The 57,671-nt window shown below is 32.0% G+C and carries 44 protein-coding genes and 1 tRNA gene (1 of these 45 running past the window's edge); 15 read left to right on the top strand and 30 right to left on the bottom strand.

The window, feature by feature from the left end; all coding sequences use genetic code 11:
* Positions 1-1,086, bottom strand: partial view of a glutamine--tRNA ligase/YqeY domain fusion protein gene (locus ACZIYX_RS11530; RefSeq protein ID WP_462682392.1) — the 5' portion only. Its footprint begins 960 nt before the window's first position; only the first 1,086 of its 2,046 coding nucleotides appear in the window; it begins with the start codon at positions 1,084-1,086; its stop codon lies off the left edge, out of view.
* 162 nt (positions 1,087-1,248) lie between these two features.
* On the opposite strand from ACZIYX_RS11530, the gene folB reads away from it, so the two are divergent.
* Positions 1,249-1,605, top strand: coding sequence for a dihydroneopterin aldolase (gene folB / locus ACZIYX_RS11525; protein ID WP_462682391.1), 357 nt, complete (start codon positions 1,249-1,251; stop codon positions 1,603-1,605).
* 94 nt (positions 1,606-1,699) lie between these two features.
* Positions 1,700-1,770 (top strand) — tRNA-Cys (locus ACZIYX_RS11520).
* Between the two features lie 295 nt (positions 1,771-2,065).
* On the opposite strand, the gene ACZIYX_RS11515 is transcribed toward ACZIYX_RS11520, so the two are convergent.
* The 3 genes from ACZIYX_RS11515 to rnr all read right to left on the bottom strand — a co-directional run bounded on the left by ACZIYX_RS11515 (position 2,066) and on the right by rnr (position 5,768).
* Entirely contained in the window at positions 2,066-2,758 is a 693-nt protein-coding gene (locus tag ACZIYX_RS11515) for a LysE family translocator (protein ID WP_462682390.1), read from the bottom strand.
* Positions 2,759-2,798: 40 nt separating this feature from the next.
* The gene (locus tag ACZIYX_RS11510; RefSeq protein WP_462682389.1) at positions 2,799-3,473 is read right to left on the bottom strand and encodes a head GIN domain-containing protein; all 675 of its coding nucleotides are present in this window, start codon (positions 3,471-3,473) and stop codon (positions 2,799-2,801) included.
* 99 nt (positions 3,474-3,572) lie between these two features.
* Entirely contained in the window at positions 3,573-5,768 is a 2,196-nt protein-coding gene (gene rnr, locus ACZIYX_RS11505) for a ribonuclease R (protein ID WP_462682388.1), read from the bottom strand.
* A 587-nt stretch (positions 5,769-6,355) separates the two neighbouring features.
* Between rnr and ACZIYX_RS11500 the strand changes: the two genes are divergently transcribed.
* From ACZIYX_RS11500 to ACZIYX_RS11485, 4 genes are all read left to right on the top strand, one after another.
* Positions 6,356-6,595, top strand: coding sequence for a DUF2007 domain-containing protein (locus tag ACZIYX_RS11500; RefSeq protein WP_462682387.1), 240 nt, complete (start codon positions 6,356-6,358; stop codon positions 6,593-6,595).
* 559 nt (positions 6,596-7,154) lie between these two features.
* Complete coding sequence (gene rpiB / locus ACZIYX_RS11495) at positions 7,155-7,589, top strand: ribose 5-phosphate isomerase B (RefSeq protein WP_462682386.1); 435 nt, start codon at positions 7,155-7,157, stop codon at positions 7,587-7,589.
* Positions 7,590-7,591: 2 nt separating this feature from the next.
* Entirely contained in the window at positions 7,592-8,506 is a 915-nt protein-coding gene (locus tag ACZIYX_RS11490) for a cation diffusion facilitator family transporter (RefSeq protein ID WP_462682385.1), read from the top strand.
* Between the two features lie 6 nt (positions 8,507-8,512).
* Positions 8,513-8,962 carry a GNAT family N-acetyltransferase gene (locus tag ACZIYX_RS11485; protein WP_462682384.1) on the top strand — a complete coding sequence of 150 codons (450 nt, stop codon included), beginning with the start codon at positions 8,513-8,515 and terminating at the stop codon, positions 8,960-8,962.
* 179 nt (positions 8,963-9,141) lie between these two features.
* Here the strand turns inward: ACZIYX_RS11485 and ACZIYX_RS11480 are convergent, their stop codons facing one another.
* The 7 genes from ACZIYX_RS11480 to ACZIYX_RS11450 all read right to left on the bottom strand — a co-directional run bounded on the left by ACZIYX_RS11480 (position 9,142) and on the right by ACZIYX_RS11450 (position 18,942).
* Complete coding sequence (locus ACZIYX_RS11480; protein WP_462682383.1) at positions 9,142-10,764, bottom strand: S41 family peptidase; 1,623 nt, start codon at positions 10,762-10,764, stop codon at positions 9,142-9,144.
* 5 nt (positions 10,765-10,769) lie between these two features.
* Positions 10,770-11,147, bottom strand: a complete 378-nt coding sequence (rnpA, locus tag ACZIYX_RS11475) for a ribonuclease P protein component (RefSeq protein WP_462682382.1) — start codon at positions 11,145-11,147, stop codon at positions 10,770-10,772.
* 122 nt (positions 11,148-11,269) lie between these two features.
* Positions 11,270-13,102: a M1 family metallopeptidase gene (locus ACZIYX_RS11470; RefSeq protein ID WP_462682381.1), complete on the bottom strand. Its 1,833-nt coding sequence runs from the start codon at positions 13,100-13,102 to the stop codon at positions 11,270-11,272.
* 7 nt (positions 13,103-13,109) lie between these two features.
* Entirely contained in the window at positions 13,110-14,816 is a 1,707-nt protein-coding gene (locus tag ACZIYX_RS11465; protein WP_462682380.1) for a S8 family peptidase, read from the bottom strand.
* The gene (locus ACZIYX_RS11460; protein WP_462682379.1) at positions 14,800-15,660 is read right to left on the bottom strand and encodes an MBL fold metallo-hydrolase; all 861 of its coding nucleotides are present in this window, start codon (positions 15,658-15,660) and stop codon (positions 14,800-14,802) included. The genes ACZIYX_RS11465 and ACZIYX_RS11460 overlap by 17 nt, the downstream gene beginning before the upstream one ends.
* A gap of 198 nt (positions 15,661-15,858) precedes the next feature.
* Positions 15,859-18,084, bottom strand: a complete 2,226-nt coding sequence (locus ACZIYX_RS11455) for a SulP family inorganic anion transporter (protein WP_462682378.1) — start codon at positions 18,082-18,084, stop codon at positions 15,859-15,861.
* Positions 18,085-18,942: a universal stress protein gene (locus tag ACZIYX_RS11450; protein ID WP_462682377.1), complete on the bottom strand. Its 858-nt coding sequence runs from the start codon at positions 18,940-18,942 to the stop codon at positions 18,085-18,087.
* A 392-nt stretch (positions 18,943-19,334) separates the two neighbouring features.
* On the opposite strand from ACZIYX_RS11450, the gene ACZIYX_RS11445 reads away from it, so the two are divergent.
* Complete coding sequence (locus ACZIYX_RS11445) at positions 19,335-19,763, top strand: hypothetical protein (protein WP_462682376.1); 429 nt, start codon at positions 19,335-19,337, stop codon at positions 19,761-19,763.
* Between the two features lie 237 nt (positions 19,764-20,000).
* Here the strand turns inward: ACZIYX_RS11445 and ACZIYX_RS11440 are convergent, their stop codons facing one another.
* The 4 genes from ACZIYX_RS11440 to ACZIYX_RS11425 all read right to left on the bottom strand — a co-directional run bounded on the left by ACZIYX_RS11440 (position 20,001) and on the right by ACZIYX_RS11425 (position 28,451).
* The gene (locus ACZIYX_RS11440; protein ID WP_462682375.1) at positions 20,001-20,315 is read right to left on the bottom strand and encodes a hypothetical protein; all 315 of its coding nucleotides are present in this window, start codon (positions 20,313-20,315) and stop codon (positions 20,001-20,003) included.
* Positions 20,316-20,701: 386 nt separating this feature from the next.
* Entirely contained in the window at positions 20,702-22,972 is a 2,271-nt protein-coding gene (locus ACZIYX_RS11435; RefSeq protein ID WP_462682374.1) for a DUF2357 domain-containing protein, read from the bottom strand.
* A gap of 2 nt (positions 22,973-22,974) precedes the next feature.
* Positions 22,975-24,993, bottom strand: a complete 2,019-nt coding sequence (locus ACZIYX_RS11430) for an McrB family protein (RefSeq protein ID WP_462682373.1) — start codon at positions 24,991-24,993, stop codon at positions 22,975-22,977.
* Between the two features lie 602 nt (positions 24,994-25,595).
* A complete protein-coding gene (locus tag ACZIYX_RS11425; RefSeq protein WP_462682372.1) occupies positions 25,596-28,451 on the bottom strand; it encodes a VPS10 domain-containing protein in 2,856 nt (951 codons plus the stop codon).
* Between the two features lie 327 nt (positions 28,452-28,778).
* Here ACZIYX_RS11425 and ACZIYX_RS11420 point away from each other — a divergent pair, with 327 nt between their 5' ends.
* The gene (locus tag ACZIYX_RS11420; protein ID WP_462682371.1) at positions 28,779-30,071 is read left to right on the top strand and encodes an aminopeptidase P family protein; all 1,293 of its coding nucleotides are present in this window, start codon (positions 28,779-28,781) and stop codon (positions 30,069-30,071) included.
* Positions 30,072-30,157: 86 nt separating this feature from the next.
* Here ACZIYX_RS11420 and ACZIYX_RS11415 read toward each other — a convergent pair whose 3' ends face one another.
* Positions 30,158-30,595 (bottom strand): GNAT family N-acetyltransferase, encoded by a 438-nt coding sequence (locus tag ACZIYX_RS11415; RefSeq protein ID WP_462682370.1) that lies wholly within the window; start codon positions 30,593-30,595, stop codon positions 30,158-30,160.
* Between the two features lie 526 nt (positions 30,596-31,121).
* Here ACZIYX_RS11415 and ACZIYX_RS11410 point away from each other — a divergent pair.
* Positions 31,122-31,820 (top strand): hypothetical protein, encoded by a 699-nt coding sequence (locus ACZIYX_RS11410; protein ID WP_462682369.1) that lies wholly within the window; start codon positions 31,122-31,124, stop codon positions 31,818-31,820.
* 106 nt (positions 31,821-31,926) lie between these two features.
* Here the strand turns inward: ACZIYX_RS11410 and ACZIYX_RS11405 are convergent, their stop codons facing one another.
* Positions 31,927-35,193, bottom strand: a complete 3,267-nt coding sequence (locus tag ACZIYX_RS11405) for a S41 family peptidase (protein ID WP_462682368.1) — start codon at positions 35,191-35,193, stop codon at positions 31,927-31,929.
* Between the two features lie 590 nt (positions 35,194-35,783).
* On the opposite strand from ACZIYX_RS11405, the gene ACZIYX_RS11400 reads away from it, so the two are divergent.
* The 3 genes from ACZIYX_RS11400 to ACZIYX_RS11390 all read left to right on the top strand — a co-directional run bounded on the left by ACZIYX_RS11400 (position 35,784) and on the right by ACZIYX_RS11390 (position 37,787).
* Complete coding sequence (locus ACZIYX_RS11400; protein ID WP_462682367.1) at positions 35,784-35,942, top strand: hypothetical protein; 159 nt, start codon at positions 35,784-35,786, stop codon at positions 35,940-35,942.
* 19 nt (positions 35,943-35,961) lie between these two features.
* On the top strand, positions 35,962-36,465 hold the full coding sequence (locus ACZIYX_RS11395; protein WP_462682366.1) for a GNAT family N-acetyltransferase: 504 nt from the start codon (positions 35,962-35,964) through the stop codon (positions 36,463-36,465).
* 296 nt (positions 36,466-36,761) lie between these two features.
* Positions 36,762-37,787, top strand: coding sequence for a DUF3078 domain-containing protein (locus ACZIYX_RS11390; RefSeq protein WP_462682365.1), 1,026 nt, complete (start codon positions 36,762-36,764; stop codon positions 37,785-37,787).
* Between the two features lie 100 nt (positions 37,788-37,887).
* Here ACZIYX_RS11390 and hflX read toward each other — a convergent pair whose 3' ends face one another.
* Positions 37,888-39,096 (bottom strand): GTPase HflX, encoded by a 1,209-nt coding sequence (gene hflX / locus ACZIYX_RS11385; RefSeq protein ID WP_462682364.1) that lies wholly within the window; start codon positions 39,094-39,096, stop codon positions 37,888-37,890.
* 269 nt (positions 39,097-39,365) lie between these two features.
* On the opposite strand from hflX, the gene ACZIYX_RS11380 reads away from it, so the two are divergent.
* Positions 39,366-40,346, top strand: a complete 981-nt coding sequence (locus ACZIYX_RS11380; protein ID WP_462682363.1) for an endonuclease/exonuclease/phosphatase family protein — start codon at positions 39,366-39,368, stop codon at positions 40,344-40,346.
* A gap of 694 nt (positions 40,347-41,040) precedes the next feature.
* On the opposite strand, the gene ACZIYX_RS11375 is transcribed toward ACZIYX_RS11380, so the two are convergent.
* Both ACZIYX_RS11375 and ACZIYX_RS11370 read right to left on the bottom strand, forming a co-directional pair.
* On the bottom strand, positions 41,041-42,444 hold the full coding sequence (locus ACZIYX_RS11375) for a DUF5689 domain-containing protein (RefSeq protein WP_462682362.1): 1,404 nt from the start codon (positions 42,442-42,444) through the stop codon (positions 41,041-41,043).
* 46 nt (positions 42,445-42,490) lie between these two features.
* A complete protein-coding gene (locus tag ACZIYX_RS11370) occupies positions 42,491-45,376 on the bottom strand; it encodes a carboxypeptidase-like regulatory domain-containing protein (RefSeq protein WP_462682361.1) in 2,886 nt (961 codons plus the stop codon).
* A gap of 134 nt (positions 45,377-45,510) precedes the next feature.
* Here ACZIYX_RS11370 and ACZIYX_RS11365 point away from each other — a divergent pair, with 134 nt between their 5' ends.
* Positions 45,511-46,560 carry an endonuclease/exonuclease/phosphatase family protein gene (locus tag ACZIYX_RS11365; RefSeq protein WP_462682360.1) on the top strand — a complete coding sequence of 350 codons (1,050 nt, stop codon included), beginning with the start codon at positions 45,511-45,513 and terminating at the stop codon, positions 46,558-46,560.
* A 222-nt stretch (positions 46,561-46,782) separates the two neighbouring features.
* Here the strand turns inward: ACZIYX_RS11365 and ACZIYX_RS11360 are convergent, their stop codons facing one another.
* The 10 genes from ACZIYX_RS11360 to ACZIYX_RS11315 all read right to left on the bottom strand — a co-directional run bounded on the left by ACZIYX_RS11360 (position 46,783) and on the right by ACZIYX_RS11315 (position 56,803).
* Positions 46,783-48,117 carry a Fic family protein gene (locus ACZIYX_RS11360; protein WP_462682359.1) on the bottom strand — a complete coding sequence of 445 codons (1,335 nt, stop codon included), beginning with the start codon at positions 48,115-48,117 and terminating at the stop codon, positions 46,783-46,785.
* A 263-nt stretch (positions 48,118-48,380) separates the two neighbouring features.
* Positions 48,381-48,968, bottom strand: coding sequence for an alpha-ketoglutarate-dependent dioxygenase AlkB (locus ACZIYX_RS11355; protein WP_462682358.1), 588 nt, complete (start codon positions 48,966-48,968; stop codon positions 48,381-48,383).
* 215 nt (positions 48,969-49,183) lie between these two features.
* Positions 49,184-49,846 (bottom strand): hypothetical protein, encoded by a 663-nt coding sequence (locus ACZIYX_RS11350; RefSeq protein ID WP_462682357.1) that lies wholly within the window; start codon positions 49,844-49,846, stop codon positions 49,184-49,186.
* A gap of 110 nt (positions 49,847-49,956) precedes the next feature.
* Positions 49,957-50,373 carry a nuclear transport factor 2 family protein gene (locus tag ACZIYX_RS11345; RefSeq protein ID WP_462682356.1) on the bottom strand — a complete coding sequence of 139 codons (417 nt, stop codon included), beginning with the start codon at positions 50,371-50,373 and terminating at the stop codon, positions 49,957-49,959.
* A gap of 207 nt (positions 50,374-50,580) precedes the next feature.
* Positions 50,581-51,054, bottom strand: a complete 474-nt coding sequence (locus ACZIYX_RS11340; protein ID WP_462682355.1) for a hypothetical protein — start codon at positions 51,052-51,054, stop codon at positions 50,581-50,583.
* Positions 51,055-51,485: 431 nt separating this feature from the next.
* The gene (locus tag ACZIYX_RS11335; protein WP_462682354.1) at positions 51,486-52,805 is read right to left on the bottom strand and encodes a gliding motility protein GldB-related protein; all 1,320 of its coding nucleotides are present in this window, start codon (positions 52,803-52,805) and stop codon (positions 51,486-51,488) included.
* A gap of 394 nt (positions 52,806-53,199) precedes the next feature.
* Entirely contained in the window at positions 53,200-54,636 is a 1,437-nt protein-coding gene (locus ACZIYX_RS11330) for an amidohydrolase family protein (RefSeq protein WP_462682353.1), read from the bottom strand.
* 392 nt (positions 54,637-55,028) lie between these two features.
* Complete coding sequence (locus ACZIYX_RS11325; RefSeq protein ID WP_462682352.1) at positions 55,029-55,391, bottom strand: type II toxin-antitoxin system PemK/MazF family toxin; 363 nt, start codon at positions 55,389-55,391, stop codon at positions 55,029-55,031.
* A gap of 6 nt (positions 55,392-55,397) precedes the next feature.
* Entirely contained in the window at positions 55,398-55,859 is a 462-nt protein-coding gene (locus ACZIYX_RS11320; protein ID WP_462682351.1) for a hypothetical protein, read from the bottom strand.
* A 617-nt stretch (positions 55,860-56,476) separates the two neighbouring features.
* The gene (locus ACZIYX_RS11315) at positions 56,477-56,803 is read right to left on the bottom strand and encodes a hypothetical protein (RefSeq protein ID WP_462682350.1); all 327 of its coding nucleotides are present in this window, start codon (positions 56,801-56,803) and stop codon (positions 56,477-56,479) included.
* A gap of 142 nt (positions 56,804-56,945) precedes the next feature.
* On the opposite strand from ACZIYX_RS11315, the gene ACZIYX_RS11310 reads away from it, so the two are divergent.
* Positions 56,946-57,095: a hypothetical protein gene (locus tag ACZIYX_RS11310; RefSeq protein WP_462682349.1), complete on the top strand. Its 150-nt coding sequence runs from the start codon at positions 56,946-56,948 to the stop codon at positions 57,093-57,095.
* The last annotated feature ends 576 nt before the right edge of the window (positions 57,096-57,671 follow it).

Raw genomic sequence — 57,671 nt, 5'->3', positions numbered from 1 at the left:
TTCTTCTCCAACAGGATAATTAGTAATTACTAATTTAACAGGATCCAAAACGGCCATAACCCTGTGTGCTTTTTTATTAAGGTCTTCACGTACACAAAATTCTAATAAGGATACATCAATAACGTTTTCACGTCTTGCCACTCCTACTGTATCCACAAACTTACGAATAGATGCGGGAGTATATCCTCTTCTTCTTAATGCAGAAATAGTTGGCATTCTGGGATCATCCCATCCGGTTACTATTCCTTCTTCTACTAATCGAAGTAGCTTGCGCTTACTCATGATTGTATAACTTAAATTAAGGCGTGCAAATTCTCTTTGTTTTGGTCTAATATTATTATCATACACTTGATCCAAAAACCAATCATACAGCTTTCTATGTGGTTTAAATTCTAAAGAACATAAGGAGTGCGAAATGCTTTCTATATAGTCACTTTCTCCATGAGTCCAATCATACATAGGGTATATGCACCATTTATTTCCGGTCCTGTGGTGTTCCTTTTTTAAAATTCTATACATCAAGGGATCCCGCATTAGCATATTAGGATCTTCCATATCAATTTTGGCTCTTACTACGTGTTCTCCTTCATGAAATATGCCTTCCTTCATTTTTGTAAAAAGATCCAGATTTTCTTCAACAGACCGATCTCTAAAAGGGCTATTGACACCTGGTTCTGTAGTAGTTCCTTTTTGTTCTGCTATAGTTTCTGAAGATTGAGAATCTACATAGGCTTTTCCATCTTTGATTAATTGAACGGTCCAATCATATAATTGCTGAAAATAATCTGAAGAATAGCATTCTCGATCCCATTTATATCCCAACCATGCAATATCTTCTTTGATAGCATCTACATACTCTTGCTCTTCTTTTGCCGGGTTAGTATCATCAAAACGCAAATTAACTGGTGCATTGTATTTAAGTCCAAGCCCAAAACTAATTCCTATTGCCTTTGTATGCCCTATATGAAGGTATCCATTAGGTTCTGGTGGGAAACGAAAACGTAAGTTGGCTTTATCCATCCCATTTGAAAGGTCTTCTTCGATAATGTGCTCAATAAAATTAAGCGGTTTTTTTTCTGTTGACATTTATAATCTAAATAAAACACAAAACTACAAATTCTAATGCTGCCCAACTATTGTATCAAAATCTTTATGCAATAATTTTACACTCTGGTAAAATTATTATAAATAAGGGGGGTATACCTGTTTTATTAATAAAGATTCTTTTTAAATTTGATAAAAAAATTTGTGGGAGTAATAAAGCTGAAAAATATTAAGGTTTATGCGTATCATGGATGCCTTATTGAGGAAAAAAAAATAGGGTCTGATTATAGAATTGATCTAAAAGTAATGGCCGATTTATCTGATTCTTCTATTTCTGATCGATTAACAGATACTGTTGATTATGTTCATCTTAACCGTATTGTAAAGGAAGAAATGGCTATTAGATCCAAATTATTAGAACATGCTGCGGAAAGAATTTTGATACGAATAATAAAAGAAATACCACTAGTAAAAAAAGCTATTGTAGATGTTTCTAAAATCAATCCTCCTATTGGGGGAAATGTAGAAATGGTTACTATTAAAAAAAGTAAAAACAGATAATTTTATGATTAAATACATTTTTAATCATGTTTTAATGCGAAATCATTTAAAGTAAGCATAAATTTTTTTACATTTGCCGTCCAACCAAAAATTGGGTGTCGTGGCCGAGTGGCTAGGCAGTGGTCTGCAACACCATCTACAGCGGTTCGAATCCGCTCGACACCTCAAAAAATCCCATACAATATGTATGGGATTTTTTAATTAAATAAATAAACAGGGAGCAAACCCTATGAGATATACACTTAACCCCGGATTGTCAATGTCATTAAGCTAACAATTTAAAGTTTGTTAAGGTTGGGTTCTAACCTACGCCAGAATGACAAAATAACCAAAAAAAATCATTGTATTAATTGTATTAATGGTAGTGCAAAGTCTCATGACAATGTTCTGTTCCATAATCCGTGTTTAAAGTATATTTTGTTTTGAAGCAAGCCTGTGGAAATTAAGCTTCAATGAGGGATTAAAATCTGGATTCTGGTGTTATTCTTTCAATTTCATTTTGTAAACGTTTTTCCATAGTATCCGGAAGAATACCTTTTAAGATAAGAAATATACCAAAGACAACCATAATCATACTAATAACTCTTTTTATAAGATATATTCTTTTTGGTGTCAACTTTGTTTTGAGCCGTTTTGCCAATAACATTTTAAATAAGTCAATAAACAGATAGGTAACCAAAACCATAATAAAAAAATACAGCATTCTGGTAGTATCCATGTCTAATTGTGGACCTATAACTATAATAATACTTAGCCAAAATCCTAAGACTCCAATATTTATAAAATTAAGTAGAAATCCTTTTATAAAAAGCATTATATAATTGTGTTTGTTAATTATTTCTACAGAAGTGTCTCTAAGTTTATTATAATTTTTTCTTTCCTGAATAAAAGAAATAACACCATAAGTAGATAATAGTACACCTCCAAAAATAAATAATGCGGGATCGTCTTTTATTTTTTCTAAAATCTGATTGGTACTAAAATAGGCTATAAAAATAAATGCTATGTCTGCAAAAATGACTCCTAAATCTACAGCCAAAGCTGCTCTAAATCCTTTTATAGCAGCTGTTTCCAAGAGCACAAAAAAAACAGGACCTATTAAAAAAGCTAATAAAAAACCTAATGGTATAGCTGCATGAGCATCTTGAAACATAGTATTTGTAAACGTATTTACTACAAAGTTAAAAAACTAACTAGTTAACTTCAATAATTTTTCCTCCGAATAGCTTTTGAGAGTCTATTTCTTTTGGTTTTCCGTAGATTTTTATGGTTCCTCCCGCGTTGGTATTTGCTTTTACATATTTACTGGCATTTACATTTGCTCTTCCGCCTGCGCTTATTTTTACTTGTGTAGTTTCGGTTTTAAGATCTTCACACATAAATTGTCCTCCAGCTTTAACGATAACTTCTTGCTCTTTTACTTTTCCATTCAAAATTAATTCACCTCCTGTTACTGCTCTTGCTATCAATTTATCACTTTGTATAGTTGCTTTTATATTTGCCCCTTCTTGAGATCTTAGATCCAGATCAAAAGATTTTAATGTTCCTTTTACAATAACACTTGAACCTTCATTTACATCAATTTTAGATAGGTTTTTATAAAATACAGTAACATTTGTGTCATTTTCATCCCAAGTATTATTTAAGGACATTTTTATTTTTAATACCTGGTCTTTAATAACAATTTCTATTTTTTCTTTTTTAATACCAGAAATTTCTACTTTATTTTCTTCACCTTGAATCAAAGTAACTTCTATTTTATCAAATACTTTTAATTCATTAAAATCACCAACTTTTTTAGTTAGAACATCTTGTGCTTGTCCTAATGTTGTTAGAAAAAAAACGGAAAGAAATACTATTTTTTTCATTGTTAATTTTTTAAGATTTAAACTTCATTTTTATAATTAAAATAATCCAAAAGCCTAGCTTTAAGTTTTTTTGTAAAAATAAATGACACCTGTTTTCAGCTATTCTATTTCTTCTTTGCTTCCTAATAAAATAAAATCTAAGTGTCTTTTTATAAGATCTGCATTTTTTACTTTTACATATACTTCGTCTCCTAATTGATATGTTTTTTTGGTTCGTTCTCCAATAATAGCATATTCTTCCTGATCAAAGATATAACGGTCATCATTCATGTCTTTTAAACGAACCATACCTTCACATTTATTAGAAATTATTTCTACGTAAATTCCCCATTCTGTGACTCCTGAAATTACGCCCAAAAATTGTTCATCTTCATGGTCCTTCATAAATTTTATTTGCATAAATTTTATAGAATCACGTTCTGCGCTTGCAGCCAGGTTTTCCATACTGCTGCTATGTTTACACTTTTCTTCGTATTCTTCTTCTGCTACAGTTTGACCTTTGTTTAAATAGTGTTGTAACAAACGATGTGCCATAACATCGGGATATCTTCTTATCGGGGATGTAAAGTGTGAATAGTAATCAAATGCCAAACCATAATGTCCTATATTATGAGTAGTATACTCTGCTTTACTCATACTTCTGATGGCTAATGTATCTACCAGATTTTGTTCTTTTTTACCTTGAACATCGTTTAATAGATTGTTTAACGATTTGGTAGTTGTTTTGCGATCTCTAAGATCTAATTTATATCCAAATCGACCGATAATATTTTGTAATGATGCTAATTTTTCATCATTTGGTTCATCGTGAACACGATATACAAAGGTTTTCTTTGGTTTTTGCTTTCCTATAAATTCTGCGACCTTTTTATTAGCCAGCAACATAAACTCTTCAATAAGTTTATTGGCGTCCTTAGAAGTCTTAAAAAACACTCCTACCGGTTCATTATTTTCATTCAGATTAAACTTTACTTCTACTTTATCAAACGAGATGGCGCCTTCTCCCATTCGTTTGGATCTCATAATTTTGGCTAATTGATCTAATTTAAGAATTGCATCTGCTATTTTTTGATTTGTGTTATATGTTTGTCCTGTGATAGAAATACCGGCTGGTATTGTGGTTTCTTTTGTTTCTATAATGTGCTGTGCTTCTTCATAAGCAAATCTGGCATCAGAGTATATTGCTGTTCTGCCAAACCATTGATTTTTAATTTCGGCTTTATCATTAAGCTCAAATACGGCAGAGAATGTATATTTTTCTTCATTAGGTCGTAATGAGCATGCATTATTGGACAACACTTCGGGTAACATGGGTACCACCCTGTCTACCAAATATACTGATGTTGCTCTTTCATAAGCCTCGTCATCAAGTATGGTTCCTGGTTTAAGATAATGAGAGACATCTGCAATGTGGATTCCTATTTCGTAATTACCATTTTCTAAAATTTCAAAGGATAATGCATCATCAAAATCTTTTGCATCTTTTGGGTCTATGGTAAACGTAAGGGTTTTTCGCATATCCCTACGGTTGTTAATTTCAGATTCCTTGATTGAGGTATCTAAGGTATTTGCATATTCTTCTACCTCTTGAGAAAACTCGTATGGTAAACCATACTGGGCCAAAATTGCATGAATCTCTGTGTTGTGTTCTCCTGGTTTTCCTAATACTTTTATTACTTTACCAAAAGGAGAATCGGCTTTTTCTGGCCAATCTTCTAGTTTTACCAATACTTTATCTCCATGTTCTGCTTCTCCTATTTTATTTTTAGGAACAAAAATATCTGTATACATTCTACTATCCTGCATATTAACAAAGGCGTAGTTTTTTTGAATTTCTATTACTCCTACAAATTCACTTTTTTTACGGGATATAATTTTAGATATTTCGCCTTCACTTTTTCCTCTTCTTTTTCTACGATAAATGTAAACTTCTACTTCATCTCCATGTAATGCCTTGTTCAAATTGTTATTTGGTATAAAAATATCTTCTTCAATACCTTCTACAATTACATATCCCGTACCTTTTGAAGTTATTTCAAGAATACCTGTATATGTATTGATATTTGGGATAATTTTAAATTTGCCTCTTTCTACTTCTTCAATTTGTTTTTTTGCTGCAAGTTGTGTTAATTTTTTTATAATTTGATTTCTGCTACTGGCATCATCTACTCCAAATTTTGCCGAAATCTGTTTATAATTAAAACTTTTATCAGATTCTGATTTTAATATTTTAAGTATCCCTTGGCTAATATTTTCAATTTTAGGTGACTTTCTTCTTCTACTCTTTCTTTTCATTAATGTCTGTTCTAGTTATTTAGGATAAAAGTACAGCTTATCTTTTAACATTTATAATTTTAAGTTTAAACTTTTAGTAATCCATGCCTTCAAATAATCATCAAATTATTTCAATAAATACTATCTGGTAAATTTATTTTGGTGTTATTTCTTAAAATTTACTTAATTTTAATGCACTACGATTGTATTTTATTCGTTTAGTATTTAATTCCTGAGGATCTAATTATTTGAGATTATTGAGTTATATATGCGTAAAATCACCAAAATACACAAGATAATACTACTTTTTGTACTCATATTTCTTTTGGGTATCTATTCTTTTTCATTATATATCAATAATACCATAGATCACAAAAAAGAATCTATAGAAAATTCTGAAATAAACAAATCTTTTAAGGTTGACAGGGAGGCTACTCAAATAAATTAGTTTTTACGCTCATTTTGGATCTAATGCCCCGAAGTATGCCCAGAAATAATTGACTGCATACTATCCTTAAAACTTATTTTAGTTTATTATATCATAGATTATTGCACTTATTTTGTATATTGTAAATAAGCAAAAAAGACGATAGATCATATTTAATAAAATGAAAGATTTTATTACTATAAGCACATATACTTACCCATTTGAATATGCTGTACTAAAACTTCTTTTGGATCAAGAAGAAATTTCTTATTTCTTTGAAAACGAAACAATGATAGGTGTTTTTCCTTTTTATTCAAACGCTTTGGGAGGAATCAATCTTAAAGTTCACATAAAAGATAAAGATAAGGTTCTTCAAATTATCAAAGATCTGGATACCAATTCACATTTAAGAATAGTATAACCTTTTACTAAATCATTTTATTTTAAATTATAGTTTTAAACACTTATTAAATATATCTTTTTCTTTTTTTGAAATTTAAAATTATTAATGATGATTATGATGTAATGTTAATAGCGGTATATCTTTTTTAAAAATTATTTGTTTTTAAAGTTAAAATGAATTTTCAGAAAAATATAAACAGGATATTAATATTCTAATTGATTGATACTCTAATTAAAATTAAATTTAATTAACAATTGTTAATAGCTAATAAACACATAAAATTCTTTATATAATTACGGTAAAACCATAGTTGATAACATTAAATTAACATCTGAAAACTTGTCTAAAAAAAGTGGAGTTATAATTTTGATTTCTTCTTACTATCCTTGTATTCTAATAATTATTAAGATTACCAAAAAAACTTCCTCAATTTTAAGAACTACTTATTCACATTGTATGTTAACAGAAGTTTGCCAGTTATTAACATTACCGTAACACAGGGTTAAATTATTGGTTTTTTGGAGTTTACTTTTTTGGATTAAATTATCTTTGTTCAAATAATAAAATCAAAAAAAAAATGAAAATTGCTATTGGAAATGACCACGCAGGAACTGCATATAAATTTGAAATTGTATCGTATTTAGAATCTAAAGGTATAAAGGTTATAAATTATGGTACTAATGAGAATGATAGTGTTGATTACCCGGATTTTGTGCATCCTGTTGCAAAAGATGTGGATACCAGTACTGTAGATTATGGAATTTTGATTTGCGGAAGTGGCAATGGTGTTGCTATGACTGCCAATAAATATACCAATGTTCGTGCAGGGTTATGCTGGACAAAAGAAATTACAGAATTAACAAGATTACATAATAATGCCAATATTATATGTATTCCTGCCAGGTTTACTTCTATACCTCAGGCTATTGAAATGGTAAATACTTTTTTGGATACCTATTTTGAAGGAGGAAGACATATAACCAGAATTAATAAAATACCACTGTGTAGTTAAATATGACAAAAAAAAGTGCGCGTGATCAACCATTAAATAATAAAATTACAGGGCATAGTTTATTATTTTCTATTTTGTTAAATATTGGTATTACTACTGCACAAATAGTTGGTGGAATAATTTCTGGAAGCCTCTCTTTGCTATCAGATGCATTACACAATTTTAGTGATGTTCTTTCTTTAACAGTTAGTTTTTTTGCTAATAGAATCTCAAAAAAAGAAGCTTCTATCCAAAAAACTTTTGGGTTTAAAAGAGCAGAGATTATGGCGGCGTTTATAAATGCTATTTCGTTAGTTATAATAGCTGTATTTCTTATAATAGAGGGTATAAAACGTTTTCAAAATCCACAACAAATAGATACACGCATTGTAATTATACTTTCGTTAATAGCAATTTTTGGTAATGGATTGAGTGTATTGTTATTAAAGAAGGATAGTAAGGTAAATATGAACATGCGATCTGCATATTTACATCTTATAACAGATCTAATGGCTTCTATAGCAGTATTAGCAGGTGGACTGTTAATGAAGCTTTATAAAATATTTTGGATAGATAGTATATTAACATTTATAATAGCTGTTTATCTTATTATTGTAGGGTATGACCTTTTAAAAAAATCTTTTAAAATACTTATGTTATATACTCCTGATGATATAGAAATAAAGGAAATTGTAAGTATAGTTAATGCACTACCAAAAGTTAAAAGTTTACATCATGTACATATCTGGCAACTTAATGAAGAAGAAACACATCTGGAAGCACATATTGATTTTGAAAGCAATATCACGATTTTTGAATTTGGAGAAATACTAAATACTATAGAAGTTATTTTGCAAGAAAAGTATAAAATAAATCATGTTACTTTACAACCAGAATATGAAAACATGGATAATAAAGATATTATTGTACAAGATTAAAAAAGTATGGGTATAAGGTTTGAAGTAAAGAGGTTTGATGAGTTATCTGTTACAGAATTGTATAAAATTTTGCGCTTGCGCGCAGAGATATTTATCGTAGAGCAAGATTGTGTATATCAGGATATAGATAATAAGGATCAAAAGGCAATTCATGTAATAGGATATAAAAATGAAGAAATAGTTGCATATACCAGATTATTCAAGGCAGGGGATTACTATGATGAAAATGCAAGTTTTGGAAGAGTAGTTGTTTCTGAAAAAGAAAGAAAATATGGGTATGGCCACAATCTTATTAAAGTTAGTATCCAAGCTATTGAAGCTAATTTTAAAACTAAAAGGGTAAAAATATCTGCACAAAAATACTTGAAAAAATTCTATGAATCTCACGGATTTATATGTTCAGGAAAAGAATATATGGAGGATGGGATCCCACATATTGCTATGATAAAGTCTTAAAAAAAAGAGGGTGTCTGACTTTTTAGACACCCTCTTTTTTTATTATGAATACTTCAAAAAACCGACTCTAAAAGAAGGTTTTACTGAAAGAAATAAAGTTTTTTTTAGAAAATACTACAAATAATTCAGCTTAATTTTATCAAAAATTACTTTTTAGACAGCCTCCTTTTTTTATGTTGTTATTTTAAAATAGCTTCATATTTAGTTTTATCATTAAGTATGTCCTGGCTTTTGGCAACCTCGGGATTATTTTTTACATAATAATCATAAAGACCTTCTCTGTAAAAATAACGCTTAATAATCTCGTCTGTTAATAAGTTAACAATTTCGGTTTTGTAAGTATCCAAAGCGGCTTGTTTGGATGCGTTTATCGATGAAATAAGGGCTGTATAGCTAGAAGCAAGATCTTTGTCAAAGTTTTCCTTTTTGGCAATTTCCAAGGATTTTTTGAAGGATTTTTCTGTTTCTGTTTCAAAATTAAAATCACTTTGTTTTACAAATTTTTTAAAATCCTCGTAATCGCTGTTGGTAAATTTAAAATCTTCTGAAGATTTTAATTGATGGGAATAATAATATTTTGTTCCATATTCAAAAATTGCATCAGATCTTAACAAAGCAGTAGTTATATTGCTAAATTTTGATGTTTCTAATTCAATATCAGGCTGTATACCCCCGCCATCGTATACTATTCTTCCATTTTTTGTTTTAAAAGCTTTAAAATCCTGCTCATCAATACGTACAGCATTGTTATCTTTATCACGGTTCCAGTAATCCAGTGCTTGTATACATCTGCCACTAGGGGTATAGTATCTGGAAATAGTTATTTTTAATTGGGTTCCGTAGGTTAATTGTTTTGGTCTTTGTACCAAGCCTTTGCCAAAACTTCTTGCACCTATTACAACTCCCCTGTCTAAGTCTTGAATACTACCAGCTACAATTTCACTTGCAGAAGCACTTCTTCCGTTTACTAAAACGACCAATGGAATACTTACGTCAACAGGTTCTCTGTTTGTAAAATACTCTTTATTGTATTTTTTTACTACCGATTTTGTGGTAGTAATCAATTCTCCTTTAGGGACAAAAATATTAGTAACATTTATGGCTTCGCTTAACAGTCCCCCGGGGTTTCCTCTTAGATCCAAAATAATTTTATTAGCACCTTTGGCTTTTAATTCTGTTAATGCATCAATGGTTTCGGATGAGGCTTTATTATTAAATTTAGAAAGTACAATATATCCGGTATTATCTTCTAATAATGTATAAAAAGGAACTGCATCTACTTCTATTTCTTCTCTGGTAAGTACAGTACTTTTTATTTCTTCTTGTCTTTTAAAAGTGATATCAACTTTTGTTCCACTAGCCCCTTTAAGGAGTTCTCCTGCATCTTCTTTAAAATCTGCTACTTTGATATCGCCAATCTGTATAATTTGATCTCCGGCTTTTAAACCGGCTTTATCTGCGGGATAGTTTTTATATGGTTCTATGATAACAATTTTATCCTTTATTGTTTTTACAGAAGCTCCAATACCGGTATACTCTCCTGCATTACGTATTTTTGAAGCTTCAACATCTTGTTCATTCCAGTATTTTGTATAAGGGTCCAAATCATCCAACATAGCTTTAATGGCAGTATCCATTAACTCTGCAGGATTTGTTTCATCTACATAATTCATGTTTAATTCTTTAAACATGGTAGTAAAAATTTCGATCTGCTTAGCAATTTCAAAAAAGTCGGATTTAAAACTTACTGTAGATAGTAAGATAGTAATTGCTATTGCGGGATAGATAATTCTCTTTTTCATCGATATTATTTTGGTTCTATTTCTTGTGTAACAAATTTTTGCAAAATTTCTCGTATTTTAGATTCTATTAGTGAATATTCGGGTATTTCTTTACCCGAATACAAGAACATAAAAGCAAATTGATGTGTAGTGTTGGGTACAATATACTTATTTTTTCTATAACTTTCACGCATTAAACGCTTTATAAAGTTTCGGTCTACAGCTTTTTTAAAATGGCGTTTACTAACAGAAACTCCTGCTCTAATGGTTGTTTTTTCTTTAAAATCTATTTTTTTATATACTAATCGAATAGGGTATTTGGATATAGATTTTCCGTCAGAAAATAGAATATCTATTTCTTTTTTACTTTTTAATCTTTCTGTTTTACCAAAAGTAGCTTTCATTAGTATTAGCTGTAAGGATTGGATTATTTATGAGGATTATATAAAAATACCTCACAAGATATAAATCTGTGAGGTATTTTATAGAATAAAATTCTATAAATATATCCTCTTGGACATTGATTTTATTCTGAAAAGCTATTATTACTAGGGTTTACATCTGCCATAGTATGGGTTATATCTATTTCGATAGTTTTTATTTCGGATCTTGGTTTAGAAAGTTCTAAGGTATATGTAGGGTTTGCCCAGGGCCAATCCGATAAAACAGTTCTTTTCATAGATGGGATTGGGTTTTCTTTTTCTGCTCGCATCATTCGTAAAGGAACATAAAATGATTCTATGGTACTATCTTTATATTCTACATATACATCTATAGGCATTGGGATTAAACCTATTCGTTCTAAAATAATTTTAGTATTATTATTATTAGTACTTATAACTTCTTTTATGCCATAATCTATCGTGTTAGTTGTTTGTGTCCAATGGGTTAAATACCAATCTAACTGCATTCCCGATACTTTTTCGGCAACTCTTTTAAAGTCGTTAGGAGTGGGGTGTTTAAATTTCCACTCGTTAAAATATCTTTTAATTGTTTTTGCCAGATTATCTTCTCCTATAATATATCCTAATTGCGACAGAAAAACTGCTCCTTTAGAGTAAGCAGATGCTCCATAAGCAGCATTATGCGAATAATGATCTGCTTGTGTAGTTTGTGGTTGCTCTATACCCGAAATTGCCAGTTGATAATATCCATTATAGACCCCTCTTAAAGAATTAGGATTATTTTGTTTCATAACCTCGTTCATAGCCAAGGTAGAAATATAGCTTGTAAATCCTTCGTCCATCCATTCATGTTTAGCCTCGTTGGTAGCCAAAATTTGTTGAAACCAGGAATGTGCCATTTCATGCGCGGTTACTCCAACCAAACTTTCAAAACTTCTTTCTCCGGTAATCAAAGTACACATAGCATATTCCATACCTCCATCACCACCTTGTAAAACAGAATATTGATCATAAGGGTATTTCCCTATATTTTCACTAAAATACTGTATCAATTCTGCTGTTTTAGGTTGTAAATCTTTCCAGTTGTCGATGATATCTTTATTATTTTTATATAAAAAGTGTAGAGTGGGACCATTAGGAACCTTCAAAACATCATGTATATAATCAGGGTCTGCAGTCCATGCAAAATCATGTACCATTGGTGCTTTAAAATGCCAGGAAAGTTTTTTTCCTTTTTTAGTTACTTTGGTACCGGGTTTTTCATATCCATATCCAATTTCTTGGGGGTTTTGTAAATATCCTGTACCTCCCAGAATATAATTTTTATCTATAGTTATAGTAACATCAAAATTACTCCATACCCCATGAAACTCTCTGGCTATATATGGATCTGCATGCCAACCTTCAAAATCGTATTCTGCCATTTTAGGAAACCATTGGGTCATAGATAAAGCAACACCTTCTTTACTGTTTCGACCAGAACGACGTATTTGTAAGGGTACCTGACCATTAAAATTCATAGAAAAATTTACTTTCTCGCCCGGAGCAATAGGAGAATGTAACTTTACTTCAAGGACTGTTCCCGAAGTTTTATAAAGTACTGGTTTACCATTTTGTTTTAGAGAAGAAACTTTTAAATATCCAATTTCTTGGGGTGTAAGTTTACTTATTCTGTCTCCTACTCTTGGATCGGGATCAGGAAGATTGATAGATCGAACATCCATTTCACTTCCTGGTTGAAATGCATTAAAATACAAATGATAAAATACTTGATATAAAGTATCGGGAGAGTTGTTTGAATATACTAATTCCTGGGTTCCTTCGTATTGATGCTTTTCAACATTCATATCTACCTTCATGGTATAGTCTGCTTGTTGCTGCCAATAAGAGGTGTTGTTTTGTGCCGAAGTGTACAATGTTCCAACAAAAAAAACAAAAGCAATTTTTTTAAACATGTTGCAATTATTTAGATAAATTTTCTGCCATAATAAAGGCGTTATAAAGGTTTACCATTTTGCCAGATTTAGACAATCCGGAAAAGCTCCCCACATTTGTTTGTTCTCCGCCGATAACTACCGAGGCTTTTGTGTTTAAACCACTATCCATAAGTATTTGTTTTACTTGTGCTGCTTTTAATTTGGGATAGTAGGATCTGATTAATGCAGCTACACCAGCCACACCAGGCGCAGCCATAGAGGTTCCTTGCAGGTACTCGTATGTGTTATTTGGTGTTGTTGCCCATATTTTAACTCCCGGAGCAAATGCATCTACATTATTTTTTCCATAATTAGAAAAATCAGCCACCAAACCAGATCCATAAGCATAGTTTAAAGCACCAATAGTTATAAAATTATCTGCTATTTCGGGACCATCATTGGTTTGGTCATTAGGGTAAACTGCTTTTTGATCTAAATCTGTGCTTTCATTTCCTGCTGCGTTTACAATTAGCACATCTTTTGAAGAAGCATAGGTTATTGCTTCTTTAACCCACTCTGGGTGTGTGCTATAGTATTTACCAAAACTAGTATTAATTACTTTTGCTCCATTATCTACTGCGTATCGTAATGCAAGGGCAATATCCTTATCATATTCATCACCATTTGGAACCGCTCTGATTGCCATTATTTTTACATTTTGTGCTACACCATTCATTCCTTTTCCATTATTTCTTTCTGCAGCAATAATGCCGGCAACATGAGTACCATGTTTTATCCCTTTTTTCTTTGGATCTGGTCCCATAACATTGTTGTCTCCATATTTTGTATCTGTAATATCATCTACATTATCGCCAACTACTTTTCTGCCATCAAAATCAATATTTAAGTTATAGTTTAATTGATCTGTAAAATGCTCTACACCTTCTTTAATGTGTTTTATAAAATCAGGAACAGTATCTCCCGGCTCCATAAACCCAAACATTTGCGCTAAAAAAGCAACATGCTGCTGCATTTCTGGAGTTTTTGCTTCCATATTTAAAAGTTCTTGACGAGAATAATTTTCTTTTTTTATTACCTCTGTAACTGCTTTATGGGACATTTCAGATTGTTGAAGAATCTGTTCATATTGCATTTTTTGTCCTGAAGCTTCTTGGTATTTTTTTTCGTACTCTGCTTTAGCTTCAATATATGTTTGGTATTCTTCTTGATCTGTTTTGGCAACAGATGCAAGATTTTTACCCGCATATTTTGGTTTTAGCTTTTTAACAACCCTTACAAATTCCAGATTTTCATTTTCAGACTTACCTAAAAAATTCCATCCATGAATATCATCTACATACCCATTATTATCATCGTCTTTACCGTTTCCTTTAATTTCTTTTGGATTGGTCCAAATTACCCCGTCAAGATCTTCATGCTCAATATCAACACCACTATCTATAACGCCAACAATAATTGTTTGTCCTTTTCTGTTTTTAATAAGATCTGTATAGGCTTTATTTATACTCATTCCTGGTATTGTATCGGATACCAAATCAAGCGACCCCCAGGTTTTTAGCTGACTATCTGTTAGGTCAACATTTTTTAACGGGATAGCATCGATGTTTTCGATAGGGGTAGAGATAACAGTTGGTGTCCCACAGCTTGCCATAAGTATTGATGAGGCAATTGCTACAATAATTTTATTAGATTTGGGAATCATTGGATTTTTTTGTTTAATTAAATATTTCATGACTGGTAAAAACTTCTTTAAGACGAACCCCTTTTTCGGTATGTTGTACGGTTATTATTTCATTATGTGCATCGTGTTCCAAAAACAAGTACCAACCATTTGTTGCAGCTGTTTCAAGAAACAGTTTTTTTTCATCTAGTGTTAATAGTGGTCTTGTATCATACCCCATTACATACGGTAGTGGCACATGACCAGCAGTAGGCAGTAAATCTGCCATAAAAACAATTGTTTTTTCTTTGTACTCTATATGTGGGATCATTTGCTTTTCGGTATGTCCGTTTGCAAATAGTACGCCAAAACCTAATTCAGAACTTTTTTGAAATGCTTGGTTTGTTCTGGAAACAAAATGTAAGTGTCCGCTTTCCTGAATAGGCAGGATATTTTCTTTCAAAAAAGATGCTTTTTCACGAGCGTTGGGTTCTACTGCCCATTGCCAGTGTTCTTCGTTGCTCCATATTTTAGCATTTTTAAATGCTAATTCATAACCGGTTTTGTTAGCGTTTCGTTGTACTACTCCACCACAATGATCAAAATGAAGATGGGTAACAAAAACATCGGTGATATCATCCCTGTGAAACCCGTTTTTTTGTAAAGAAGTATCTAAGCTGTCGTTTCCCCAAAGAGAATAATAGCTAAAAAATTTTTCAGATTGTTTATCTCCCATTCCTGAATCGATAAGAATTAGCCGATCTCCATTTTCTATAAGCAAACATCTTGATGCAATATCAATTTGATTATTAGCGTCTGCAGGATTTGTTTTGTTCCATAACACTTTGGGAACAACTCCAAACATGGCTCCTCCGTCCAGTTTAAAGTTTCCTGCATTTATAGGGTATAAATTCATTTTCTATTACGTTATTAGTACCATTTTTCAGGTAGGTATATTTGAGTCAAAAGGTATGTTGTTCTATAAAATAATTTATTAAACACTATTTATTTATACATACTCTTGTTGCTGTAATTTTATAAAAACTTAAAAATCTTTGCAAAATAGAAAAAAAGGAAGGGATCAAGATTCAATTTTTGGACTTTTTAACAATATTTAATCATATTGTATATCTGATATTACTTTTTCTAATCGGTTTCCGTAGTCTAAAAGAGCTTTAATTTCTTTAATACTGGCCAAACGCTCTTTTCGCATTAACAATAAAGAATTGCCATTACATTCTATATGATAATAAGGGTTACTTTCAAAAAACAATACAAGTTCATTTGTAAAACAAAGACGTATCTTTTCCGGGTTTTCTCCTAAAAGAAAAAATCGTTTAGAAAAATCGGGGTGACCATCTATAGATATGTCTTTAAAACCGGCAAATTTATAAACAAATTCCAAAATTCCTTCTTTGTCCAGAGTAAATTTTGCAAATTCTTTTTTAAGTTGAATGGTAAGAATAGTGGCTCTTACCAAAGTTCTGGCAATAAATTCCCCTTCAGAAAATTCTATATCCATAATTCTAAAAACAGATGCAGGATCATAAATAGAATTGTTTAAATAATTGATTTTTTTAATTTTAAAAAAAAGAAAATTTTGTATTTCTAAAACATCGGTATTTTTTTTAGGATCATAACTCCACGAATAATCGTTGGCAATACTTTGTAAGTCTTCCTGCCTTTTGGTAAGGTTTGATTTGGCTCTTTTTTTAAATATATTAGAAAAAGGAATAAGACTTCGTACTGCCAGTGGGTGTTCTGAGGCGGTACCATGAATATCCAGCCCTGTAATTTCAAAAGACCCCCCTTTTCTTTTAAAAGTTTCCTGATATCCCAACAGGCTTTCTTGTACGGTGTAATCCACAAAGTCACATAATGAAAAATCTATAATGGCATCCTGGTTTTCAGGTATGGTATCCAATCTTTTTTTTAGCGAAGAATAGTTTAAAAAGCTAGAAAAATTTTTTACACTTATAAAATATGTAGAACTGCCACCTTCTTTAAACATTAGTACATTGGGTTTAAAAAGATTTCTGGCAAAAAACACAATACTTTTGTTAAGTACAAAGTGTATAATGATTGTAGTTATAATCCCTATTAAAATTCCTGTAATCAGATTGGTGGTAATTGTTGCAATTATTGTTGCAAAAAAAATGATAAGTTGTTCTTTACCTATTTTTGCAACATCTTTAAGGTTTCCGGGGGCTGCAAGCTTATATCCTGTATATACTAAAATGGCTGCAAGTGCAGTAAGGGGAATTCTTCTAAGTTGATCCTGAAATAAAACCACAAAAAGTATTAGAAAAACCGAATGAAAGAAATTAGAAGATCTGTTACTGCCACCATTGTTAACATTTACAGAACTACGGGCAATTACGGTTACTACATTAAGACCCCCTATAAAACCACTGGCTATAGATGCAATACCTAATGCAGTAAGATCTTTATTTACATTAGACCTTCTTTTTAAAGGATCCAATTTATCTACTGCTTTAATACTTAATAAAGATTCGATGCTAGAAATAAGGGTAATTGCAACTACTACTCCTATAAATTTAGGATCAAAAACCAAAGAAAAATCCGGAGCAGGAAAGTTAGAAAAAACACTATCTGGTATTTGTACCAAAAGTTTTTGATCTATTGGATATGGGTGACTAGAAAAAAACTCATAATAATAACTCAAACTAACCGCTATAATTACAATCCACATAGGTGCTGGTACTAATTGAAAATATTTATTTCTTATTTTACCATAAAAAACCATAATAAACAGGCTTGCAACTCCTACTATTGCTGCTATTGCACTATATTCTGGCTGAAACAACAATAAAATACTTTTTGGAATATTGGATAATAAAGATATGGTATCTCCTTTAATCCCTGTATTAGAAAGCATTACATGAAATTGTTTTGCAAAAATGCTTATCCCAATTGCAGCCAGCATTCCTTGAATTGCCGAAGAAGGGAAAAAATCACTTAGTGTACCAAGTTTTAATTGCCCGATAACAACCATAAGTGCCCCAGAACATATAATGGCTGCTAACGTAAAAATATATCCCTGATAAAGATCACCGTTGGCAAGTGTGGTAATTGCTCCCAATAAAACTACTACTAATCCATTACCAGGACCGGTTATAGTAACATTAGATCCACCAAAAAGACTTACAATAATGCCTCCTACAACTGCTGCAATAACTCCTGATATTGGTGGTGCCTCAGATGCCAATGCCAAACCTAATCCCAAAGGCAATGCAATTAATGAAACTACAAATCCTGAAAAAATATTTTTTGGTAACTGCTTAATAAAATCAGATGTGTTTTTGTTTGTCTCTTTCATTTATCTCATTATTAATACATCTGTTGGTAATTCTGATAAAATATGTTCTAAGTCATGAACAAAAATTCGATCCCAAAACGTGGTTCGGTTAGGAGCGTTCATGATTAACAAATCTGCTGCAACTACTTTTGCGTAATGACCTATAGAATACCCTCTTTTTCCAAAAATAGACTGCGTTTTTATTAAAATACCAGATTTCAGATCTTCTGGTACATCACTCAGGATATGTTGTACTCTTAGATCTTCTTTTTTGGTAATTTGTTCTTTGATTAGAGTATCTTTAAGTAAAGAGTAATCGTCCTCGACCACAATTTTAACTTCCTGACGCGAAATTTCTTCTACAATAGTAAGTTTTTGTGCCCCCAGGTTTTGTGCTACTTCAAAAGAATCCAGAATAGTTTGTTTTGTTTGTTCATCTTTAAGACCATTTACTACAATATGGTTACAAGGCCGTAAATCTTCAGATGGTTTTATTAGTAACAATACAGAACAATGCGCTTTTCGGGTAATTTTTCTGGCGATAGAGCCAATATAAAATTTTAAAAACCCCTCTCTTGGGATTGCACCAAGCATAATTAAATCTGCATTTTTTTTTCTGGCAGTTTCAATAATTACATGTACCGGGTTTCCTTGTTTCCAGATTACACTCACTTTTTCATCATCCTCAGAGAATCCGGAGATGAGGTCTTTGATAATTGTTTCTTTTTTTTTTGTTTTTTCTCCAACATGAACAATGATCATTTTAGAATCAAAAAAATCCACCATTCGCATGGTTTCAAAAATATTGTTTTTCAAATTAGGAGAAAAAGCAACACCAATAAGGATAGTATTAAATTTACGATTTGATAATTCACTCAAAATGTTATTTTCTTTATGGTTTTAAAAGTGGTAGAATATAATTCTAATTTTTGAAACTTTAAAATAATCCCGAATATGGATTGTTGCCACAAACAGATCCTGCTGAAAAAAATATTTGATATTTCAAGAAACAAAAAAAGATCAGTGACTTTGTGATCAAGCTCTTAGGTTGTTGATCGAGTTCTATGCCCTCGATTTTGTATAGAAATAAAAAAGTAGAAGAAAAATAGTTTTTTAGCATACAAGTAGTTAAACGTATAGAGATAGAAGAAGTAAAAATAAAGACACTAAATATATAATCTAATAAGTATTTGTCTAATTATAGTAGTTTATATAATCCGTTTAATTTTCATACTTTTGAAGTTTACTTAACCGAAAAATAAGTACCCGATATGAAAAAACTTATATATGTTGCTGTCTGTATCCTTGCCCTGGGGTTTACTGCATGTGGTAGTGATGATGATAATTTTGATTGTGAAACAGGATTGACTGCTATAAAAGAAAAAGCGTTAAAATATTCTGAAAACGGATCTACAAATAATTGTAGTGAATATAAGAAAACAATAGAGGATTATTTGAATAATAGCTGTACAGAAGATAAAGATTTTATAAAATCATATCTGGGGCAGTTAGAACTATTAGGAGATTGTACTATTGCAGGAAAAATTTGTTTGCTGTGCAAAAATGGTGAGCAGAGAACTTTTATTTGTAGGGGAGAAAATGGAAATGCATTTATACAAGAAAGTAATAATGGGAAAATTACGTTGAGAGATACAGGCGTAACTTTTGACAGATATGTAGAACTTTCTAATTGTGAATAATTAGAGGAGATTTGTCTCGAAAACAAAACATATTTTCAGAAGCATACCTGAGGTTGTTGATTTGACTGTTTTTTTATTTTCTTAGTCTTACCTGTCAAAGCTTGACATCACCCGAAAGGATTCGGGCGATAGCGGCGATAACTTTGCTGCAAAACCTCCCGACTTTGAGTGATTTATGTTATGCTTATTTTTTGATATTTACTACTACCTGTTTTGTTATCTTTTAAATTATCGTTTTTAATTGTTCCGCGAAGTCAGGAGGCTTTGCGGAGCGGGGATTATTATTATTTGTTTAATGTACCATTCCATAATAATTTTCCTGCGCAGGTCAAAAACTTGAATAAAAACAGGGAAACTATATCTATCGGGGTGTTTCAGAACTTCTCTTTTAATGGCTTCCAAGCATTCCTTTGTTCCTCCAAAGCCTATTCTAGAAGCACATATTGCGTCATACCGAAAACAAGAATCGTAGCAAGGCAAAGTATTGTTTTCTTCTATTATACACCTAAAATCGGGATTAATTAATTTTCCTATAATATCTGTACTTATCATCGTATTATAATTTAAAAACTACCAGGCCCCAATCAACTTTCTTTCTTTTTGAGAACTAGAAACGTTATCAGAGCGGTATATGCAGATTATTAATAATCGCAAAAAACAACGGTGGAAGAAACCGAATAGGTAATACCATTTTAACTTTGAAATCGTGGGTATAGAAATTGAATTTATTTTTTAAGTATTCAAGGCAAAAAGCTTGTGCCAGACTTGATCTGGTATCAAGCATAGCTGTAGTTACGGTTATATTTTTTAAGGAAGAGTATATGAAAAAGAAATAATTTATTAGTACTATTTCAAAGTTAAAAAGGTATAATATAAGCGCTGTTATTTTTTTTTAATTAAGGGTAAGCCTCTCTAACAAGATTTAATCTTTATGTAGTTTATCTTTTAATAAGTGTTTTCATTAATTCTGTTAATGTAACTGAAAACGGTAATGCCGAACCACGTCCTTGCTTATATTTTTTAAGCATTGTTATATCCCATAGCTGATTTATTAATTCCTTATCCATAATCTCCTGAACTTTATATACCAAATAATAGTTTTGGGATGGTTTTGTTGGATATCCTTTATCAATCAATGTTTGTTTTGAAAATATACGGGGTCCTGTCTCAATTATTTTTAATAATTTACCTGTTTTAGTTTCGCCTGTTGAATGTAGTAAAATATATTTTGCACCAGTCTCGCCAGGTCCTAATCTTAACGATCCCCGAATACTATCGGCTCTGGCATTATATAACCCACTTTTTATAATCCAATCAAGGCTTTCTTTTTTGTAAAAACCAACCAAAACAAAAGTATCATCAGGAATGAGACTGCGGTTTTCACCATACGTTTCTGGTAATATTTCATTTACCTCATCCTCCTTTTCAGGCTTATTTTTATATACATCGTAAGTTCGATAAGCAATTTTCTCCCTTTGTGAGGCTCTGTTTACAAAGTGGTTGATGATTTCCAGAATAAAATCTTTAAGCTCACTAATCCCATCGTCTGTTTTTGATGGTCGAACCGGAAAAGCTCCCAAACCAGGAATTATTTCATGAAATCCTTTTTTATTTATTGAAGTATTTCCCGGATATAGCACATAAGCTCCCCCTGTTCTTCGAATAGCATCTTTGTATGCATGCATTTTTAATAAATCTGCATTTTTGTATATTCCTTTTCTATTATCTTCTTTTTCTGTATTAATATCTTCTGTTGATTCCTTATTAAGTAAATCAGTAAGATTGGCAATTTTATACTTAGCATCAAAATGAACATGAACAATGAGTTCCTGTGTTTCGGCTTCTTTTTCTGGTATGTTCTCTGGCCAAAAAGATAAAGTATAATCCGGACGCATAGTTGCTGTCCAGCTGCCTGACTCGGGATAATCTTGTTGACCGCTAAATGATCTGTTATAATTAAACCGAATATTTAACTTACGTGTACCTGTATTAAAAACACCTTTTAAAGCTGTATGAATGCCTTGTTTAAGTTGTAGATTAAGGCCATCTGCTGTTTCTTTTATTAATTCTGAAATCTTTACAGGTTCGATATCAAAAATGGATTTAAACAAATCCAGTAATTTAAAAAACAACCAGTATTCATAAAGGGTTGCTATATCTTTTTTACCACCACTATAAATATCATCTCCTCCTTTCCATACCAGTTTTGCAGCAAGGTCAAACATTAGCCAAACACGCAAAATTTCGCGGTAACCTTCTTTACGCTGTAAAACAGGGCTGTTTAATCTTAAAGTTTCGGGACGTGAAATTTCTTTAAAAACAGAATGATGTAAATAGGTTTCCAGTTCCTTTTCTAATAAACCTGATTCGAGAGACAATCTGGATTTTTTGGCAGCTTTTTTATTAATATCAGAACAAAAGTTTAAAAAACTTTCTAAAGCAAATTTTACAAACCTGTTTTCGGGAGTATCAACCATATCTGATTTTCCAATCAAGGTTATTTTACCAGGCAGACTTTGTAAACCATAGTTTTGCAAATAATGATTTTCTGGTAATTGAGTCCGGTTACTGCCTTTAATAAATTCTTTAATATTCGAATTTTTAAAACGTCTTATATTTCTGATATTCTTTTGTTCTGAAATTTCTTTCCATTGTGTTACAGGTGAAGAAACAATTCGATGTACTGATTCTGCAAATTCATCTGTTGCAATTATCGATTTAATAAAGGCAAATTTTTGATAAAGCGTCTCATTATCTTTTTCAAAATCGGTTTCAAAATTATGCGACACTGGTGCGTTGGCCTGCATTAATAAGTCGGTACATTTTTCGGTAATGAATTCAAGCATATCGCGATAATCGTTGCGATAATCTGCTTTTACAGATCTAACCTCAACAAAAGTCTTACCAACTTCTTTGTCTTCTTTTAATATGGGTAACGTTAAGGTCCCAACATAAATATTGGGTGAAATTGTGCCTAAATGCTTTTTTCGGGAATGAGGTTGAACAATCTGGTCTTTTACTAATGTATACTGATTGTCATTTAATTCATAATCATACAAAAAACCTTCTACTAATTGATGTTCTGCTTCTCCGTTTTCTAATGCATCAGATAATACAAACAATGTGTTTTTAACTTTAGCATCGATGGTAAGTAGCAGCCCTTCTTTTATGTGGTCAAGGTTTATATGTACAAATGATTTGGATTCCATATTTAAGCTTCTGCATAACTGGCAAAGCCATTATCAATCGCGCCTTTGTACATTCGGGTAATTTTTTCGAGAGATAATGGATAAATTACGCCATCTGTGTTAAAATCAAAATCCTCTTTTCCAAAAATATTCTTCTCTATGTTTTCAATTTTTGTTTTATCTACACAAAAACCACCTAAAGTAATAAGTACAGGACAAAGCTTACGGCGCGAGCCATGAAGCTTTGGTAAAAGTTTTTGTATTATGGCAATATCAAGCTTTTCGTCTACATCTAAATCAGCATCAATAATTGTTAATTGATTAATAAGGCGTATTATTTCTGAAGCACTTCGATAACCAAATTCAGCTCCAATTTTCTTTAGCTGGTCAAAGAAATTGACCAGCGTTTTATGTACAGTGGTTAAATCTTGTTTTTTAAATTCTCTTTTTTCTGCCATTTTTAGAAAACTTTGCGCCATTGATGCTCCCTGTGTTTTTAGTTTATCCATATCAATGTCTTTTTGACTAACAAAAAAGTTTTCAATTTCATTTTTTGTAACCTTAAATTCTATTGCATTTGCACGGTCGAGTACTTTAGGGCTAAACATATATGTTGTTTCGTCTATATTTACTGTTCCTATAATAAACAGATTAGACGGCAGAGCAAGTTTAGATGGTACACCATTATTTACTGTTTGTTCAGCAAAAAGTGAAATCTCGCTTTTAGATTCCATTACACTTAAAAAATCGGCAAAGTATCGCTCTACGTGGCTAAGATTCATTTCATCCAGAATAAGAAAATAAGGTAGTTCAGGATGTTTACTTGCCTGTATGATTACATCGAGTGCACCATTATCTGGTTTTATATATTCCTCTGGTTTTAATGCATTTGGATATCCCAGCAAAGGCTCACGATTGGTCCAGTCGGCCCCAACAGGAACAATACTATACTGGCTGTCTTCCTGGCAAATCCATTGAACAAAAGCCTGGGCTAATTTTGTTTTTCCTGAACCAGACAGACCCGATAGTATTACAAAAGGTTTAGTAATTAGCGATGATATAAAACGGGTGATTAGCTTAGAATCAAATAATAAGCCAGAATTGTTTAAGCTACCTATAAATTCATTTCTGTTAAACATATGTAATTCCTTAGCTTCAACCTTTTTTTGAACTTTAATGTTTAAATAAAATTCTATTAACTGGTTCAAGTCATTATTAATAGTCTCAACATTTGGAAATTCATTAACATCATATACCTTATATAGGTATGAAGTACCGTACCTATCCGGTTTGCCTAAATCATTTTCATCAAAGTATTCTGAAATCGTTTTTGGATTGTCAATACCCCAATTCTCACTTGGAATATTGGTTTCACTTATGCCATAAGCAAGAATTAATTTATTCAAATCCTTATAAAATAAATAAACGGGATAAATTCCATTGCTTGTAGTATTTGGGGGTTTCAAAAAAGAAATCCATGGTACTCTAGCATTCGCACCTTGCCCAAAACTAACCTTTACGGTTGTCCCTTTGTATTCATTTAAATAATGTTTTGTTTTAAGGCTGTTTGTTTTCGCTTGTTTTATGAAATCATTTAATTGATCCGAATATGTTAAGGAATTGAACATCTTTTTTTTATTTTTATTCCATTCCCATGCACGATAAGACAATTCATAAAAAGGGAAATTTATTTTAGATTTGATATGATTCAATAATGAAATATATTCCGAGTAAGAATTAAAACTTGGATTGATATTCAGTTCTTCCTCAATGAATGGTTTTGTTGGGCCATTTATTGGCAAATAATTTATTGGATTTATGTAAAATAAAGCTTCTGTAAGTTTAATTTTACCTATACTATTTATCTTTAATATATCTTCAAAATCCGCATCAGTTATTTTACCTATAAGTGCTTTTTTAAATAAACCCCACAACCTAGTAATCTCATTATTATTTCTATCATATTTATAAGGAAAAAGCCATACTTTTTGAGCTTGCGCAGAAGGCAATCCTTTTTCATCTGATGGTATTTCTATCTCCAATTTTCTTGCAATTTTCTGAAGAAATTCTAACCTTTTTTTACTACCGTATTTATATATATAACAAAAAAAAGTAAATGGATCTATTTCATTCAATTCAACATTAGGACCCTCAGGACTTATTTTGTCATTAAAAGATTCTATTCCTACAGACTTTAATAAATGAATTAACTCTATTTGCGCGTGCTCCTTGGTTTCTAAATACTTTACTAATTCATTATGAGTATTAACCCAAGTAAAAAAATTATCAGCCATCAGCCCTACTTTGTTGGTACAATTAAATCTTTATATCTATATCCATATTTTAGCAATCTCGGTAAACCTTACATTCTGCTGGTGTTATTTGTTTTGTGCGTAAGCATACCATAATTTTTCTCTAATTTATCCATATAACCCTGTTTGCTTTATTTTTTGTTTTTTGAGGGCTTATTTAATTTTGTTTCAGAAATAAAAAATCTAATTTAACAGTTTAGATTTTATATACGAAGACAAAACCATATACTTAGTATACAATCTCCAAAATTAGCAATCTTTTATACAAAGGTATCTCTGTCGTTAAACTTTTATATACAAATAAACTTAACAAAATATACAGACTTAAAAAATCACTCCACTATAAAAGGTACTTTTTTAGTACTCTTACCTTTACTAATCACCACCTTATAGTTACCTATAGGCAGATAATACTTTCCGTTTTTTCTTTTTGAGATTTCTTCGTCCGGATATTCTTTTTCCAGAATATTTTTTCCTTTTTCGGGTATAGAAAGATCATACGGCACATAGTTTACACCTTTGTCTGCCTTTGCAGAAAACTCTTTAATAACCACATCATCTTTTGTAGTTATTTGTATAGAAACATCACCAGAAGTGTCTGAATAAAAGGCAATGGTAGTCGATGGTTCTATGGTCTCCAACCAAGCACTCCAGGAAACACCCCATTGGTCAGACCATTGTATTTTTGGTATTTCAAAAACATAAAGAGACTTGTTTAAAATCGTAGCATCCAGCAATTGTATTGCTGCTATATTGGTTTTATAAACACTCCTGCCATGAGTGCCTAATAGTAGATCTTTAGCCTCTGGTTGAATTACTATATCATGAACTGCTACATTAGGCAATCCTTTAGAAAAAGCTTGCCATGTGGTTCCTCTATCCAGAGATACATAGGCACCATTATCGGTACCCAAATACAATACATTTTCATTATCAGGATCTTCTTTGATTACATTTATTGCAGATGTTGGCAGGGTACTTCCTATATTTTTCCAGTTTTGCCCATAATCTTCACTTACATATATATAGGGAGTAAAATCATCCCACCGGTAACCGTTTAAGGTAACATATACTCTTTCTTTTTTGTGTGAAGATGCAATTACTCTGGATACCCATAAATCTTTAGGAAAAGAATCCGAGATCTTGCTCCAGCTCCCGCCAGAGTTTTTGGTTACATATACCAATCCATCATCACTACCTGTATATATAAGTCCAAACTGAAAAACAGATTCGGATATAGTACTTAAGGTACCATAGGCTACATTGCCTTTTTTACCACCATTGGTTAGATCGTTAGATATAGCAGTCCAGTCATCCCCCTGATTCATAGATCGCATTAATTTGTTAGCTCCTAAATACAAAATATCCTGATTATGAGAAGACAATAAAATTGGTGTTTGCCAATTAAACCGATAAGGAGATTCGCCCAACTCATGCTTTGGCTGAATGTATACTTGCTTGCTTTTTGCACGATCTATTCTAAAATAATTACCAAACTGAAATCCTGTATATACAATATTAGCATCTCGATTATCTATTTGTACCTGCATACCGTCTCCCCCCATGATACTCTCCCAGGGATACTGTCCTGTTTGGTGCCACGAATCATCTTGTGTTGCATTATGCGCTCCTACCCAAACGCCATTGTCCTGTAATCCACCATATACATTATATGGTTTTTTATGATCTATATTTATAGCATAAAATTGCCCAACACTAGGCTGATTTGCTTTTATCCAGTTTTTACCATCATCATACGAAATATTTAATCCCCCATCATTACCATTTACCAAGTGCTTTGGGTTTTTTGGGTTAATCCATAAAGAGTGATGATCGGCATGTACATTGTTACCGTTAATACTTACAAATGTTTTTCCTGCATCTTTAGATTTTAAAATCGGTACTCCGGATATGTATATATGATCTTTATTGGCAGGACTTACTTGTATTTGGGCAAAGTAATATCCATAACTATAAAATACATCTTCGATATATCCGGTATGGGTTTTCTGCCAGGATACTCCACCATCGTTGCTTCGATATACTTCTGCTCCTATAACGGGGGTATCAAAAAGCATGGCGTTGGCATCTTCAAGATATTTGGCAAGGTCTATTGGTTTTACCGTACCACCACGAACTAATTGCTTCATATTATCTGCACGATATTTTTCCTGAAACCCATTTGTTTTTAAAAATGCATTTAACTTTTTGTCTTCCAGTTTTAAAAATGCTTCTGCAGACATAGTTTTAAAATCCTGTTTGGTTAACCCATTAGATTCTTTTTTTGTGTCTTTTTCTTCTCTTCGGTATTGATTGTCATGCACTGCATATATGGTGTTTTCATCAAAAACAGCCAGACCAATTCTTCCTACTCCATCGCCAGTAGGAAAACCACTACCTTCAATGGATATTTTTTTCCATGTATTTCCTGCATCTACACTTTTATAAATTCCGGATCCGGATCCGGATCCTTCAAAATTCCATGCTTTTCTATCTTTATCCCAGGCAGCAGCATACATAACATTAAAATTGTTTGGTGCAAATGCTACATCTATGATTCCTGTTTGGTTATTAATAAACAAGGTTTTGGACCAGGTTGCTCCTCCGTCTGTAGTTTTATACACGCCCCGTTCTTCGTTAGAAGAATATAAATGCCCGGTTACTCCCACAACTACTTCCTCTTTATTATTAGGATTAATAAGGATTCTACCTATATGGTGTGCATCTGGTAATCCAACATTTTTCCATGTTTTACCATTATCTGTAGATTTTAGAATCCCTGTACCTGCATAAGAGGATCTTGAGGAGTTATTCTCACCAGTTCCTACCCAAAGGATATTATTTTTCCAATCTACAGCAATATCCCCAACGTTAATAGTTTCTGCTGTATCCAGTACTGGTTCAAAAGTAGTTCCGTTATTTGTAGTGTGCCATAATCCTCCTGTAGCATATCCCACATAAAACTCTGTGGTATTGTCGGGATTTACATCTGCATCTACAACACGACCACTCATTACAGCAGGACCAATGTTATGGAATGGTACATTTTTTACCAGTGAAGAGGCTTCCATTTGTTTCTTGTTCAACAAACCTTGTATAACCATATCTGCATTAGTAGCAGTGGGGTGCTGAGAAAAAACAATAGAAGAATATAGTAATAAAACTAAAAAGGAAGTACAAATTTTCATTTTTTGGTGGTGTTTAGTGATAAAACGAGCCCCTAATTTAAGGGTATATAACAAATTATATCCGGCTTTTTAAAATAATAAAATAGGATGAATGTAGATATTGTTATGCCAAACACCAAAATTTTTAGATATTGTTTAACAATACATCCTTTTGGCTTTAGTATTTTTGAACAGAATTACTGCTTTTAACCTGTTTTGGGTTACGGCAGACATCTATAGTTTTACAAATCAACACTCTCAAAACAGTCTGACAAAGTATACTATTTTGATTTGGAGCAAGCTTTGAGAAAAAAACTCTCTATAAGGGATTAAACAACATATCATATTATGAAATACCACCAAATTGATAAAAACCTCTTTATCAAGAACCGTAAAAATTTTGTTGCGCAAATGAAACCTAATAGCATTGCTGTATTTAACAGCAATGATATATACCCTGTTAGTGCCGATAGTACTATGCCTTTTGAACAACACAGGGATATTTTTTATTTAAGCGGTGTAGATCAGGAAGAAAGTATATTGCTGCTTTTTCCTGATGCCCCCAAAGAAAAACACCGTGAAATTTTATTTCTAAAAGAAACCAATGAGCATATCGCAATTTGGGAAGGTGAAAAACTAACCAAAGAACGTGCTTTTGAGGTTTCGGGGATTACTACTGTATATTGGTTAGAGGATCTGGAAAAGATTTTTTTTGAAATAATGACCCAATGCGAAACTGTATATGTAAATACGAATGAGCATTACCGATCTAATGTAGAAACCGAAACTCGTGAGGATCGTTTTACAAAATGGTGGAAAGCTAAATATCCTGCACATACCGTTGCAAAAAGCAATCCTATATTACAACGGTTACGCTCTGTAAAAGATCCTATAGAAATTGATCTGATACAAAATGCCTGTAATATTACCGAAAAAGGGTTTCGCAGACTTCTGGGTTTTGTTAAACCAGGGGTTTGGGAGTATAATATCGAAGCAGAGTTATTACACGAATTTATAAATAACAGATCCAAAGGTTTTGCTTACACTCCTATTATCGCCAGTGGTAACAATGCCAATGTACTGCACTATATAGAAAACAACCAACAGTGTAAAGCAGGGGATTTAATCCTTATGGATGTAGCCGCAGAGTATGCTAATTACTCTAGTGATTTATCCCGTACCATCCCGGTATCTGGTAGGTATACCAAACGCCAGAGAGAGGTGTATGATGCAGTGCTTAGGGTTAAAAACGAAGCTACAAAATTATTGGTTCCCGGTACCATCTGGGCAGATTATCATGTAGAGGTTGGTAAAATTATGACTTCAGAGCTGTTAGATTTAGGGCTTTTGGATAAAGCCGATGTACAAAATGAAGATCCGGAATGGCCTGCATATAAAAAATACTTTATGCATGGTACTTCTCACCATATTGGATTAGATACGCATGATTATGGGATTCTTACAGAGCCTATGCAAGCTAATATGGTATTTACGGTAGAGCCGGGAATTTATATCCCCGATGAAGGATTTGGGATTAGATTAGAGGATGATGTCGTGGTACAGGAAAAAGGAGAACCTTTTAATTTAATGGGCAATATCCCTATCCAAGCAGAGGAGATTGAAGATATTATGAATACATAAAAGGATTTAATCCCCATAAGCCTATTTCAAAAACAAAATTTATTTTCAAAAACATACCTCGTGAGCTTGTCACGGGGTTGTTTGTTTTATTCAGGCAAAAATTGCATAAAAAACTCATGGGCATCCTCGTTAACTATATCAAAACCAACCCCTTGATACAAGTGCCTTGCAGGATTTTGTTTTAATACTTTTAATGTCAAATTTTTCTTATAAGTTTTAGAAACAGCTATTAACTTATTAACAATACTTTTTCCTATTCCTAAACCCTGATAATCCGGTAGTATTTGCAATTGTAATATCTCTATAGTGTTTTTGGTTTCAATGTATTTTAAAACACCAATTTTTTGGTTGGACGTACATATCAAATATGCATTTTCATAATTAAAATTTACTCTGGATATATGTTGTTCTTCAGACAGGTAAAGCCCTGCTTTTTCCAGATGCTCTGTCATGGTGGTTTTTCTTAAATGAATCAAAAAGTTTTTATCCGATTCTTCTGCCTTTACTAGTTTTAATTTCTCCATTATAGAAGGGATTACAGGTTTTATATAAAGAAGTAGCTTAATGTGTTTTTTATAAACGCACCTTTTTAACTTACTTTTCTAAAATACAATTTTTAAAACTAAAAAGATTGTAATAAAGAGAAAATACAAGGACAGAAACACTCTTATTTTTAGTTTATTTCTATATAATCCTTATATCAATGAGTTTTTGTTAACTGATTTTCAGCTACATATATTTTTTTTTAATTTTCATTACGTGTTACTCCTTTTAGGTTCGTCATATAGACAAATAAACAAATAAATACTTTGTTTTTTTTGAAAGAACTATGAGAAGAACAATTATAAAAAAGATAGCTATGGTATAAATAAATCAATAACCCCAAAGTAAGCTCACGAGGTACATTTCCAAAAATATGTTTTGTTTTTTGAGAAAACCCAGGGGCATCAACCCTCGATGAGGGATTAAAAAAAACTTTTAAAAAACAGAAAACAAATAATTCTTGCCTTATAGGGATTTCTATTGGGCTTTAACAAAAACAATTTAAAAATGAAAAAAGTATATCTGATTATTGCAGTAATTTTATTTGCTTCTTGTGAGCATGAATCATCAACAATTTTAGAACCTAACGAACTTGTATACCAGGATTTATTAGTGCGTTATGAATATCTGCCTAATGACAAAACAAGAACCATTGCGCAAGCTACTTTTAGAAGAAAAGATAAATCCGGAGTACGATTAAAGTTAGAAAACGAAAAATCTATTTTGTTCAACAAAGAGGGATATAAAAGCTTTTCTACTATTTTTGATTATTTCTATACATGGGAGTATGATGGAATCATCCAAAAAGGAGAATTTAATTTCATTAAAGATAAAGATAGAAGGTTTGTTAATGCCATTTCCCATTCAGAGATTGTTGCAACAAAAATACCTTCTTCTTTTACTAAAGTTAAAATAGATAAAAATAATGAATTGTTATGGGAAGGAAGCCCCCTTAAACAAGGAGAAAATATTCAACTATACTTTAAACAAGGAGAAGAAACAGGAGGATCTTCCTTTGTTTCTACTGAAGGAGCTAAAAAAATAGAATTCGGCGAAATAATTTTAGACAAACTAAAAAAAGGAAAAGCAGTACTATATCTTAAACGAAGCACTGTTCTGGATTCAAATAAAATAGAATCCGACGGAAAGAACAATGTAAAAAGAACAGTAGAAATAGTTGTTACAAAAGAAATAGAAATTGAATAATAACCAAAAACGAGATTCTTTTTAGTTTCTGAGATTATTTATCGATGTTAAGCGTTAATAGCCAGAGTAATATTACTCTGGCTATTAACGTTTTGTAGTATATGAATTACTTGGATCGATCCTCGGCTTTGGGCACTATTTTTTTAGAGGTTTTATCTTCCTCGGCAAGTTTTTGCATTACTTCTTCTATAGCTCTGTCCAGTTGCACATCTATGCCTTGTGCATCTTTGCCCGGATTTTCGGGGATATGAATATCCGGTTCTACACCGTGTCCTTCTGCAAACCAGGTTCCATCGGGATTATACATTCTAAACGTAGGTACTGTTACACTTCCGCCATCGATTAATTCTGGGGCTCCAGAGATCCCTATAAGCCCTCCCCAGGTTCTGGTACCGATTAGCGGACCAATTTTTCGTTTCTTAAAGTAATCGGGGAAAGCATCACCGCCACTACCGCTCCAGCCATTAATAAGCATTGCTTTTGGACCATAGTGTCCTCTTGGTGGCCATGCCCAGTCTTCTCCATCCCGAACTTTATAATAACTTAATAATGGTCGGTTTAATAGCTCTACAAATCTATCCGGAATTTGTCCTCCATTATTAAACCGCTCATCGATTATCAATCCATCTTTATGATGTTGTGCATAAAACATTCTAACCAACTCTTCCTGCCCGTCTATTCCTGTACTTGGCACATAAATATATCCAATTTTTCCTCCGGATTTTTGATCTACATACTTTCGCATATTCTCTATCCATGCAAGATTTCTAAGTCGTTCTTCGCTTTTTAAAGGTTGTACGAGATATTTCTTACTGTTTTTTCCATCCGGGGTTTTACTTACTTCAATTTCAATAGTTTGTTCTGCTTTTCCTTCTAATGCTGCAAAAGGATCTTTGTAATCGGTAAGATCTATTCCATTAATACGTAGTATGTAATCTCCTTCATCTACTAAAACACCTGGTTTTCTAAGCGGTGATTTTACTTCGGTATCCCATGGGGCAGGAGTTATGATTTTTTTAATTCTATATTTTCCTTGGTGCATTTCCCAATCGACACCAAGATATCCAGAGGATTTATTAGAACTTCTTTCTATATCTCCGCCACCTCTGTAGGTGTGTGATGCATTTAGTTCTGCTATAAGTGCCCCTGTAATTTTATTAAGGTCGTTTCTGCTTGCTGCGAATTCGATTAATGGTTCATATTTTTCCTTCATAGCTTCCCAATCTACTCCATGCATATTTTTATCATAGAAAAAATCTCTTTCCAAACGCCAGGTATCGGTGAAAATCTGTCGCCATTCTTCTTTTGGATTAACGGTCATTTCCATTTTAGAGGTATCTACAGGGTCTTTTATAGATTGATCTTTTGCTACTTCGATAATCCCCATTTTTTCTCCACTAAATACTAGTATACTATTTTTATCAAAGGATAATTCATAATTTTCTACATCTTCCAGAATTGTATTTTCTTCATCTTCTTTAAAATCATAATATTTTAAAACCGATTTTTCGTCTTTAGATCCGCTTCGGGGGGCTTTTAAGAAAATGATTTTGTCTTTAGCGGCAGATAATCTGCCGCCGTTTCCTAACTCTACGGGCAAAATAATCATTCTGGATTCTATACCATCAAAATCAATGGTTACTGGTTCTGCATCTTTAGAGTCCTCCTCTTTGTCTTCTTTTTTCTCTTTATCTTTTTTGCTGTCTTTCTTTTTTTCTTCATCTATAGCAACTTCATCATTTTTTAACTCGATAGGATGCACTGCTTCTTTGGTAAGAGGCAGTATAGCAATTTTGGTAGAGTTTGGATATGTCCAGCTATTATCATAATCACTATATACCGGCTCAAAAGCTCTGTTTGTAGTACAATAAATATACTTATTATCTGCAGAAAACACAGGGTTTGCCTCGTCATAAAAAGCAGAGGTTATAATATTCTTTTTCTTTTTCTCCAGATCATATATAACAATATGTTGATTTCCGTTTTTATGAGAATTTGCGTACGTTATAAATTTGCTATCACCAGACCAATTTGCAGAGAACCCCATTAAACCACCTTGAAATAGTTGGATTTCTTTATCTATGGTAGTTATAGAGTTATTGGTAATATCTGCTAATTTTATCTGCATTTCCTGATCTACAAAAACTAATTTTTTACTATCGGGAGACCAGAACAATTGGTATCTAAATCCGGGTCCTTGTTGTCCTATCTGTTTTTCTGAGTTATCTTTTAGATCCCGTATCCTTAGCTCATACTCTCCTGTTTTATCGCTCCAAAAGGCAATATATCTTCCATTAGGAGACCAACTTGGGTAACGTTCTGCAATACCACTGGTACGGGTTAAATTGGTAGTAATTCCATCTTTTTTAGGTACAGAAAATATTTCTCCTCTGGCACCAACAACAATGCGGTTGCCATCTGGTGCAATACCAACGCTTTGAATATATTTTTCTACGTTCTTTACCGTAGGTTTTAAGGCAATAAAATCCCCGGTAGCATTTATAAATATCTCCTTTGTGGTTTTTGTAGTAAGATCCAAAAGGTATAATGTGCCTCCTGCTTCAAATACTATTTCAGATTTTCCTATAGAAGGACGTTCTATATCAAACTCCTTAAAAAACGTTATTTGTTCGTGTTGTTTGGATTGCAGATTATATTTCCAGATATTAAATTTTTTGGCAGCATCTTTATCCGATAGATAATAAAGATCTTCATTGTGCCACATCGGCAATTCGTCGTTACTATCGTTGTTGGTGATGTTTTCTGAAGTTAGAGTTTTGGTATTAAAAAGATAAATGTCTGAAGCCATCCCTCCTCGGTATCGTTTCCAGTTTCTGTTTAGTCGGGACTTATCGGTCATTGCAATTAGATCACCATTTTGGTATATATCTAATTCTTCTACTTTATTTATTGGTATTCTTGCAGGCAACCCTCCATCGACTGATATTTTAAATGCTTTTGAAAAACGATCTTTTTCGCTTTCCATGTCTGAGGTGTAAAATAAAAACTTTCCGTCGGCAGTCCATCCTTTTATATCATCAAACATTCCGTGAGTAGTGATACGTTTAGGAATACCCCCGGTAACTGGTATGGTATAGATATCCTGGTTACCATCGTAATTAGCATTAAAAGCTATTGTTTTTCCGTCTGGAGAAAATTTGCCCATCGTTTCCCGACCTTCTTTGGTAGTTAAACGATGTGCTGTACCACCTTGTTTGTTTACCACCCACAGATCATCTGCATACGTAAAACAGATGTGCGAATCAGAAACATCCGGGTACTGTATCATTTTTGCAGGTAACTGGGCATAATTTGTCCTTGGTAGTGCATAAAACAGGACAAATAGCATTATAATTTTTGTAAGAGTTTTCATAACATAAAAAAGTTAAATATTTGTTTTTGTGATTGATGATGAAATCAAAAATAAGATAATCCTATTTTGGTTTTATATATTTTTTAGTCATTAACCTCTTGTTAACATTCATAGTCTTAATTATCTAAGTAAAGAGAATGATATATTTAGACTAAAAAGTAAAGTTTGATTTCGCACAGGAACTATACATTCTTTAAACATCTAAGTTATCTATTCCATGATTAAGTGTCGATAAATTCGATAAAATAAAGCGCAAGCTATTGTCAGTGATAATCAAAATAGGATTCTTACCTTTCAAATAACCTGATACATTGTTAATGTTATTATCTTGGATCAACCCTAACTAACAGTCAAAACTGATGTTGCATGAAATTAGTTATATTATATTGGGTATTTCAGGTATATTCCCTATATTAATAATACAATAACAAATGTATTTACTAGTATCAATTATTTAGACTAAATCTAAATTACTGTTAATTGTTTAAGGTTTAACTAAATGTATGGCACGTATATTGTAGTTTTGTAGCCGAAAAAGTATTATATATTCTAATACTTTTTAAAATAACAAACCTAATAAACTATAAATCATGGCAAAACCTATTAAAGAAACACCTTTTCTTTTTGGTAAAGATGCCAAAGACTTTGTTAGAGAAAACAGAGACGTTGTGAAAGCATCTGAAAAAGAAAAACAGGAAATTACCGCAAGTTACGAAGCATTAAAAGAAATCGCCCAATTTGCTATTTAAAGAATTTAAGTTAATCAGATTGAAATCTGACACCAATATTTTGCCGTTCGATTGTGGAAACACAGATTTGAACGGCTTTCTTTTTGATGATGCAAAAAATTATGCGAATCAATTATTAGCCACTACGTTTATTATACAATCAGAAAACGAAACCGTAGCATACTTTAATTATCTTAATGATAAAATATCTCATACTGAAATCGGAAATAGAGATACTTTTCTTAATAGAATATCCTCTTTATTACCTCAGGGAAAAGATGGTTATACAAGTTATCCCGCTGTAAAAATTGGTAGGCTAGCTGTATCCGAAAGATTTAAGGGTAATGGGTACGGTAGAGAGATAATTAATTTTACCAAAGCTCTTTTCGTGGATAATAATAGAACAGGCTGTAAGTTTATAACAGTTGATGCCTATAGAGAATCCTTAGATTTCTATATGAAGAATGGATTCAAATATTTATCCAGTAGAGATAAAAAATCAGATACCAGATTAATGTATTATAATTTAGAAGTTTTAAGTTAACTATCTTCTTTAGGATTCTAATCCCCTTTTTTTAAGTTTAGATATATGTTGTACTACTTTGTTTCCTAACAGTTTTTATCATATTAAAATTTTTAAATCTGCACCGTTTCTTAGTTACAATCTTTATAATATCAGTATTTTAAGGATTCAATAATTAAAAAAAGAGGGCATTTATAAAATTTAGTTTCGTTTTTTGGGTTTTATAATAGACAAGTATTCTGTATGTATTAGGATCTATTTTGAAAAAGCTAAAAGCATCCTGTATATTTGTACTCTACCCCTGCAATAAAGTTCGTATGAAAAGGATTTTTTTAGTAGCTTTTTTGTTTTTTTTAATAGTAAAAACTTTTGCTCAAGAAAAGCCAAAAATAAAATATCTGGATTCTATTCAAGTAGACTTAAAACGGTCTTTAGATAGTATCTTAAAAAATACTACCAATGATCTAAACATAATAGTGTTAAAACAGAAACTAAAAGAGATCACCCCCCCAAAACCAAAAAAAGAACATATTGGCTGGAAAAACAAAGCACATTTTTCTTTATTATTTAATCAATCTGCTTTTAATTTTGATTGGCAAGGAGGAGGAACCTCTAATGTTGCTGGTAATGTTGCATTAAACTACGAGTTTAATTATAAAAAAAACAGCCTGACCTGGGATAATAAGATTATAACAGATTACGGAGTTACTTTTTTAAAAGAGGAAGATTTTCCTCGTAAAACCAATGACAGGATTGAGTTTAACTCCAGATTAGGACAAAGAATTGGCAACGGTTTCTGGAACTACTCTTTGTTTGTTAATTTTAGATCTCAATTCGATAAAGGGTATCGGTTTAGTAAAGATCCGGATACCGAAGAAACCGTAAGGACCGAAGAAACCCACTTTTTTTCTCCTGCATTTATACAAACAGGCCCCGGGTTATTGTGGAAAAAAAGTGATGATCTGCATATCAATATAGCACCAGTTACCGCTCGTATGATATTTGTAGACAAAGAGTTTACCAATGTAACAGATTATGCAGACGGTGATTATTTTGGAGTAGACGCAGGAGAAAGTACGCGATTCGAGTTTGGAGGATCTTTGGCTGCTTATGGTAAATTTACAATATTAAAAAATATAGTTATAGAAAACCTGTTAAATGTATACTCTAACTATATTGAAGATCCTGAAAACATAGATGTTGATTATACATTAAATATGAATCTTTTGGTAAATAAATATATTACTGGCAGCTTTGTTTTTCAGGCAATTTATGATGACAATGCTGCCAGTGGTTTTCAGATACGAGAAGTAATAGGGCTAGGTCTTAAGTACGAGTTTTAATCTACATTGTAGAGTTTACTTCTGCCATGCTCTGCCTCGCAAAAACAAAATATATTTTGAAAAACATACTTCGTAAGAGTCTGCCAAGGTTATAGTCTCCTTATTCTTCCATTATTTCGGGGTACAAAAAGTTGTTATAAGGAAAACGTGTTATATGTATGTCTCTTACTTCTTTATATACACGTTCCTTAAAGTCCTCTATGTTTTCCTTATTTATTGCGGATATAAACAAAGCATTGTCACCGATTCTGTTCATCCAGGTTTGTTTCCATTCTTCCAGGGTATAGTGTGCCTCTGTTTTTTGGGTAGTTAGATCATCGTTATCTATAGTTTCATGCTCATAGGCATCGATTTTGTTAAATACCATAATAGTGGGTTTATCTCTGGATTCGATTTCTCCCAGAATTTTATTTACCGATTCTATATGATCTTCAAATTGCGAATGAGCAATATCCACTACATGCAACAATAGATCAGCTTCTCTGACCTCATCCAGGGTGCTTTTAAAACTTTCTACCAATTGTGTGGGTAATTTTCTGATAAACCCTACGGTGTCACTAAGTAAAAAAGGGAGGTTACCAATAACTACTTTTCTTACGGTAGTATCCAAAGTAGCAAAAAGTTTATTTTCTGCAAAAACATCACTCTTGGCAATCACGTTCATCAAAGTAGATTTGCCCACATTGGTATATCCTACCAGAGCAACTCTAACCAATTGCCCTCGATTACTACGTTGGGTAGCCATTTGTTTGTCTATAACCAGTAATTTTTTCTTAAGCAACGAAATACGATCCCTAACAATACGGCGGTCTGTTTCTATTTCGGTTTCTCCGGGACCACGCATACCAATACCACCCCGTTGTCTTTCCAAATGCGTCCATAAACCTGTTAGCCTTGGCAATAGATACTGGTATTGTGCAAGCTCTACCTGGGTTCGTGCATAACTGGTTTGTGCCCGTTGCGCAAAAATATCCAAAATCAAATTAGTACGGTCTATGATCTTAGTCTTGAGGGTACGTTCTATATTTCGTAATTGTGCAGGGGATAATTCATCATCAAAAACAACTGTTCCTATATCGTTCTGCTCTACATATAACCGTATCTCTTCTAACTTTCCTGTTCCCAAAAAAGTTTTAGAGTTGGGGATATCCAATTTTTGGGTAAATCGTTTTACCACTTCTCCTCCTGCAGTGTAGGTAAGAAATTCTAACTCATCCAAAAACTCAGTAAGCTTATCCTCATCCTGATATTTGGTTACAATACCTATCAAGATTGTTTTTTCGTATGCTATTTCTTTTTGTTCTAACATTAGCTACCTAATCTTCTATACGTTATTTTACTATATTGTACCCAACGCTGTTTAGTTAAGATAATAAAGATATTCAGATATCCGATAGAGATTTGTCAAAATGTAATTAAAAACATTCATTTTACTGGTTTTTGACAAGCCCGGGCAGATAATCCAAAATCGTAACTAAATAACATCGATATTGTGCCTTTAAACATGTATACAAAAATACAATAATAATATTATGCAAGAGTCTACAATCTGGTAGGTTTCTTGTAAAAAGAAATGTTATGACAAACAAATTTTATTTTCATAAAAAACAAACCAACAAATATACTATAGCGTTTTATAATTTAGAGAATTTATTTGATACTAAGGATGATCCAAACACATTAGACGATGATTTTTTACCGGATTCGGAAAAACAGTGGAATCGCAAACGGTATGAAAAAAAAATAGAAAAACTTGGAACAGCTATTTCTAATATTGGTTTTTTAAAGGCCAGAAAATCCCCTGTCTTGGTAGGTATTGCCGAAGTCGAAAATTTGGCGGTAATAAAAGATTTGGTTGCCTCTAAGCATTTAAAACAAAAAGAGTATGGTATTGTACATTATGACTCTCCAGACGAGCGGGGTATTGATGTTGCTTTGTTATATCAAAAACAATATTTTGAGGTTACAGACTCTAAGGCTATCCCGCTTTTGGTAGATAATGAGGGCGGTATTAGGGATTATACCCGGGATATATTATGGGTAACAGGACTTTTAAATAACGAAAAAGTACATATTTTGGTAAATCATTGGCCATCCAGAAGGAATGGGGACGAACTAACCTCGTACAAACGTATTATTGCTGCAAAAAAGAACAGGGAGATTATCGACCAAATTACTACAAAAAACCCGGAAGCAAAAATTATTGTAATGGGGGATTTTAATGATGATCCTTATAGCGAGAGTGTTAAAGAGCATTTGGTACAGCACGATCTTTTTAACCCTATGGAGCGGTTACTTACCCGATACAGAGGGACTACAAATTATAAAAGCCAATGGAATTTATTCGACCAGATTATTTTTAGCCATAGTTTTCATAAATACGAAAAAGGAAAACACAGTTTTTCGGACGCTTCGATTTTTGATGAAGACTTTTTAAAAATATACAAAGGCAGGTATAAAGGCAACCCCTTTAGAACCTATGCAGGTAAAAAATATACTGGCGGGTACAGTGATCATTTTCCTGTGTATGTACAGTTAAAATGGAATAAAGAGGAATAAAAGCTTGATACCAGATCTAATTTGGCATCAAGCTTTTATTTTAAACCAGAGTAAAAAAGAACATCGTTTTACAGTAAGTTTAAACGATACAGGATACTACTGCTGTATCGTTTGGTCGGTTTCTTCAACCGTTGTTTTTGCGATTGCTAATAATCTGCATATACCGTTCAGATAAGGTTTCCTGTTCTCTTTTTAGTAGGGTATAGGTATCCTTTTTATCAATTCGGCATATCTTAAAATAGCCTCAGGTTTGATCGCCGTAAACGAAATTTTATCATAGGTGCTATACGGTTACTGTATAAGGCGCTAAACCTTTGGTTGGTTACTTTTAAGTGTTTTGCCCAATTTTGTAACCCTATTCTTTATACTGCCGCTTTTAATCAGGGTTCTGTTTCCAGATCATTCACAAAGTTGTGTATAATAGCACTTGCAGACTCATCGTTCATACGGGCAATGTCATTAAGTTACCCTGTATCTTTTTGAGGATTAAATATCTGTAAAAGCAAAATACCCCTTTACTTCCATCATGGATTCCTGCCTGCGCTGGAATGACAGGCAGAAAGCATTGTTTTTTGGTTATTCTATCATTCCGGAAATTTATCCATCCCGTTGAAGAACGGAACTGGAATCCACCATTAACAAACTTTAAATTAATAGTCTAAATCCTTAACTTAAGAACATTGATAATCCGGGTTTAATTACCTTTTATTTCTATATCATCTATATGATATCGTGTTGTTGCCCTTGGATCGCCACCAATATATCGGAAACCTATACGAACGGTGCTCTCTATACAAGATAAACCAATGGGGCCTGCTGGTATAAAATTTCCAAAAGAGTTTAATGGTCCTCTGGGTATTGTAACATCTAGTTTTATCCAGGAGGTGTTTTTTGGGTTTTCAATAAAATTTTTAGTAATAAAAACTTCAAGGATATTACCATTATCATAACCAGCTTGTAAAGCAAAATTTAAAACTGCAGAAGATGCCGAACTTAAGTCAATTTCCGGGGTTATTAACCAAACTTCGTACAAACTTTCTTTAGAATTAAATCCTGTAACCTGTGCATATTGATTGTTGGCAAAATCTCCTATTTTATAAGCCAGCTTACCTCCTGCTACATTACTATTGATCCATCCTGCATCTTCCAGATCCCTAATTTTAAGATCGGTAAAATTTTCTTTAAATAAAAACGTGGATCCCCCAACAGCCACAGGGCATTCTAAAACTATAGGGTCGCATCTGGTTTCGTTATCAAACAGCAATTTTGTTGGGTCATTAAGTACTAAGTTATAAGTGTTTCCTAAAAAGTTTTTGGTTACTATCCCTTCAAAACTTCCTTGTTTTCCTGATAACTTTAGTCCTTTAAAATCTGAAAATGTACTTGTACTTAGTACTATTGTTCTTCCTGTTGTACAACTTTCTAAAATACGCTCTCCGTCGTATTTATCATTTGCTTCTGCTGCAAAAGTGAAGGGGTTGTCTGGTAAAACCAGATTTTTGGTAAACTGAAGATTATTTACTTTTACATATAGATTTAGTAGTTTATCTGTAATATCTTCCAGTGTAATTTCTAAAGGTATAATGTTTGCTAATTTTGTAGATCGTATCACTGTTTCATTTAAAGAAAATGAAGGAATTGCGCTAATACTATTCCTTTCTAAAATTCCCAAGGTTGGTACTCCATTTTCTATTCCAATAGATAGACTGTTAAGCTTAATATACACTTTTCTTCCAAACTCGTATGTTGTAAATAAAGGGTTATCGTCTATTAGTACTCTTATTCCTGAGGAAGGATTGGTTTCTTTATCCTGAATAACTAATTCTTTAAAAAAATTACTCGCTTTATCACTGGATACTACATATCCTTCCATAAAACTATCTGTGTTTTCAAAAACTACTTTAGCATTTTTTCCTTCATTTTCTAGTGCTTTATTCAAAATACCAAGTATTGCGTCTATAGTAATGATAGTACCTTTAATCTCTGGTTCTTCTATCACCAATTCGGGTGTTTTAAAATCTTCTTCGGGCGAGCACATACTGGTTATAATTGCTAAAGCAAATAGACTAAAAATTTTATTTATCTTCTTTACATTCATTGTATACTATTATATTGTTTTTAAACTTAGGTATGGGATATTTTTATCAGAATCGTATATAAACATTAAGGTAGTACGAAGTGCCAAATCCATAAAAATATTTGGACCCATATACAGAGGTATTTCGTTTAGATTCTTCTAATGCCAATCTATAATTAGCATTTCTTGCCTGCTCAAAACCTCCTGTTCTGTATTTTTGATTTAAAACATTAGAAATAGAAGCAAAAAAGCCAACATAATATTTTTTGATCCTCCATGAAGTGCCACCAATTGCGTTTACTAAGAAATAATCTTCGAATTGCTCTTGTTTTAAAAGATGGTTTGCAACTTTTTCATCATAATCATTAAAAGGCAAGTCGTCCTTATCTTTATAAAAGTTAGATGTTCTTGCAAATGGACTTATGTCACTATAGGCATTAGAAAAATAATTGGTAGTAATACCAAACCACCAAAAATCCGGATCTCGATATTCAAAACCTAATTGCGCAGCATTTTGCGGACCTCCTGCAATTCGGTATCCTTTTAATGTTGATTTTCCAAAATCTCTTGTTCCTTGAAAATCTAAAAAAGCTTCACTAGTACTTGTCAAAATTAAATCTGGGTTATTTGTATACGTAAAATATCCTATAGCAGCGGCTCCTTTAATTTTTATTGTGGGTGTAATTTGATATTCTGCTCCAAATTCACCGCCTATATACGATGTGTCTATATTGGTTAACAGTTCTTGCACAAATCCTGTATCGGATCCGGATATAGCTTGGGTAAAGAAAAAAGAAGTATTTGTTGCATCTTGTATTTGGGTATAATACCCAGTAATTCTGGCTTTTGCCTTTGGAGAACGAAAAATATAACTGGCATCTACAGATTGTATCTTTTCACTCTCCTGAGTCCTCCCAATCAAGTCTGCAACACTACTATTATTTTGTCTTGCATTGTTAAAAGTATTACGAATTGTAGGAGCTTTATTAGCATATATACCCTGTAGCTTTATAAAATTATGCCCATTAATAGTAAGGGTTGTACCTGCTTTTATTCCATAATTTGAAAAATTAATAGTTTCGCTTTTTCCAAAAGAAGCTTTTCCGGGAAAATAACCGTTTTCAAACAAACCGTTTCTTTGATACGTTGTTTGAGAAACAGTTCCTGCAAGAAAAAAAGAAATCCTATTAAATGTAAATTGTCCTTGTGCAAAACCATCGATTTTAGAAGCCTCTATTTCATAATTATAATCATACTTGTCTCCTAGCCCTACAATACGATTAGGGGTACGCAAGTCACTTTGTGCTCTATCTATTAATTGTGCTCCTGTAAATCGTTTGTTAGAAAATGCAAAGACATCTATATCTAAAAAACCAGTGCCGCCCAAAAGGTCTTTTACTTCAGCAAAGTTTTCACTTTTTAAATTTTTATAATTAATAGCCGCATTTAGTGTAATATGAGGATTCAGGACACTGTTTACTATTATATTTCCTGTTACTTGGGTATCTGCCGTTTTATCTTCATATACCATATAAGTAGCGTTACTACCTTGTTTTGCATTTTGTTTGTTGGTTTGTATTAGGCTTTCCCAATCTATCTGCCCATCATTCCTTAAATTTTGTTGGGCTAAAAATGCATTTTGATACTCTAGCGGTGTTGGATCGGGGTTTTGCAAAAAAGAACTTGGCAAATTGTCTGGATGCACGGGATTAGTATCTGCACTTCTACCTCCCCCAATATATGTTTGTTGTCCATTAGTATCTAATACCAAATCACTACCACCAGTATCTATCCTGCTATTGGCTATTTCTCCTTTTTGAAAGGCAATATTTGTATTTAACCTAGTGTTTTTGGTAATATTCCAATAATGATTTAATAAAATCACAGGTTCTTCTATTTTTCGCTCTCTGGAGTTTCTTATTTTTCCGTTCTGCACTCCCCAATTAGGATTGTATTGGTTTCCTTTAAGATCATAAACTTCTTTGGTGATTGCGGTAGATCTTCCTCTGCGATTTGGGGTATAAAAACCAGTAAAATTTATACTATGGCTTTTTCCTATTTGTTTTTCGACAGAGGCAAAAACCGAATTAGCATCATATAATGTTCCTTCTATAAATCCTTCTTTTCCGTATCTTCTGGACAAGGATAAGGAATAGGCCCATCCTTTTAAAGTGTTTCCAGAATTATAGGTTCCTATTACTCTTCCTTGATAACTACGATTGGACATTGCATAGGATATTTTGCCCCCTTTGCGATATTGCGATGCCCTCATAATAATATTGGATGTTCCTAAAAGATCTCCAAAAGCATATTCGTTTTCTGAAATTCCTGAAGAGAATTCCTGATTGCGTTGTACATCATTTAATCCTCCCCAGTTGCTCCATTGAGGTTTTCCAGAATCTAGTTTATTCATTTCGATTCCGTTAATTAAAACTTTTCCGTTTTCATTTCCCAGACCTCTGATTCGAAAAAAGGTAGCACTAAAATCAAAAGCTGCAGCATTAAGAAATATGTCTCGTGTAGATTGAAGCAATGGTGCTATACTAAAAAACGCATCGTTATCCTCATCTAATTCTTCTTGAGTAAGACTAATTATTCCTATTTCCTCCTGATCTTGGCTAAAATCATACTGTAAAGTGATTTTTTTAAGATCTAATATTTCTCCTTGATTAATAACAATAGGAAAACGTTTGGTTATAAAACCTTGCTTTGTTATTATAAGAATTTGCTCACCCAAGGGCAAATTCATCAAATTAAAAGTAAATTCTCCAAAACTATTTGTGCTGGTAGTAATGTTAGCGCCTTTAATAGCTATAGTTACCTTCTCCAGGTTTTCTTCTGTAATTGCATCTATAATTTTTCCTTGTAGTTCTGTGTGTTGCGCATATATACCAACTGTACTATAAAACAAAATAAATAGAATCTTTTTAGGGTCTAAAAAATGATAAGCCATCTCTATAATTTGTGTGTAACTAAAATGAATTGAGCTACTTGTTAATAAGTTACAAGTATAAAGTATATTAGTTTCATTTTTTAACACCGAAATAATTAATCTTTGTATTTATTAATTATTTTTAAAAAGATCTTATGATATTAAGAAGTGTATTTACATTGGTTATCTCATTAATAACATCGGTTGTTATTTCTCAAGAAAAAAAAGAATATAAAATTCATACTGTGGCATTTTATAACCTCGAAAATCTTTTTGATACAGAGGACGACCCTATTACTTTTGATGATGACAGAACGCCCAAGGGGAAAGATCATTGGACCCAAGAGGTATATACCCATAAAGTAAAAAATATGGCTAAAGTAATCTCTGAAATAGGAATGGATCTTACTAAAAATTCTCCCGTTATTATAGGTGTTGCTGAGGTTGAAAACAGAAAAGTATTAGAAGATCTTGCTAATGAAAACAGCCTTAAAGCCAACGATTATGGTATTGTTCATTTTGATTCTCCCGATCGTAGAGGTATTGATGTTGCTCTGCTATATCAAAAAAAATTATTTAAAGTAAAAAGTTCTAAAAAACATACATTAATACTGTATGATCAAGATACTAATACCAGAGTATACACCAGAGATCAATTATTAGTGAGTGGCTATCTGGACGGCGACCTGATCCATATTATTGTAAATCATTGGCCGTCCAGACGAGGCGGAGAAGCCAAAAGTAGATATAAACGAGAAAAAGCAGCTACTCTGAATAAAAAAATTATAGACTCTTTATTTGCTATAGATCCATACTCTAAAATTATAATAATGGGGGATCTTAATGACAACCCAAATAATATAAGTGTCAAAAAAATATTAAATGCAAAATCCTCTAAAAAGGAGTTGGTTATAAAAGGATTGTATAATCCTATGGCAAGATTGGTTAAAAAAGGTATTGGTTCTCTTGCCTGGCAAGACCGGTGGAGTTTATTTGACCAAATTATTGTTTCTAAATCTTTTTTAGATAAAGATTACTCTTCTTATAGATATTATAAAGCAGGTATATATAATGCAGCGTATTTAATTACACCCGATGGTAAATATAAGGGATATCCTTTTCGTAGTTTTTCTAACGGATCGTATACAAAAGGATATAGCGATCATTTTCCTGTATATATAACCTTGATTAAACAAAAAAAGTAATCCAAATAGCGTATGTTCCTTATAAAAGACTAAATTTTCAGTTAAAAACAAATTTGCCAAAAGATTATCTTTTAATTACTTAATATGTTAATCCCTTTGTTGTTGTTAAACCGCCTGTTACAAGATCCGTATGGTAGGCGGTACTTCGAGTAAACTCGGCAGAATTTTGTAAGGTGCACTTAGTTATCTATGGCGGAGACATTTACACAACTCTTAAAAATTCTATTTCGGTTTCCTTATCTCTTCAATTTGTTTTTCAATTTGGATTTTATGTCGCTTGATTTCAGAATTAACTATCCTAATGATCTCTTCTTCAGTTAAATTTTCATTATACGCCTTTTCAAAATGTAGTTGATTGTTATAACCAAAAACTTGATATTTTGTATAGTCAAATTTAAACTCAATCCAAGAATTATGGTTTGATTCTTGAAATCCTTTTTGATTAAATGCAATATATTTAAATTCAGGTTTTATAGAGTCTGTATCGTCTCTTATGTTTTTTCTTGCGATTTCTAAAGCTCTGTCTTTATTTGAGGTATTTGATCCATTATTTACCCGCAAGTAAAACCGATTTTTAATATAAAACTTCTCAAACTTTTCTCCCTTATCCATAAAAACTATAGTTAAAGGCACGATTGAATTATCGAATATGTTGAGTATGGATTCTTTATTTTTAGATATGTCTATTGGTTGTGAAATTGATTTTAGCTTTTGTTCCAATAAACTAATTTCCTTATCAATGTCATCAGGGTCTTCTATGTTCTCTCCTCTAGCTCCTTTAATCATAATTTCAAGAGAATGCACAAGATTTTTTCCAATGTACTCAATGAAAGGTTCTAAAATTCCTGCATCTGCTTGACGTAAGACACTAAAATAATTCATTTTATCTTCTGTCTTAATTATTACTGGTGGAAAGCCGTATCGCAAAAGAATAAAATTCATGAGAATTCTTGCAGTTCGGCCGTTTCCGTCATCAAAAGGGTGAACCCTAATAAATTTGTAGTGGAATTCAGATGCAACCAAAACTGGATTAAAATCGGTTTTATCAATTTTTTCTCTATACCAATCCATCAAATCTCTCATTAATGCAGGTGTTTCTTCAGGATTTGCAAATCTGAAAATCTCCCCATTTTTAGTTTTTACGTGATTTGGACTTGATTTATATTTACCAATTTCAATTCGCTTTTTTGTGGGTGTACCATCAGGTGCTATAGCATCAACTTCATAAGGTTCTTTCAATATTAGTTTGTGAAGTTCCCTTATAAAGTTTTCTGTTAGTGGACGGTCTTGTTTAATAATATCCAGAACCCATTTTACAGCCTCATCGTGCCCAGATATTTCAAAATGGTCTTTTAAAGGTTTTCCTTGAGCCGTAATTCCAAATAAAATTAGTGCTTTTGTTTCTCCGTATGTTAAGGAGTTTCCCTCTAAATGATTTGAGTGATAATTCCAATCTAATCTAAATTTTTGCATTATTCTCAATTCATCTTCTTTGCTTAAAGGTTTCAAAGAATCCAAATCGGTTTTTAATTCCAATGCCTTTTCTATATTATTCATTGCGTTTTTTGATTTTATGGGCAACAACCATATACATTCAATCAAGCACATTGCCAGAACATAAAGGTAATAATAACCCTGTAATCTATACAAAAAAGAAAAACATAAAATACACCACTCCAAATCGGAAGACTTTGTGCAGTAAGGTTATTCCATAAAACTTTAATGTTTTGAAATAACGTATTCTTATGATTTTTTAATGGCATCTAAGATTTAGTATAAACGGTATTAAAACGACTGTTTATATCTTGCTAAGAGTTGAGTTAATTGCTAAAGCCATATTTTCTAAAGGTTAAATTTATTCTTGGCTTTTTATATTTTGGATTTAGAGGGAGACTATGTTCATATCTTTCCTGGCAATGTTTTCCCATAATTATTAAACTACCATTTTCTAACGTATGGGAAACTTCCACTTTGGTTTCTTTTTCTCTAAACTTGAATTCTCTTTCCTGACCCAAACTTATTGATGGAATGATTGATGTATCGCCAAAGGCAACATAATCTGAATGAAAATCTACTCCAGAGTTACCATCCGGATAAAATATTAGAACGCACACTTCGAATTTTTGATTTGTAAAATCTTCAATTCTTTTTTTTAGCTTTTTCAATTTATTAGTCCATCCCCTTGTTGGCCCCCAATGTTGTTCAGGAAATATATTCTCAGCCAGAAGATTTTGGTCTAAAAACATAATTTTTTTGAAATTTACTTTATGCGTTATCTTATCCTTAGTTTTAGGATTAAAGTTTGTTTTTTTAACAATATCATTTAATTCAAAAAATAGCTCCTCGACATCTATTAATTCTAAAAAATTACTAAAGTATTCAACTTCACTATTTAAAGGTAGTTTCATCTTAATTAGAGGTTTTAATCCACATTGTGGAGTTTATAGCTAAATTAATATGAAATAACATTAATCTTTCTAGTAAAAAATCGAATTTCTACGTTAAAAATACTCGTCATAGCTTTGGTATGATTTGTAGGAAACATATTTTTAAGGATATAAAAGAACAGCTTAAAATAAATCGTTTTATAAGAAATTAGAGGCTTGTGCAATGGCTACCGGTGTTAGCTACAGTTTGAAATGGTCTCTTTTATAGACTCATAATCGTTTTGTAATCGACCACCAAGTTGGTTTATAAATTCAAGTATAATCATTAGTTCTTCCAGCTTTCCTTGTTGCATAGCATCAGCAGACTTGTTTATTTCAATTTGGACTCTTCGTTGTAAATTATACAAGCTTTCGAGCTCGTATAGACATTCGTAGTTGAATTCACTTGTAACGTTTAAGGTAGTAGTCGTTTTCCAGGCTATTTCAGTCAATGTTGGAATTTCCAAATTTATACGAGTTACTCCTCTATAATGATATATTCCATTATCAATAGCTATTGAGTCTTTTACTCTAAAGTAATCTGGATATTTATTATTGAGTAATTTCAGTTGTTTTGGATTTGCAATAATTGCTGCAGTATTCCCATCATATAAATTCTTAAAATCCCGATACGCATTTATAATTTGATGGCTATTAATTAAAACAGAATCGATTTCTATTTTATTATTTTTTATTTCTTCTGTGATTTTGATTATTGCGACTTTTTTTTCTTCATTTATTTTTTTTGAAGTATTCCAATTGTTAAACCAAATGGCAAGATTAATACCAATAAAGAGTAATAGAATTTCTCCAAAAATGTATTTTAAATTCAGTTTTCTATTTAGTTTAAAAAATCGCATATATTATTTTAATGTAAATTTCAGCTATTAGAGTTGCGTGGTTTAGCGGTTAATTTGGCAAGTACACACCAAACTGGAAATCCTCGCACATTTTTGTAAGTGGACTTGTACTAGCAATTAATTTTATACGGTGTTGGCTGTTTTTTTTTTATTTCAATACTACTTCCAGCTATCACTTTCCACTCATTATTAAATGATTTCCAAATTCGTATTATCTTATATTTTCCATCAAGAGAATAATCATAATAGGTTCCTTTCATATCAATAATCACAGAAACAATTGCATTATCTCCAATCAGGTTTATTTTCTGTTTTGAAGATTTAATTTTGTCAATCCTCATATTTCCTGAGCTATATGTTGCCATATCCATAGCCTTGGTTATAGTTTGTCCATTAGGAATATTGAAAAATAATTTTTCGTGTAATAATTCGTCCAGTTTTTTAACATCACAATTTTTCATTGCGTTTAAAAGTTCTTTCTCAACTTTTATTATGGCATCATTTTCTACTGATTCAGTTGTAATCATTCTGGATTTTTATTTTGTTGTTTTTAATAATAGCTAACGGCAAATATATGAATCGGAGTAAGGCGAGTATACCTTAACCAATCGATCTATCTGCGCATTTTTATTTCTTGTTTAATTTATAAAAATTTAGCGCCATTGCAAAAAGGAAATAACCTTTTGATTGGTACCACATTTTAATCTGATTTCATATATAATGTGTGTGTAGTTCTATTTTTCATCAATAATAATTTCTTCAACTTCTTCAACCTCGTATCGATCAAAATCTCTTTCGTCCCAATATTTATTATTTTCGAATAATTCAAGTACTCGAATTGTCTTTGGAATATTAGTATAATCTTTTAAAACAAAATTGAAATAAAAATAACAATCACAACTCGTTATAGGATATTCTCTATCTATTAATTGTGGTTTATCTAATTCAATAAGTAATATGTCATTTTGTTCGGTAATATTTTTTAAATATGCTTTTCTCCAAGAACAGTTTACTATATAACCTAATCTAACATTTAGATTACCATTTTGAATTGTGTTTTTTCGAATCCCTACAGAATCGATTCCACAATCATTTTGACAATCAGAAACCTTAAATCGTTCAATTTTTTCAATAAGAGGTAATTCTTTTCGTTTTGAACAACCAACAATTAAAAATGAAAGAAAAAATATTATAACAAATATCCTCATATTTACTGTTCTGTGAAATTCAAACTATTTTCTATACTGTATTTATTTTTAATTATTTAAAATTTGGTTCTTTACTCTACTTTTCCGCTTTCTTCCTGTTAGCTTAGGGAATTAACGAGATATTTAGGGATTACATACAACATTATAGGATTAAATCAAATATGACTATGGCTTACATGATTTAATCCGCTGTTGTAACAATGTTATAATAGCAATTGTTATTATTTTTCAAACACAAAGGTACTAATAACCAGTAAAAAATTTTAAGGATATAAAACATCCTGTGCTTTATAGTATAGCCCGGATTTAAAAAAGAAGAGCATAACATAAATCGCTCCAAGTCCGTAGAATTTGCGCAGCAAGGTAATAAATCGTTTTATAATAAATTATAGGCTTGTGCAACGGTTACCATTGTTATTATGTGCAGGCTTTTATTTGTCTCCTGTTTTAAACTCAATCAAATATGGTTTCAATGGAATACTTTTCTCTGTCCTAAAGTTGTTTGTTATATATATTTGATATTTTTTATTTGGTTCTAGTTCTATCGGAATTGTCCAGGATTGATTATCATCTGACCATTGTCTTCCATTCAATGTTCCTTTTGGAAATGCATCTTGTCCCAATTCTCCAAAGTCTACACCAGTATTGTATCCATTTAAGGGTTGAGAAAATTCTATTGTAATTTCTTTGGTTGTCGGACTTACATTTTGGCTTTTGTTCTCAAATTGCTTGATGCCAACAACTGATGGTCTTTTCTTCTCAAACGATTGATAAAGACTGTCAAGTGGCTTGCTAAAATACATTGACTTTTTAATAAAATCTTCAACTTCCGATTCATTGGTATAATCTAACTCAATCATTGTTTTAATGGCATCTGCCTTATTATCAGATTGATTATAATAGCTTTCGCAAATCTGATACCCGACATAATAGCCTAAATCTCTCATTCCAAATTCGTTTGGTGCATTACCATCTAACCACTTGTATAGATTGTTTGGATAAAACATCTCGGTTTCAAATACTTCGCGTATTCTTTCGGCATTTTTCTTACCAAATTCAATTTGAGGATTAGGTGATTTTTTTTCAAGTGCTTTTGATGCAATAAACTCCGCAACACCTTCATATAGTGTCAGTGATAGAATATTAAAAACTCTTAGGTTTTGTTGAGTATGAACATATTCGTGGATATTTAGAAATATAAGATGTTTACTTGGGTTGGTAGCAAAATGTAATTTTAAGTGTGATAAGCTCTCTGGAAATTCAATTGTTTCTGTTGTGCTGTCCGCCAATGATATTTCAGAACCTATAAGAACCAAACTATCAATTGTTGTTCCTCCTGTGCGAAAAGCCCCAATTGTGAAATAGATTTTTGCAGGCTTTAATTTAGGATATATTGCTTTGAACTTTTTTATTCCATCCTCCAATTCAGAGTTGATTTTACTTACCTTTAAGGTGTTTTCTCTGATTGAATGCCAAAACTTTGGATAGTTATTTATTGAATTGATATAATCTTCTGGTGTATAGTTTCTTGCTTGTCGAATCCCTTCTAAACCTACGGTTCCTTTTTGAAAATATAGACTGTCAAGATATTTATATTGAAGTACAGAGTCTTGGGTTGCTGTGATTCTATCATATGCATTCCAAAAATTTGTAATGTCAGATGTGATAACATTTTGATTTAGTTCTTTTCCACTCTGACAATTTGTTAGCACTAATATTGTAATTAATAAAATCAGTGTATTTTTTATCATTGAATTTTGTGTTTTGATCTACTTGCACATAACAATATCATAATAACAACTGGACATATTCCTCAAACATAAAGATACTAATAACCAGCAAAAAAGCGAGACAATTTTGTCTGGCTTTGGCAAAATTTGTGCTAAAAGCACTTTTAAAGATATAAAACATCTTACGCTTTATAGTATAGCCCGGATTTAAAAAAGAAGAGCATAACATAAATCACTTCAAGTTGGGAGATTTTGTGTAGGAAGGGGAGATAAAGTACTCTAAAAACATGGTTCTTCTTTTTTTAAACTCTTGCCAATTCTCTCGATTCCCCCCTTATTTGCAAATCCCGGATCAGTCAACAAGACATATAGCGTTGGCCTATCGGCACGCCATATACTTAGTTATTCTATACAGTTATTCTATCCCAAACTTCCCTTTCATTTCCCTTAATATTAGTTTAGGGTCATAACCATAACCGTTTTTAAAGACCAATTCAACATTTCTTATATCCTTTTCGATATTTCCCTCAATAACAACAAAATCTGCTTTTTTACCTTTTTCTACAGTCCCAATTTCAGAGTTAGAAAGTACTTTCGCACCATTACTTGTCATAATTTTAATTACCTCCTCGGTTTTAAATCCTGCTTCTTTAAGCAATTCAAAATTTCGCTGGTCACCAAAACCAGGCAGGACGTGCCTACCAGCATCTACACCTGCTGTTAATGTTCCGCCCATTTTAAAAAACTGATATTCAAAATCCATAATTCGTTTAAGCCTTTTTTCTCTTAAGTCATTGTCAGAATTAATACTGTCATATTGCTTTCTTCTTTCTTGATATTGCGCAACTAAAAATGGCAACATTACATCTAATGTGCGTTTGTCTGCAAAGGCTCTTTTGGGAATACTTGCTTCATAAATAGCCAAAGTTGATGTTAGAAACACATTTTTGTCAATCATAAGTTGATGAAGTTGTCTTACTTTTTCACTATTAATTATTATCTCATCAATATATTCTCTTGAACCGTCACAAATTCCGAATGTTTTATTTCTTCTAAAATCACTTGTGCTATTTAGTCCGTGTTCAATTCCGTCTATTCCTAAATTTGTTGCTTGTTCAAAAGTAATTGAACATAAATGTCCTGTTACTTTAGCATTGTGCTTATGAGCTTCATTAATTATAATTTCTAAATCGTTTGGGATTGTATTTCGATATACTTTGAACCAACGTACTCCTTTTTTTGTCCAATATTGAATAGTGTCTTTAATATGTTTTGCATCACGTGGAATAATCATATTTGGATTACCTCCTTTTCCAGTAAAATAAGGACCACTTGTTACTATGTTAGGTCCAATAATTTGTCCTTTCTCAATTTTATTTGACAATTCTATTTCCTCTTCTGGTGATGCAGAACCGCAAGTTTGGATTGTTGTTACTCCTGATGCTAAATAAAGTTTTGATGCTGTTTCTCCTATGAATGGAAATTGTGGAATATGAAGATGGTTGTGAACGCCAACAATTCCAGGAATAATGGTTTTCCCCTTTAGATTTATTATTGTTGTATTTTCAGGGATGTCAATTTCCGAACTTTTCCCAATTGATTGAAAATAACCGTTTACAACAATCAATGTTTGGTTTTCTTTAGCTGAATTTCCTTTTCCGTCAAAAACTGTGGCATTCGTTAATACAATAATATTGGAATTATATTTTACATATTTAAGTGTGTTTTGGTTTAGTTCAGTCCTTTTTTGGGTAAAATTGATATCTGAATTCAGAACAATAAGTTCCGATTTAGAATTTTGCTTGCAACTTAAAATAGTTACAATTAGAAGTATGAATGTTAAATGTTTCAATGAAGTTTTTTTATAATTGCATAGAACTAATGTTATATAATTACCAAGGTAACTATATTTCTTAATATCTGTTTATATAGCTACCTTACTAACTATACATTTAGAACAGAAAGGTACTAATAACCAGCAAAAAGAGGATGTCTAAAAAGTATATTTTAGAATTTACTGTCACATTGATCGGAGTGGAAATATATTGATTTTTAAAGATAATTACCTCTCGACTCCGCTCGAGATGACAGAAGAATTGACTTTTTAGACACCCTCCTGATACAATTTGTATTAAAAGCACTTTTAAGGATATAAAATATCTTACACTTTATAGTATAGCCCAGATTTTAAAAAGCATAAAGTGAATCACTCTAATTCGGGAGACTTTGTGTAGTAAGGGAGGATTAATATTCGTCGGAAAATGTAAATTTATTTATGTGGATTAATAAGCGATCTAAAGCATTTTCTTTTAGTGTGTTTTTAGCATAATTTTTGTCACTTAAATGAGACTCGTAAACAAAAGTAATTAAATGACATCTAGCTTGACTGAAGTCCTTGTTGCTTGGTCGTTGAAGCATTTCGCTTGTTATTTCAAATGTAAACTTATCTATAAAGTTCGTTGAAGAAGTTATCATAACACAAACATACCCTTCTTCAACATCATAAACATCGTCGTTAGAAATTATAATTGCTGGATGTGGTATGGAGTTATCTACCTTAGGAAAATCAAAATATACTTCTATAATATCGCCTCGTTTTAAAGCCATATTATATTAAACTGTTTTTTTATAAAAATGGGAATTCATTTTAATAATTCCTTTTTTAATTGATTCATCAGTCTTTAAAGTTTCTTTTTCTTTATATACAATTTTATGGGTTATTGCCTCAGACTTATAAAGACTCTTCAATAGATACTTAAATTTTGATTTAAGTTCATTGTTGTTATCAAGGAAATTGTGTTCCTGCATTTTCTCATAAATCTTTTCTAAATTTGAGATACTTTGTTTTATTTGAATAAGCATATCATTTGCTGATTCAGTAGATAATTCTTTTAAATGCACATGAGTTCCTTCTACTTTTAATATTGAATCTTCAATAGCAGAATTAAGCTTAGATAACCTCTTTATTAAAAAGCCTTCCATCGATTTTATTAAAAATCGTTTTAATAAAGAACTTTTATTAGCCTCTTTAATTACAGGCTGAGTTATATTGTATATATTTAAGTTAAGAATCATATTTAAAAATATATAATACTTTGTATATATAGAACAATTATACAATAAGCATACCATATAAGTGCTAAAAGTGATGTTAAACGTAGTTTTATACGTATTAATTTAGATTAATTCTAAATTAAAACCAATGAAACGCATTTATTTAATCGATTTATTTTTAAATAAATTACAAATTTTAGATGAATTAATCAAAATATGCTATATCACATCTGCTCAAACAAGCTAAAATAATAGGAATGAAATAAAGTGTTTTTAGTAATCAATAGATCATGGAGTGATATGTTTAGTACTAATAACCAATAAAAAAGCCAGACAATTTTGTCTGGCTTTGATACAATTTGTACTAAAATCACTTTTAAGGATATAAAACATCTTACGCTTTATAGTATAGCCCGGATTTAAAAAAGGAGAGTATAACATAAATCACTTCAAGTTGGGAGATTTTGTGTAGGAAGGGGAGATAAAGTACTCTAAAAACATGGTTCTTCTTTTTTTAAACTCTTGCCAATTCTCTCGATTCCCCCCTTATTTGCAAATCCCGGATCAGTCAACAAGACATATAGCGTTGGCCTATCGGCACGCCATATACTTAGTTATTGGCACACGTATTTATTTTTTTAGTGTGTGTTCCCGTATTCAAAAGTTGAAAAGTCTTTGAAAAGGAGAATGTTCTTATTATCATTCCAAAAAGTGTCAATAATTTTAAATTCTCCTTTCGGAAAACTAATTAAATCTCCTGCTTTAAGAATTACGTCTCCTCCATATTCACAAACACAAAGTTCCCCTTTTACAGTTGTTGCATAAACGGTTACTTTTTCTGAAATCATTTTTAAATCATTATCAGAGATTTTATCATAATCACCTTCAAAGTCATTTAAAACGAATAATTTTAAATTTCTATGTGTATTTTTCGGAGATGATATACTTTCGATTGGCGTAATCACTTCATTCAAATTTTGCTTTGGTCTCCCATTTAAGAAAAGTACAATTCCAATTATAATATAAATATTTGTTCTTTTAACATTTCTTCAATAAGACCTGTTTTTAAGTCTAGCCATTATCAAATGACAAAGAAAAAAACTACAGATGATCAAAAGCCTTGAACAACAACAGCTTAATAAACGTATCTCAGAGCTTGAGAAGCAGCTTAAAGATACAGAAATGAAGGCTATTGCCTATTCTACTATGGTTAATATTGCTGAAAAAGAGTTTAATATTTCTATAAGAAAAAAGTAGAATACCAAACCATCGAAGAAATGAAGAAGCATTATTCTCACATAGGATTAGCCAAGCTATGCGGTTGGTTTGGTATAACTAGACAGGCTTACTATCAAAATAGCTGGAAAACAGCCGATATTAGCATAGAAGAAGAATTGGTCATAAGTGAAGTGACTCGTTCTAAAAAAAGTTTACAGATTCAGCCCACATCGAGAGCCTCCTTACTACGTAAATATTACGAATCCTGAGGTTCTCGAAGGGTGAGCTTGGCGTATCCGAGTCATTAATTTTCTATATGTTTTTGTCAATATGATAATCAATTTGATAGGCGGAAATGTTTTCCGTGCAAGCGGTAAGAGTAAAAAAATATAGTAATTCTTAATGTATTTTAACTTATGGTAAAATGCTTTGGTAACTGCAAGGATTGTAAATCCGCTTATCTGGATCCATTTTATTTATACGTTGATTCTACTTACTGGATTCCGTTTTTTAACGGAATGACAAAATAATCTGAAATGCATTAGTTGGAGTGAAGCGTTTGCTTTTTGTCATCCTATGTTTGTATAGGGTTTAAATTTCAATAATGATTTACTT

This window comes from Aquimarina sp. (assembly GCF_977115655.1).
The sequence above is the reverse complement of the archived record's forward strand: the minus strand, read 5'-3'. Positions and strand labels throughout refer to the sequence as shown.

Excerpts from the sequence above, each read along its gene's own strand:
- ACZIYX_RS11375 (WP_462682362.1), bottom strand. The coding sequence starts at position 42,444 with ATGAATGTAAAGAAGATAAATAAAATTTTTAGTCTATTTGCTTTAGCA.
- ACZIYX_RS11445 (WP_462682376.1), top strand. The coding sequence starts at position 19,335 with ATGAAAAAACTTATATATGTTGCTGTCTGTATCCTTGCCCTGGGGTTT.
- ACZIYX_RS11420 (WP_462682371.1), top strand. The coding sequence starts at position 28,779 with ATGAAATACCACCAAATTGATAAAAACCTCTTTATCAAGAACCGTAAA.
- ACZIYX_RS11355 (WP_462682358.1), bottom strand. The coding sequence starts at position 48,968 with ATGAAACTACCTTTAAATAGTGAAGTTGAATACTTTAGTAATTTTTTA.
- rnr (WP_462682388.1), bottom strand. The coding sequence starts at position 5,768 with ATGAAAAGAAAGAGTAGAAGAAGAAAGTCACCTAAAATTGAAAATATT.
- ACZIYX_RS11510 (WP_462682389.1), bottom strand. The coding sequence starts at position 3,473 with ATGAAAAAAATAGTATTTCTTTCCGTTTTTTTTCTAACAACATTAGGA.
- ACZIYX_RS11470 (WP_462682381.1), bottom strand. The coding sequence starts at position 13,102 with ATGTTTAAAAAAATTGCTTTTGTTTTTTTTGTTGGAACATTGTACACT.
- ACZIYX_RS11370 (WP_462682361.1), bottom strand. The coding sequence starts at position 45,376 with ATGGCTTATCATTTTTTAGACCCTAAAAAGATTCTATTTATTTTGTTT.
- ACZIYX_RS11480 (WP_462682383.1), bottom strand. The coding sequence starts at position 10,764 with ATGAAAAAGAGAATTATCTATCCCGCAATAGCAATTACTATCTTACTA.
- ACZIYX_RS11320 (WP_462682351.1), bottom strand. The coding sequence starts at position 55,859 with ATGATTCTTAACTTAAATATATACAATATAACTCAGCCTGTAATTAAA.
- ACZIYX_RS11435 (WP_462682374.1), bottom strand. The coding sequence starts at position 22,972 with ATGGAATCCAAATCATTTGTACATATAAACCTTGACCACATAAAAGAA.
- ACZIYX_RS11425 (WP_462682372.1), bottom strand. The coding sequence starts at position 28,451 with ATGAAAATTTGTACTTCCTTTTTAGTTTTATTACTATATTCTTCTATT.
- ACZIYX_RS11380 (WP_462682363.1), top strand. The coding sequence starts at position 39,366 with ATGACAAACAAATTTTATTTTCATAAAAAACAAACCAACAAATATACT.
- rpiB (WP_462682386.1), top strand. The coding sequence starts at position 7,155 with ATGAAAATTGCTATTGGAAATGACCACGCAGGAACTGCATATAAATTT.
- ACZIYX_RS11310 (WP_462682349.1), top strand. The coding sequence starts at position 56,946 with ATGATCAAAAGCCTTGAACAACAACAGCTTAATAAACGTATCTCAGAG.
- ACZIYX_RS11365 (WP_462682360.1), top strand. The coding sequence starts at position 45,511 with ATGATATTAAGAAGTGTATTTACATTGGTTATCTCATTAATAACATCG.
- ACZIYX_RS11400 (WP_462682367.1), top strand. The coding sequence starts at position 35,784 with ATGGCAAAACCTATTAAAGAAACACCTTTTCTTTTTGGTAAAGATGCC.
- ACZIYX_RS11515 (WP_462682390.1), bottom strand. The coding sequence starts at position 2,758 with ATGTTTCAAGATGCTCATGCAGCTATACCATTAGGTTTTTTATTAGCT.
- hflX (WP_462682364.1), bottom strand. The coding sequence starts at position 39,096 with ATGTTAGAACAAAAAGAAATAGCATACGAAAAAACAATCTTGATAGGT.
- ACZIYX_RS11465 (WP_462682380.1), bottom strand. The coding sequence starts at position 14,816 with ATGAAATATTTAATTAAACAAAAAAATCCAATGATTCCCAAATCTAAT.
- ACZIYX_RS11335 (WP_462682354.1), bottom strand. The coding sequence starts at position 52,805 with ATGATAAAAAATACACTGATTTTATTAATTACAATATTAGTGCTAACA.
- ACZIYX_RS11455 (WP_462682378.1), bottom strand. The coding sequence starts at position 18,084 with ATGAAAGAGACAAACAAAAACACATCTGATTTTATTAAGCAGTTACCA.
- ACZIYX_RS11440 (WP_462682375.1), bottom strand. The coding sequence starts at position 20,315 with ATGATAAGTACAGATATTATAGGAAAATTAATTAATCCCGATTTTAGG.
- ACZIYX_RS11500 (WP_462682387.1), top strand. The coding sequence starts at position 6,356 with ATGAAAGATTTTATTACTATAAGCACATATACTTACCCATTTGAATAT.
- ACZIYX_RS11325 (WP_462682352.1), bottom strand. The coding sequence starts at position 55,391 with ATGGCTTTAAAACGAGGCGATATTATAGAAGTATATTTTGATTTTCCT.
- ACZIYX_RS11360 (WP_462682359.1), bottom strand. The coding sequence starts at position 48,117 with ATGAATAATATAGAAAAGGCATTGGAATTAAAAACCGATTTGGATTCT.
- ACZIYX_RS11490 (WP_462682385.1), top strand. The coding sequence starts at position 7,592 with ATGACAAAAAAAAGTGCGCGTGATCAACCATTAAATAATAAAATTACA.
- ACZIYX_RS11340 (WP_462682355.1), bottom strand. The coding sequence starts at position 51,054 with ATGAGGATATTTGTTATAATATTTTTTCTTTCATTTTTAATTGTTGGT.
- ACZIYX_RS11405 (WP_462682368.1), bottom strand. The coding sequence starts at position 35,193 with ATGAAAACTCTTACAAAAATTATAATGCTATTTGTCCTGTTTTATGCA.
- ACZIYX_RS11410 (WP_462682369.1), top strand. The coding sequence starts at position 31,122 with ATGAAAAAAGTATATCTGATTATTGCAGTAATTTTATTTGCTTCTTGT.
- rnpA (WP_462682382.1), bottom strand. The coding sequence starts at position 11,147 with ATGAAAGCTACTTTTGGTAAAACAGAAAGATTAAAAAGTAAAAAAGAA.
- ACZIYX_RS11460 (WP_462682379.1), bottom strand. The coding sequence starts at position 15,660 with ATGAATTTATACCCTATAAATGCAGGAAACTTTAAACTGGACGGAGGA.
- ACZIYX_RS11415 (WP_462682370.1), bottom strand. The coding sequence starts at position 30,595 with ATGGAGAAATTAAAACTAGTAAAGGCAGAAGAATCGGATAAAAACTTT.
- ACZIYX_RS11345 (WP_462682356.1), bottom strand. The coding sequence starts at position 50,373 with ATGATTACAACTGAATCAGTAGAAAATGATGCCATAATAAAAGTTGAG.
- ACZIYX_RS11485 (WP_462682384.1), top strand. The coding sequence starts at position 8,513 with ATGGGTATAAGGTTTGAAGTAAAGAGGTTTGATGAGTTATCTGTTACA.
- ACZIYX_RS11350 (WP_462682357.1), bottom strand. The coding sequence starts at position 49,846 with ATGCGATTTTTTAAACTAAATAGAAAACTGAATTTAAAATACATTTTT.
- ACZIYX_RS11390 (WP_462682365.1), top strand. The coding sequence starts at position 36,762 with ATGAAAAGGATTTTTTTAGTAGCTTTTTTGTTTTTTTTAATAGTAAAA.